Source organism: Geodermatophilus normandii (genome assembly GCF_003182485.1).
GTDB lineage: Bacteria > Actinomycetota > Actinomycetes > Mycobacteriales > Geodermatophilaceae > Geodermatophilus > Geodermatophilus normandii.
The window spans coordinates 3,476,747-3,534,417 of sequence record NZ_QGTX01000001.1; the positions used below are offsets into that span (position 1 = coordinate 3,476,747).

General features: G+C 76.0%; 46 protein-coding genes (2 of these 46 running past the window's edge). 28 read left to right on the forward strand and 18 right to left on the reverse strand.

The window, feature by feature from the left end:
* On the reverse strand, positions 1–1,759 hold the 5' portion of the coding sequence (locus JD79_RS16830; RefSeq protein ID WP_110006459.1) for an AAA family ATPase. Its footprint begins 221 nt before the window's first position; only the first 1,759 of its 1,980 coding nucleotides appear in the window; it begins with the start codon at positions 1,757–1,759; the stop codon falls past the left edge of the window.
* Positions 1,756–2,736: an aldo/keto reductase gene (locus JD79_RS16835; protein WP_110006460.1), complete on the reverse strand. Its 981-nt coding sequence runs from the start codon at positions 2,734–2,736 to the stop codon at positions 1,756–1,758. The genes JD79_RS16830 and JD79_RS16835 overlap by 4 nt, the downstream gene beginning before the upstream one ends.
* Positions 2,737–2,913: 177 nt before the next feature.
* Here JD79_RS16835 and JD79_RS16840 point away from each other — a divergent pair, with 177 nt between their 5' ends.
* A complete protein-coding gene (locus JD79_RS16840; protein ID WP_110006461.1) occupies positions 2,914–3,747 on the forward strand; it encodes an undecaprenyl-diphosphate phosphatase in 834 nt (277 codons plus the stop codon).
* Between the two features lies 1 nt (position 3,748).
* On the opposite strand, the gene JD79_RS16845 is transcribed toward JD79_RS16840, so the two are convergent.
* On the reverse strand, positions 3,749–4,369 hold the full coding sequence (locus JD79_RS16845; protein ID WP_110006462.1) for a GPP34 family phosphoprotein: 621 nt from the start codon (positions 4,367–4,369) through the stop codon (positions 3,749–3,751).
* A 91-nt stretch (positions 4,370–4,460) separates the two neighbouring features.
* On the opposite strand from JD79_RS16845, the gene JD79_RS16850 reads away from it, so the two are divergent.
* The 4 genes from JD79_RS16850 (at position 4,461) to JD79_RS16865 (ending at position 6,994) form a co-directional block, all read left to right on the forward strand.
* A complete protein-coding gene (locus JD79_RS16850; protein ID WP_110006463.1) occupies positions 4,461–5,165 on the forward strand; it encodes a histidine phosphatase family protein in 705 nt (234 codons plus the stop codon).
* Between the two features lie 35 nt (positions 5,166–5,200).
* Positions 5,201–5,752: a DUF3090 family protein gene (locus JD79_RS16855; RefSeq protein ID WP_110006464.1), complete on the forward strand. Its 552-nt coding sequence runs from the start codon at positions 5,201–5,203 to the stop codon at positions 5,750–5,752.
* Positions 5,753–5,768: 16 nt separating this feature from the next.
* Positions 5,769–6,512 carry an SCO1664 family protein gene (locus tag JD79_RS16860; protein WP_110006465.1) on the forward strand — a complete coding sequence of 248 codons (744 nt, stop codon included), beginning with the start codon at positions 5,769–5,771 and terminating at the stop codon, positions 6,510–6,512.
* A gap of 95 nt (positions 6,513–6,607) precedes the next feature.
* Positions 6,608–6,994 carry a VOC family protein gene (locus JD79_RS16865; RefSeq protein WP_110006466.1) on the forward strand — a complete coding sequence of 129 codons (387 nt, stop codon included), beginning with the start codon at positions 6,608–6,610 and terminating at the stop codon, positions 6,992–6,994.
* Positions 6,995–7,000: 6 nt separating this feature from the next.
* Here the strand turns inward: JD79_RS16865 and JD79_RS16870 are convergent, their stop codons facing one another.
* Both JD79_RS16870 and JD79_RS16875 read right to left on the reverse strand, forming a co-directional pair.
* Positions 7,001–7,717: a maleylpyruvate isomerase family mycothiol-dependent enzyme gene (locus JD79_RS16870; protein ID WP_110006467.1), complete on the reverse strand. Its 717-nt coding sequence runs from the start codon at positions 7,715–7,717 to the stop codon at positions 7,001–7,003.
* Between the two features lie 34 nt (positions 7,718–7,751).
* Positions 7,752–8,771, reverse strand: a complete 1,020-nt coding sequence (locus tag JD79_RS16875) for a sugar-binding transcriptional regulator (RefSeq protein ID WP_211308023.1) — start codon at positions 8,769–8,771, stop codon at positions 7,752–7,754.
* Positions 8,772–8,908: 137 nt separating this feature from the next.
* On the opposite strand from JD79_RS16875, the gene JD79_RS16880 reads away from it, so the two are divergent.
* The 5 genes from JD79_RS16880 to JD79_RS16900 all read left to right on the forward strand — a co-directional run bounded on the left by JD79_RS16880 (position 8,909) and on the right by JD79_RS16900 (position 15,507).
* Positions 8,909–10,654 carry a glycerol-3-phosphate dehydrogenase/oxidase gene (locus tag JD79_RS16880; RefSeq protein WP_170149249.1) on the forward strand — a complete coding sequence of 582 codons (1,746 nt, stop codon included), beginning with the start codon at positions 8,909–8,911 and terminating at the stop codon, positions 10,652–10,654.
* 150 nt (positions 10,655–10,804) lie between these two features.
* The gene (locus tag JD79_RS16885) at positions 10,805–11,530 is read left to right on the forward strand and encodes an MIP/aquaporin family protein (RefSeq protein WP_245900163.1); all 726 of its coding nucleotides are present in this window, start codon (positions 10,805–10,807) and stop codon (positions 11,528–11,530) included.
* Positions 11,531–11,569: 39 nt separating this feature from the next.
* Positions 11,570–13,090, forward strand: coding sequence for a glycerol kinase GlpK (glpK, locus tag JD79_RS16890; RefSeq protein ID WP_110006469.1), 1,521 nt, complete (start codon positions 11,570–11,572; stop codon positions 13,088–13,090).
* Positions 13,091–13,204: 114 nt separating this feature from the next.
* Positions 13,205–14,470, forward strand: coding sequence for a cysteine--1-D-myo-inosityl 2-amino-2-deoxy-alpha-D-glucopyranoside ligase (mshC, locus tag JD79_RS16895; RefSeq protein ID WP_110006470.1), 1,266 nt, complete (start codon positions 13,205–13,207; stop codon positions 14,468–14,470).
* Positions 14,470–15,507, forward strand: coding sequence for an HD domain-containing protein (locus tag JD79_RS16900; RefSeq protein ID WP_110006471.1), 1,038 nt, complete (start codon positions 14,470–14,472; stop codon positions 15,505–15,507). The genes mshC and JD79_RS16900 overlap by 1 nt, the downstream gene beginning before the upstream one ends.
* Before the next feature lie 127 nt (positions 15,508–15,634).
* Here JD79_RS16900 and JD79_RS16905 read toward each other — a convergent pair whose 3' ends face one another.
* Positions 15,635–16,498 (reverse strand): PAC2 family protein, encoded by an 864-nt coding sequence (locus JD79_RS16905; RefSeq protein ID WP_110006472.1) that lies wholly within the window; start codon positions 16,496–16,498, stop codon positions 15,635–15,637.
* 140 nt (positions 16,499–16,638) lie between these two features.
* On the opposite strand from JD79_RS16905, the gene metH reads away from it, so the two are divergent.
* A complete protein-coding gene (metH, locus tag JD79_RS16910) occupies positions 16,639–20,439 on the forward strand; it encodes a methionine synthase (RefSeq protein ID WP_245900164.1) in 3,801 nt (1,266 codons plus the stop codon).
* Positions 20,440–20,499: 60 nt separating this feature from the next.
* Here the strand turns inward: metH and JD79_RS16915 are convergent, their stop codons facing one another.
* Positions 20,500–21,963: an AAA-type ATPase lid domain-containing protein gene (locus JD79_RS16915; RefSeq protein WP_211308024.1), complete on the reverse strand. Its 1,464-nt coding sequence runs from the start codon at positions 21,961–21,963 to the stop codon at positions 20,500–20,502.
* A gap of 166 nt (positions 21,964–22,129) precedes the next feature.
* On the opposite strand from JD79_RS16915, the gene JD79_RS16920 reads away from it, so the two are divergent.
* From JD79_RS16920 to JD79_RS16930, 3 genes are read left to right on the forward strand one after another with little or no spacing between them, the layout of a single operon-like run.
* A complete protein-coding gene (locus tag JD79_RS16920) occupies positions 22,130–23,179 on the forward strand; it encodes an amidohydrolase family protein (RefSeq protein ID WP_110006474.1) in 1,050 nt (349 codons plus the stop codon).
* On the forward strand, positions 23,176–23,931 hold the full coding sequence (locus tag JD79_RS16925; RefSeq protein ID WP_110006475.1) for an iron-sulfur cluster assembly protein: 756 nt from the start codon (positions 23,176–23,178) through the stop codon (positions 23,929–23,931). The genes JD79_RS16920 and JD79_RS16925 overlap by 4 nt, the downstream gene beginning before the upstream one ends.
* On the forward strand, positions 23,928–24,953 hold the full coding sequence (locus tag JD79_RS16930) for an NAD(P)-dependent alcohol dehydrogenase (RefSeq protein ID WP_110006476.1): 1,026 nt from the start codon (positions 23,928–23,930) through the stop codon (positions 24,951–24,953). The genes JD79_RS16925 and JD79_RS16930 overlap by 4 nt, the downstream gene beginning before the upstream one ends.
* Positions 24,954–24,991: 38 nt before the next feature.
* Here the strand turns inward: JD79_RS16930 and JD79_RS16935 are convergent, their stop codons facing one another.
* Positions 24,992–25,345, reverse strand: a complete 354-nt coding sequence (locus tag JD79_RS16935; protein ID WP_110006477.1) for a nuclear transport factor 2 family protein — start codon at positions 25,343–25,345, stop codon at positions 24,992–24,994.
* A gap of 73 nt (positions 25,346–25,418) precedes the next feature.
* Between JD79_RS16935 and JD79_RS16940 the strand changes: the two genes are divergently transcribed.
* The 5 genes from JD79_RS16940 (at position 25,419) to JD79_RS16960 (ending at position 31,132) form a co-directional block, all read left to right on the forward strand.
* Positions 25,419–27,743, forward strand: a complete 2,325-nt coding sequence (locus JD79_RS16940; protein WP_110006478.1) for a transketolase-like TK C-terminal-containing protein — start codon at positions 25,419–25,421, stop codon at positions 27,741–27,743.
* A gap of 2 nt (positions 27,744–27,745) precedes the next feature.
* A complete protein-coding gene (locus JD79_RS16945; RefSeq protein ID WP_110006479.1) occupies positions 27,746–28,750 on the forward strand; it encodes a zinc-dependent alcohol dehydrogenase in 1,005 nt (334 codons plus the stop codon).
* Between the two features lie 53 nt (positions 28,751–28,803).
* A complete protein-coding gene (locus JD79_RS16950) occupies positions 28,804–30,126 on the forward strand; it encodes an ATP-dependent 6-phosphofructokinase (protein WP_110006480.1) in 1,323 nt (440 codons plus the stop codon).
* An 18-nt stretch (positions 30,127–30,144) separates the two neighbouring features.
* A complete protein-coding gene (locus JD79_RS16955) occupies positions 30,145–30,450 on the forward strand; it encodes an antibiotic biosynthesis monooxygenase family protein (RefSeq protein WP_110006481.1) in 306 nt (101 codons plus the stop codon).
* A 94-nt stretch (positions 30,451–30,544) separates the two neighbouring features.
* Positions 30,545–31,132, forward strand: a complete 588-nt coding sequence (locus tag JD79_RS16960; protein ID WP_110006482.1) for a hypothetical protein — start codon at positions 30,545–30,547, stop codon at positions 31,130–31,132.
* Positions 31,133–31,144: 12 nt separating this feature from the next.
* On the opposite strand, the gene JD79_RS16965 is transcribed toward JD79_RS16960, so the two are convergent.
* Both JD79_RS16965 and JD79_RS16975 read right to left on the reverse strand, forming a co-directional pair.
* Positions 31,145–32,431, reverse strand: a complete 1,287-nt coding sequence (locus JD79_RS16965) for a polysaccharide deacetylase family protein (RefSeq protein WP_170149250.1) — start codon at positions 32,429–32,431, stop codon at positions 31,145–31,147.
* A 774-nt stretch (positions 32,432–33,205) separates the two neighbouring features.
* On the reverse strand, positions 33,206–35,935 hold the full coding sequence (locus JD79_RS16975) for a helix-turn-helix transcriptional regulator (RefSeq protein ID WP_110006485.1): 2,730 nt from the start codon (positions 35,933–35,935) through the stop codon (positions 33,206–33,208).
* 158 nt (positions 35,936–36,093) lie between these two features.
* Between JD79_RS16975 and JD79_RS16980 the strand changes: the two genes are divergently transcribed.
* Positions 36,094–36,543, forward strand: coding sequence for a hypothetical protein (locus JD79_RS16980; protein ID WP_110006486.1), 450 nt, complete (start codon positions 36,094–36,096; stop codon positions 36,541–36,543).
* 17 nt (positions 36,544–36,560) lie between these two features.
* Here the strand turns inward: JD79_RS16980 and JD79_RS16985 are convergent, their stop codons facing one another.
* From JD79_RS16985 to JD79_RS17010, 6 genes are all read right to left on the reverse strand, one after another.
* Positions 36,561–37,676 carry a serine hydrolase domain-containing protein gene (locus JD79_RS16985; RefSeq protein ID WP_110006487.1) on the reverse strand — a complete coding sequence of 372 codons (1,116 nt, stop codon included), beginning with the start codon at positions 37,674–37,676 and terminating at the stop codon, positions 36,561–36,563.
* Entirely contained in the window at positions 37,648–38,277 is a 630-nt protein-coding gene (locus tag JD79_RS16990) for a MarR family winged helix-turn-helix transcriptional regulator (protein ID WP_110006488.1), read from the reverse strand. Before JD79_RS16990 ends, JD79_RS16985 begins: the two co-directional genes overlap by 29 nt.
* Positions 38,205–38,957 (reverse strand): molybdopterin-dependent oxidoreductase, encoded by a 753-nt coding sequence (locus tag JD79_RS24560; protein WP_110006489.1) that lies wholly within the window; start codon positions 38,955–38,957, stop codon positions 38,205–38,207. Before JD79_RS24560 ends, JD79_RS16990 begins: the two co-directional genes overlap by 73 nt.
* 39 nt (positions 38,958–38,996) lie before the next feature.
* Positions 38,997–40,118 carry a flavin-containing monooxygenase gene (locus JD79_RS17000; RefSeq protein WP_110006490.1) on the reverse strand — a complete coding sequence of 374 codons (1,122 nt, stop codon included), beginning with the start codon at positions 40,116–40,118 and terminating at the stop codon, positions 38,997–38,999.
* 263 nt (positions 40,119–40,381) lie between these two features.
* Positions 40,382–43,096, reverse strand: coding sequence for a helix-turn-helix transcriptional regulator (locus JD79_RS17005; protein WP_110006491.1), 2,715 nt, complete (start codon positions 43,094–43,096; stop codon positions 40,382–40,384).
* Between the two features lie 133 nt (positions 43,097–43,229).
* A complete protein-coding gene (locus tag JD79_RS17010) occupies positions 43,230–45,953 on the reverse strand; it encodes a helix-turn-helix transcriptional regulator (RefSeq protein ID WP_110006492.1) in 2,724 nt (907 codons plus the stop codon).
* A 236-nt stretch (positions 45,954–46,189) separates the two neighbouring features.
* Here JD79_RS17010 and JD79_RS17015 point away from each other — a divergent pair, with 236 nt between their 5' ends.
* The 7 genes from JD79_RS17015 to JD79_RS17045 all read left to right on the forward strand — a co-directional run bounded on the left by JD79_RS17015 (position 46,190) and on the right by JD79_RS17045 (position 54,863).
* Entirely contained in the window at positions 46,190–47,677 is a 1,488-nt protein-coding gene (locus JD79_RS17015) for an MFS transporter (RefSeq protein ID WP_110006493.1), read from the forward strand.
* Positions 47,678–48,023: 346 nt separating this feature from the next.
* Positions 48,024–48,257, forward strand: coding sequence for a heavy-metal-associated domain-containing protein (locus JD79_RS17020; RefSeq protein ID WP_110006494.1), 234 nt, complete (start codon positions 48,024–48,026; stop codon positions 48,255–48,257).
* 35 nt (positions 48,258–48,292) lie between these two features.
* A complete protein-coding gene (locus JD79_RS17025; protein WP_110006495.1) occupies positions 48,293–48,760 on the forward strand; it encodes a hypothetical protein in 468 nt (155 codons plus the stop codon).
* A gap of 100 nt (positions 48,761–48,860) precedes the next feature.
* Entirely contained in the window at positions 48,861–49,406 is a 546-nt protein-coding gene (locus JD79_RS17030) for a GNAT family N-acetyltransferase (RefSeq protein ID WP_110006496.1), read from the forward strand.
* A 30-nt stretch (positions 49,407–49,436) separates the two neighbouring features.
* The gene (locus JD79_RS17035; RefSeq protein WP_110006497.1) at positions 49,437–52,694 is read left to right on the forward strand and encodes a heavy metal translocating P-type ATPase; all 3,258 of its coding nucleotides are present in this window, start codon (positions 49,437–49,439) and stop codon (positions 52,692–52,694) included.
* Between the two features lie 101 nt (positions 52,695–52,795).
* Positions 52,796–53,431, forward strand: a complete 636-nt coding sequence (locus JD79_RS17040; RefSeq protein ID WP_110006498.1) for a GNAT family N-acetyltransferase — start codon at positions 52,796–52,798, stop codon at positions 53,429–53,431.
* Between the two features lie 727 nt (positions 53,432–54,158).
* On the forward strand, positions 54,159–54,863 hold the full coding sequence (locus JD79_RS17045) for an HAD family hydrolase (protein ID WP_211308025.1): 705 nt from the start codon (positions 54,159–54,161) through the stop codon (positions 54,861–54,863).
* 4 nt (positions 54,864–54,867) lie between these two features.
* Here JD79_RS17045 and JD79_RS17050 read toward each other — a convergent pair whose 3' ends face one another.
* Entirely contained in the window at positions 54,868–56,040 is a 1,173-nt protein-coding gene (locus tag JD79_RS17050) for an amidohydrolase family protein (RefSeq protein ID WP_110006499.1), read from the reverse strand.
* A 522-nt stretch (positions 56,041–56,562) separates the two neighbouring features.
* Positions 56,563–57,558 (reverse strand): RecB family exonuclease, encoded by a 996-nt coding sequence (locus JD79_RS17055; protein WP_110006500.1) that lies wholly within the window; start codon positions 57,556–57,558, stop codon positions 56,563–56,565.
* 86 nt (positions 57,559–57,644) lie between these two features.
* On the opposite strand from JD79_RS17055, the gene JD79_RS17060 reads away from it, so the two are divergent.
* Positions 57,645–57,671, forward strand: partial view of a tRNA (adenine-N1)-methyltransferase gene (locus JD79_RS17060; RefSeq protein WP_281270324.1) — the start only. Its footprint extends 903 nt past the window's final position; 27 of the gene's 930 nt are visible here — the first part of the coding sequence; the start codon lies at positions 57,645–57,647; the stop codon falls past the right edge of the window.

Sequence of the window (57,671 nt, forward strand, 5' to 3'; positions counted from 1 at the left end):
CGCGGTGCACGGTGATCGCCCAGCCGTGCTTGAGGTCGGGCAGCGCATCGCCGGGCACCGTCACCGGCCCCGAGGTGAAGTCGACGGTCAGCGAGCCCTCGCCGGTCCCGGTCACGACGCCCACCTCGCCGTTGGCGAAGCCGATCGGCTCGAGGTCGAGGTGGTTGGCGGTGGCCACCACCCGGTCGCCGACGTCGAAGCCGAACACCGTGCCGTCGCCGGGGTTGAGCTTCTCCTTGAGCGCCCGGTTGAGCTCGATCGTGCCGGCCGGCCCGCGGTGCACCGGGGTCACCACCTGCACGTTGCGCGGCTCGATCCGCAGGGCCCGCGGGATCGAGTCGGTGACCAGCTGCACCACCCGCCGGGCGGCCTCGCCGCTGCCCGAGGCCGGGACGACGACGACCTCGCGGTCGGGGGAGTCGACCGGCGGCAGCTCCCCGGTGCGCACCGCGCTCGCCAGCCGGGCGATCGCGCCGCCCTCGGCCTGCCGGTACAGCGTGGTCAGCTCGGTCACGGGGACGACGCCGGAGTCGATGAGGTCGCCGAGCACGTGCCCGGGGCCGATCGAGGGCAGCTGCGCCGGGTCGCCCACCAGCAGCAGGTGGGTGCCGTCGGAGCAGGCCTCGACGAGCGCCGCGGTGAGCTCGACGTCGAGCATCGAGGCCTCGTCCACCACGACGACGTCGGCGTCGAGCGGCCACTCCTCGTTGCGGGTGAAGCCGCCGCCGAAGCCCTGCGAGCCCAGCAGCCGGTGCACGGTGACCGCCGGGTGGTCGGTGAGCTCCTCCAGGCGCTTGGCCGCCCGGCCGGTGGGCGCCGCGAGCGCGACCTCGGTGCCCTTGGCCTTCAGCAGCCGGACGACGGCGGCCACGGTGCGGCTCTTGCCGGTGCCCGGGCCGCCGGTGAGCAGCGAGACGCCGGCGCCGAGCACCTGCGCGACGGCCTGCCTCTGCGCCTCGTCCAGGCCCTTGGACACCGAGCGGACGGCGGCGGGGTCGGCGATCCGCTCGGCGGTGGCCGCCAGCCGGGCCACGCCCTCGGCCACCTCCTCCTCGGCCATGCCGTAGCGGGCCAGCGACAGGGTCCGCAGCGCGGGGTCGGGCTCGGGCGGCTCCTCGCCGGAGTCCTCGTCGACCTCCGGCTCCGGCGGCTCGTGGTCGAGCACGTCGCCGGACTCGACCGCCGCGACGATCGCCGCCGCCGGGTCGGTCACGCCCTCGGCGCGCAGCGCGGCCACGACCAGGTCGGCCGGCAGCACGGTGTGCCCGTCGCGGGCGGCGGTCCGCAGCGTCATGACGACGATCGCGCGGCCGCGGCGGGAGTCCTGCCGGTCGGCGCCGGGGAGCAGCGAGATCGCCAGCCGGTCGGCGTCGCCGAGCCGGACGTTGGTGAGCCCGAGCAGCGCCCACGGGTCGTCGCGCAGCCGGCGGGCGGCGTCGTCCCCCAGGGCGTCGGCTGCCGAGGACGCGAGCTTGGCGTCCAGCCCGGCCTCGACCAGCAGCCGGACGACCTCGTAGGTGGGCGCGGCGGACAGGAACGAGGAGAACAGCCGCTCGGCGCGCTGCTTGCCGATCCGCGGCATCTTCAGCAGCTTCGCCGCGGTGACGTCGTCGGGGGTGGTGATCCCGGCGCCGGGCAGCTCGGCGACGGCGCGCCTGCCCAGGCCCGGCCACAGCCCGGCGGTGCAGAACGCGCCGAAGACGGGGTCCGGCCAGACCGTCGCGGAGGCCGGTGCGGGGGAGATCGCGGGGGAGGTCATCGGGCCGCTCGCTGGTCGGGATAGGAGAAGTGCGGCGCCGAGACGTCCTCGAGCGCGGTGCGGATGGCCGCGGGCAGCCGGACGGCGTCGGCGTCGAGGGAGGCCTGCAGCTGCGCGGCCGTGCGCGCGCCGACGACGGGGGCGACGACGCCCGGGCGGTCGCGCACCCAGGCCAGCGCCACGGCCAGCGGGGAGGTGCCCAGCCCGTCGGCCGCGGTGACCACCGCCTCGACGATGCGGTCGGCGGTGGCCGAGCGCAGGTCGTCGACGAAGCCGGCCCACTGCGGCGAGGCGCCCCGGGACTCCGGCGGCGTGCCGGTCCGGTACTTGCCGGTCAGCAGCCCGCGGCCCAGCGGCGACCACGCCAGCACACCCAGCCCGAGCGCCTCCGCGGCCGGCACGACCTCCCGCTCGACGCCGCGCTGCAGCAGCGAGTACTCCACCTGCGTGCTCACCAGCGGCGTGCGCCCGGGCCAGGCGCGCTGCCAGGTGGCGGCCTGCGCGGTCTGCCAGCCGGTGTAGTTGCTCACACCCACGTAGCGCACGCGGCCGGTGGCGACGGCGGTGTCGCAGGCGGCGAGGGTCTCCTCGACCGGGGTGTGCTCGTCCCAGGCGTGCAGCTGCCACAGGTCGACGTGGTCGAGGCCCAGCCGCGCCAGCGAGGCGTCGAGCGCGGCCAGCAGGTGCCCGCGCGAGGCGCCGCGGCCCAGCGGCCCGCGCCCGGTGCGGCCCACGGCCTTGGTCGCGACGAGCACCTCCGACCGCGGGACGACGTCGGCCAGCAGCCGGCCCAGCGTCCGCTCGCTGTCGCCGTCGCAGTAGACGTCGGCGGTGTCGACGAGGGTGCCGCCGGCGTCGACGAAGGCGGTGAGCTGCAGCGCCGCCTCGTCCTCGTCGGTGTCCCGGCCCCAGGTCATGGTGCCCAGCGCGAGCCGGGAGACGACCAGGCCGCTGCGTCCCAGCGCCCGTTGTTCCACGACCGGCCAACCTACCGCCGGGGGACGACACCGGCCGGTGGGCGCGGCGGAGGAGGGGCGGCGCGCCGGTGTGGCTCCGCCCGCACCGGAGGGTCCGACCTAGGCTGTCCCCCCGTGCTCCCGTTCCGCCCGTGCCCGCCCGCCCGCCCGACGACGCACCGACGGGGCTGAGCGGCCGTGGGGTGGTTCGAGGCCGTCGTCCTGGGGCTCGTGCAGGGTCTGACGGAGTTCCTGCCGATCTCCTCCAGCGCGCACCTGCGGGTCGTCGGTGAGGCCGCCGGCTGGGGTGACCCGGGCGCGGCGTTCACCGCGATCACGCAGATCGGCACCGAGGCCGCGGTGCTCCTCTACTTCCGCCGGGACATCGCGCGGATCGTCGTCGCCTGGCTGCGGGCGCTGGCCGACCGGTCCGAGCGCGCCGACCCCGACGCCCGCACGGGCTGGCTGATCATCGTCGGCAGCATCCCGATCGTCGTCCTCGGCCTGCTGTTCCAGGACGACATCGAGACGACGCTGCGCGACCTGCGCATCGTGGCGATCTCGCTGGTCGCGTTCTCGCTGGTCCTCTACTGGGCCGACCGGGTGGGCCGCAAGCAGCGGGAGCTGCGGCAGCTCACCGTCCGCGACGGGCTGCTGTTCGGCCTGGCGCAGGCGATGGCGCTGGTGCCCGGCGTCTCCCGCTCGGGCGGCACGATCACCATGGGCCTGTTCCTGGGCTACACCCGCGCGGCGGCGGCCCGGTACTCGTTCCTGCTGGCCGTCCCGGCGGTGCTCGGCTCGGGCGGGTTCCAGGTCTACGAGGTGCTCACCGGCGGCGTCGAGGGGGAGACCGTCTCCTGGGGGCCGACGCTGCTGGCCACGGTCATCGCCTTCGGCGTCGGGCTGTCGGTGATCGCCTGGCTGCTGCGCTACCTCGACCGCGGCACGTTCACGCCGTTCGTCGTCTACCGCGTGGTGCTGGGCCTGGCGCTGCTGGCGCTGGTCGGCGTCGGGGTCCTCGCGCCCCAGTAGGTCACCACGGCGTCCCGAGGTCGGCGATGGTCGTGGCGCCCATGGCCTCGTGCCACCGGCGGGAGACGGCGATGACCTCGGCGGCCGTGCGGGTCACCCACTCCGCCGGTCCGCAGGCCGCCAGCAGGCGCTCGTCGGGTTCGGCGAACCGGCCGTCGACCAGGCCCGCGACCGTCGCCAGCACCGCGGTGGCGGCCCGGTCGGGGGTCGCCCCGTCGACCCTGACGGCGGCGACCGCCGGCGCCAGAACCGCCCGGGCCAGCGACGGGTCCGCCGGCCGGTAGCGTTCGCCCCGCCACGGCAGCAGCGACGCCCGCGGCAGCCACAGGCCGCGGTCCACCAGCTCGCCGGCCGCCTCGGGCAGGCCGGCCCGGCCGCGCTCGACCAGGTCCGCGAGCGGCCGTCCCGGGTCCGCGTCGACCTCCGCGACCAGGTCCTCGGCCACCCGGCCGGCCTCCGGCCCGGGCAGGAGCTCGACGGCGTCGTCCTCCTCGACCAGGCGCCCGGCGAGGACCAGGTCGACCAGGCCGCCCGCGCGCACCGCCTGCGCCGCCGGGCGCGACGGCGTCAGGCGGCCGTCGCCCTGCAGGCACAGCAGCGCCAGCCGGGGTGCCACGTGCATCCCGTCTCCTCCCACGTCCGCTCCTCCGCGTCGCCCGGTCCGGTGGTCCCCGCGGACGGCGTCGTCAGGGACGCCCGCCTACGCTCGCCGCGTGACCACCGTCATCCTCCTGCGTCACGGCCGGACGACGGCCAACGCCGGTGGCGTGCTGGCCGGCTGGACCCCCGGCGTGCAGCTCGACGAGACCGGGCAGGCGCAGGTGGCCGCGGTGGGACAGCGGCTGGCGCCGGTGCCGCTGGCCGCGGTGGTCAGCAGCCCGCTGGAGCGCTGCCGGCAGACGGCGGGCGCGGTGCTGGACGGCCGCGACCTGGAGCTGCAGACCGACGACCGGCTGGGCGAGGCCCGCTACGGCGACTGGACCGGCCGGAAGCTCGCCGAGCTGGTCAAGGACCCGATGTGGAAGGTCGTGCAGCAGCACCCCTCGGCGGCGGTGTTCCCCGGTGACGAGGGGGAGGGGCTGGCGCAGACGCAGGCGCGCGCGGTGGCCGCCGTCCGCGAGTGGAACGCCCGGCTGGGCCCCGACGCGGTGTGGCTCGCCTGCAGCCACGGCGACGTCATCAAGGCCGTCCTCGCCGACGCCCTCGGCCTGCACCTGGACGCCTTCCAGCGGATCGTCGTCGACCCGGCGTCGATCTCGGTGGTCACCTACACCGAGACCCGCCCGTTCGTCGTCCGCGTGAACGACACCGGCGGCGACGTCGCCGCGCTGGTGCCGCCGAAGAAGCGGCCGCGGCGCCGGCGCGGCAGGGACTCCGACGCCGTCGTGGGCGGCGGGGCCGGGGCGGCCGCGACCTGAACGCAGCGGTCCGGGCGCCCGCGTAACCTGGGCGCGTGCCCCGCCAGGTCCATCGATTCGACAGCCCGTCCCGGTTCGTCGCCGGCACGGTGGGACAGCCCGGGGACCGCACCTTCTACCTGCAGGCCTCCGACGCCGAGGGCCGCGTGGTCAGCGTCGCGCTGGAGAAGTCGCAGGTGCAGGTGCTCGCCGAGCGCATGGACGAGCTCCTCGACGAGATCGCCGCGCGCCCCGGGACGGTCGTCCCCACCACCGCCGACGTCGACGACCTCGACCCGCTGACCGCCCCCGTCGACGAGGAGTTCCGCGTCGCGGCCATGGGCCTGGCCTGGGACGGCGAGGCGCAGGCCGTCGTCGTCGAGGCCGTGGCCGCCACCGACGAGCCGGTCGACGAGGAGGCCATCCTCTCCGACGCCGAGGAGGGCCCCGACGCGCTGCGGGTGACCATCACCCCCGGCGCGGCCCGCTCGTTCGTGGCCCGCGCCCGCCGCGTCGTCGCCGCCGGACGGCCGTCGTGCCCGCTGTGCTCGCTGCCGCTGGACCCGACCGGGCACGTCTGCCCGCGGCAGAACGGCTACCGCCGCTGATCCCCGGCTGCCGGCGATGAGCGAGCCCGTGGAGGAGACGCGCGCCCCGGCCACCGACGCCGAGGCGCGGACGCTGCTGCTCGAGGGCGAGATCGACCTCGAGGGCCGGATGGTCGACGCCAGCAACGTGACGCTGTTCGGCACGCTGCGCGCCGGCACGCTCGAGGCGGAGTGCGTCTACAAGCCGGTCGCCGGTGAGCGGCCGCTGTGGGACTTCCCCGACGGCACGCTGGCCGGCCGCGAGATCTCCGCCGCCCTGGTCAGCGAGGCCACCGGCTGGTCGGTCGTGCCGCCCACCGTGCTGCGCGAGGGCCCGTTCGGCCCCGGCATGGTGCAGCTGTGGATCGACGGTGACCCCGACGTCGACCTGGCCCGCTTCGTGCGCTCCGACCACCCCGGGCTGCGCCGCATGGCGGTCTTCGACGCCGTCGTGAACAACGCCGACCGCAAGGGCGGGCACATCATCCCGACCCCCTCGGGGCACGTGTACGGCGTCGACCACGGCATCTGCTTCTCGCCGGACCCGAAGCTGCGCACCCTGCTGTGGCGCTGGGCGGGCAAGCCGCTGCCGCTGGAGGCGCTGGCGGTGCTCGAGCGGCTGGCCGAGGACCTGCGCGGCGACCTCGGCGATGCGCTGCACGAGCACCTCACCCGCCGCGAGGTCCGCTGCACCCAGCAACGGGTGGCCGAGCTGCTGCGCACGCAGCTGCACCCCGAGCCGTCGGGGGACTGGCCCGCCCTGCCCTGGCCGCCCTTCTAGGGCGCGGCGGGGAGCGTGTGCGCTGACGCCGCGTTCCCGGCCGGGGGATCCCGCGCCGGCGCACACCGTCGGGGGTGCGCGGCAGGCTGAGGTCCATGCCGCACCGATCGCGCGTCGCCGTCCTGCTGCTCGACCTGCCGCCGGAGGTCCACGTCGCCGGCACGGACTTCTGGTCGGCCGCCACCGGCCACCCCGTCGAGCCGGACACGACCGATCCCGACTGGCACCGCCTGGGCTCCCTCGGCGGCGGGCTCTCCTTCGAGGTGCAGCGCACGGGGGAGGGGACACCGCCGCGGTGGCACGTCGACGTCGAGACCGACGACGTCCCCGCGGAGGTCGCCCGGCTGGAGTCGCTGGGCGCGCGGAGGACGGCCGACATGGGCTCGTTCTGGCAGATGACCGACCCGGCGGGGCTGGTGTTCTGCGTCGTGGGCGTGCAGACCGGTGAGGCGTTCGAGCGCCACGCCGTGACGTGGCCCTGAGGGCGCTCAGGAGAGGTCGACGGCGGCGATCATCGCCGCGGCCTGCAGCCCGTCGCCGTCGACGGTGAGCACCTCCAGCGGCACCCGCCGCCAGCAGGCGAGCAGCAGGTCACCGGCCGTGCCGCGCAGCGTGGCCACCGGCTGCGGCCGCGTGCCGGCGAACAGCGTGCGCTCCACCCCCGCGTCGATCGCGTGCAGCACCACCGGGTGCGCGCCCTCGGGCGGGCCGCCGGGCAGCGCGCCGGGCACCATCACCTCCAGCCACTCGTCGAGGCCGTCGAGGCCGACGTCGGCGGGGATCGGCCGGACGTCGCCGAGGACCTGCTCGACGTCGACGGTGTGCACCACGGCCTCCTGCAGCTGGCGGCGCAGCACGAAGGCGACGTCCTTGCGCGGCGCCCAGGTCCACACCGGCTCGGCGGGGTCGGCGGCGGCCAGCACGCGCTCCAGCTCGGCGGACTGCGCGACCGCCCAGCCCAGCAGCTCGTCGTCGGGACGGCGCGCGGGCTCGGGGTAGCCGCCCGGGTCGGGGGCGCGGGTGCGCACGACCCAGGCCCAGAAGTGCTGCACCGAGGCGAGGTGCCAGACCAGGTCGGCCAGCGTCCACCCCGGGCAGCCGGGCACCGGGGCGGCCCACCCGCGGGCGAGCACCGCCTCGGCGGCGGCGTCGGCGCAGCGGGCGTCGACCCGGCGCAGCTCCGGCAGGTAGCCCGACAGCTCCATCGCGGCCTCCTCGCAGCGGGGGTGCGGCCCGACGCTAGCGGCTCCAGAGGGCCGGGGCGGGGCGGGGCGCGGTGCGCCGCAGCAGCAGCGCGGAGGCGGTGCGCTCGTCGAGCACCAGGTCGGTGACGAGCCCCCCGGCCAGCGCGGCGGCCAGCGCGGTGACCTTGTTGACGCCGGACACCGCGCACACCCGCCGCGGGATGCGGCGCAGGGCCGGCGGGACGAGGCCGCTGGTGCGCGCGTTGATCGGGATGCCCTCCCACGACCCGTCGCCGCGCAGGAACACCGTGCACACGTCGCCGACGACGGAGGCCGCGGCGAGGTCGGCGCGGTCGGCGTGGGTCAGGTACCCCTCGGCCCAGACCCGGCTGGGGACGGCGCCGGCCACCGCGCCGACGCCGAACAGCGCGACGTCGGCGGACTGCTGGATGCCCAGCACGCGCCGGACGCTGCGCTCCCGCCACATCGCCTGGCGGGTCTCGGGCCGGTCGAAGAACGCCGGCACCGGGAAGTGGTGCACCTGGGCGTCCCAGGCGGTGCCGAACCGGCCGAGGACGTCGCTGCCGTAGCCCAGGCCGCTGCTGTGGGTGTTCATCGCGCCGTTGAGCTGGACCACGTGCGCGTCGCGCAGCGGCCGGGCCCGCAGGTGCTGGCCGACCGCGCTGGTGGTGGTGCCCCACGCCAGCCCGAGGGTCATCCCGTCGCCCATCGCCTCGTCCAGGACGGCCGCGGTGCGGTCGGCCACGAGCTGCAGCCGGGCGACGTCGGGCGCGTCGTCGGGCACCGCCACGACGCGCGCGGTGACCCCGTACCGGTGCCCGAGCTCGCCCGCCATGGACGCTGCACGTCCGTGCACGGAGTTCACGGACACGGTGACGATGCCGAGCGCCCGCGCGGCGTCGAGCATCCGGGACACCGTGGAGCGCGAGATCCCCTCCTCGACGGCGATGTCCTCCATCCGGACGCGGTCGAGCCAGTACCGCCTGGCCACCCGCTCCAGGTCCTCGTCGGACGCCATGCCGTGCTCCCTGCCCGCCCGGGGGGTCCCGCGCACGGCCTCCACGCTAGCCCCGGCGTGCACGGACGTGCAGACGGTTGCCCCGGGGGCCGGAGAGGTGCAAGTTGCACCCTGTCCCCGGGTGGCGGCACGCCCGCCGTCGCCCCGCACCACGCGCACCACCAGGAGTCCCGGTGTCCACAGCCCTCTCGCCCGAGGTCCGCACCTCCGCCCTCGACCGCATGTCCCGCGAGGTCCTCGACGTCCTGGTCATCGGCGGCGGTGTCACCGGTGCCGGCGCCGCCCTCGACGCCGCCAGCCGCGGCCTGTCGGTCGGCCTGCTCGAGCAGCGCGACTGGGCCTCGGGCACCTCCAGCCGGGCCAGCAAGCTGGTGCACGGCGGCCTGCGCTACCTGGAGATGCTCGACTTCGCCCTCGTCCGCGAGGCCCTGCACGAGCGCGGCCTGCTCGTCGGCCGGCTCGCGCCGCACCTGGTCCACCCCGTGCCGTTCCTCTACCCGCTGCGCCACCGCGTCTGGGAGCGGGTCTACACCGGCGCCGGCATCGCGCTCTACGACACCCTCGGCGGCCTGCTCGGCCGGGTCGGCGGCCGCGGCGTCCCGCTGCACCGCCACCTGTCGAAGAAGGCGCTGCGCCGGGTCGCCCCCTCGCTGCGCGACGACGTCGCCATCGGCGCCATCCGCTACTGGGACGCCAAGGTCGACGACGCCCGCCTGGTGCAGGTGCTCGTGCGCACCGCCGTCGGCCACGGCGCGCTGGCCGCCAGCCGCACCCAGGTCACCGGCTACCACGAGGAGGACGGCCGGGTCGCCGGCGTACGCGCCGTCGACCTCGAGACCGGCCGTGAGCTCACCATCCGCGCCCGCCACGTCGTCGGCGCCACCGGCGTGTGGACCGACCAGGTGCAGGAGCTCTTCGCCGCCCAGGGACTGACCGTGCGCGCCTCCAAGGGCGTGCACATCGCGGTCCCGCGCGAGGTCATCGCCGGCGACGACGGCTTCATCCTGCGCACCGAGAAGAGCGTGCTGTTCATCATCCCGTGGCCGACGCACTGGGTGATCGGCACGACCGACACCCCGTGGGACCTCGCCAAGGACCACCCGGTCGCCTCGGCCGCCGACGTCGACTACCTGCTCGACCACGCCAACGCCGTCCTCGCCCGGCCGCTCACCCGCGACGACGTCCTCGGCGTCTACACCGGCCTGCGCCCGCTCCTGCAGCCGATCGACGAGGAGGCCGGCGGCACCACGCGGGTCTCCCGCGAGCACACCGTGGCCACCGTCCGGCCGGGCCTGACGATGATCGCCGGCGGCAAGTACACGACCTACCGCGTCATGGCCCGCGACGTCGTCGACATGGCGCTGCGGGACCGGGCGCCCGGCGAGGACCCCGAGGCGGCCATCCCCGCCTCGCTCACCGAGGAGCTGCCGCTGGCCGGCGCCGACGGCTACCGCGTCCGCTGGAACCGCAAGGCCCACCTGGCCGCCGCGCACGGCTGGACCGAGACCCGCGTGGAGCACCTGCTCGACCGCTACGGCAGCCTCGTCGACGAGGTCCTCGCCCTGGTCGACGCCGATCCCGACCTGGGCCGCCCGCTGGAGGGCGCGCCGGACTACCTGCGGGCCGAGGTGGTCTACGCCGTCACCGCGGAGGGCGCCCTGCACCTGGAGGACGTGCTCACCCGCCGCACCCGGCTGTCCTACGAGCAGGCCGACCGCGGGACGGCGTCGGCGCGGCCGGCCGCCGAGCTGATGGCCGGCCTGCTCGGCTGGGACGACGCGCGGCGCGAGCGCGAGATCTCCACCTACCTGGCCCGGGTCGAGGCCGAGCACGCCGCCGAGGCGATGCCTGACGACACCTCCGCCGAGCGGGCGCGGCTGCAGGCGCCGGAGATCACGCCCTTCGCCAGCGCCTCCTGACCTCCCGGGCCGGCGGGGGACACCCCGCCGGCCCGGACCCCGACGACGATCCCGGCGAGAGGAGGAGCACCACAGGGATCCCGCACGACCCGCCCGAGCCGGGCGGGACCCCACACCAAGGCACAACCGGACACAGAGAGGTGTCTTCGCGTGTCACTGACTTCGGTCTTCTTCTCCGAGGTGCTCGGAACCGGACTGCTGATCCTCCTCGGCGTCGGCGTGGTCGCCAACGTGCTGCTCACCGAGTCCAAGGGGCGCGGCGCCGACTGGCTGCTCATCAACTTCGGCTGGGGCCTGGCGGTCTTCGTCGGCGTCTACGCCGCCTACCGCAGCGGCGCGCACCTCAACCCGGCCGTCACCGTCGGTCTCTGGGCCTCCGGCGCCGACGAGTACGCCCCCGGCGTCGAGATCACCCTCGGCAGCACCCTGGTCTACTTCGCCGGCGAGTTCGTCGGCGCCTTCCTCGGTGCCGTGTTCGCCTGGCTGGCCTACCGCGAGCACTACGCGGCCCACCCGGACCCCGGCGAGATCCTGGGCACCTTCTCCACCGGCCCGGCGATCCGGGCGCTCCCGTGGAACGTCGTCACCGAGGCGATCGGCACCTTCGTGCTGATCTACATCATCCTGCAGTTCGGCAACACCCCCTCCCAGATCGGCCCGCTCGCCGTGGCGCTGCTCGTCGTGTCGATCGGCGCCTCGCTGGGTGGACCCACCGGGTACGCCATCAACCCCGCCCGCGACCTCGGGCCCCGCATCGCGCACGCGGTGCTGCCCATCCGCGGCAAGGGCGGCAACGACTGGGGCTACTCGTGGGTCCCCGTCGTCGGACCGATCGTCGGCGCCGTCCTGGCCGGCCTGCTCGCCCGGGTCTTCTGACCCGCCCACCCCTCTGCAACGACGCACCAGGAGGAAGCAGTGACCACCTACATCGCCGCGATCGACCAGGGCACGACCAGCACCCGCTGCATGGTCTTCGACCACGCCGGCGCCGTCGTGGCCGTCGGCCAGAAGGAGCACCGCCAGATCTTCCCGCGCGCCGGGTGGGTCGAGCACGACCCGGTCGAGATCTGGACCAACGTCCGCGAGGTCGTCGGCCAGGCGCTGGCCCGCGCGGACCTGACCGGCTCCGACCTCGCCGCCGTCGGCCTGACCAACCAGCGCGAGACCACCGTCGTGTGGGACAGGAGCACCGGCGAGCCGGTGTACAACGCCATCGTCTGGCAGGACACCCGCACCGACCGGATCGTCACCGAGCTCGGCGAGCTCGGCGGGGGAGCCGAGCGCTACAAGGAGAAGGTCGGCCTGCCCCTGGCCACCTACTTCGCCGGACCCAAGGTGACCTGGATCCTCGACAACGTCGAGGGCGCCCGCGAGCGCGCCGAGCGCGGCGAGCTGCTCATGGGCACGATCGACAGCTGGCTGCTGTGGAACATGACCGGCGGCGTCGACGGCGGGCAGCACCTCACCGACGTCAGCAACGCCTCGCGCACCATGCTCATGGACTACAAGACGCTGGCGTGGGACGAGTCGATCGCCGCGGACATGCGCATCCCCGTGTCCATGCTGCCGGAGATCCGGTCCAACTCCGAGGTCTACGGCGAGGGCCGCAAGGCCGGCGCGCTGGCCGGCGTGAAGATCGCCGGCTCGCTCGGTGACCAGCAGGCGGCCACCTTCGGGCAGGTCTGCTTCTCCCCGGGCATGGCCAAGAACACCTACGGCACCGGCAACTTCCTGCTGCTCAACACCGGCGAGGAGGCGGTCTCGTCGAAGAACGGGCTGCTGACGACGGTCTGCTACAAGATCGGCGACCGCAGGCCGGTCTACGCCCTCGAGGGGTCGATCGCCGTCACCGGGTCGCTGGTGCAGTGGGTGCGCGACAACCTGCGGCTCATCGGCGGGGCGCCGGAGATCGAGGCGGTGGCCCGCTCGGTCGACGACAACGGCGGCGCCTACTTCGTACCGGCCTTCTCCGGCCTGTTCGCCCCGCACTGGCGCTCCGACGCCCGCGGCGCGCTGGTCGGCCTGACCCGCTACGTCAACCGCGGGCACCTGGCCCGGGCGGTGCTGGAGGCCACGGCCTACCAGACCCGCGAGGTCGTCGAGGCGATGAACGCCGACTCCGGCGTCGACCTCACCGAGCTCCGGGTCGACGGCGGCATGGTGGTCAACGAGCTGCTCATGCAGTTCCAGGCCGACATCCTCGGCGTCGACGTCGTCCGGCCCAAGATCGCCGAGACGACGGCGCTCGGCGCGGCGTACGCCGCGGGCCTGGCCGTCGGCTTCTGGGCCGACGAGGACGAGCTGACCAGCCAGTGGGCCGAGGACAAGCGGTGGAGCCCGGCGATGGAGCCGGCCGACCGCGACCGCTACTACCGCAAGTGGACGAAGGCCGTGCAGCGCACCCTCGACTGGGTCGACGACGACGACGAGGACTGAGTGACACCGACCGGGTGACACCGACCGGGTGAGGCCCGGTGATCCGGCGGGCGCCGTCCCCAGCCCGGGGGCGGCGCCCGCTGGCGTGTCCGGCGGCGAACTAGGCTCGTCGCCGTGCTCGCCTGGCCTGCCCCGCTCCTGCCGACCCTCCCGGGCCCCGGCCCGGTCCTGCGGCTGTTCGACACCGCGCGCGGCCAGGTCGTCGACACCGAGCCGGGCGCGGTGGCGCGCATGTACGTCTGCGGCATCACCCCCTACGACGCCACCCACCTCGGCCACGCCGCCACCTACCTGGCCTTCGACCTGGTCAACCGGCTGTGGCGGGACGCCGGGCACGCCGTCCACTACGTGCAGAACGTGACCGACATCGACGACCCGCTGCTCGAGCGGGCCGAGCGCGACGGCGAGGACTGGGTCGTGCTCGCCATGCGGGAGACCGCGCTGTTCCGCGAGGACATGACCGCGCTGCGCGTGCTGCCGCCCGAGGACTACGTGGGCGCGGTCGCGGCCATCCCGCGGATCGTGGCGCACGTGGAGACGCTGCTCGACGAGGGCCTGGCCTACGTCCTCGACGACGGCACCGGCGACGTCTACCACGACGTGGCGCAGGCGCCGGCGTTCGGCGAGGAGTCCGGCTACGACGAGGCGACGATGCTGGCGCTGTCGGCCGAGCGCGGCGGCGACCCCGACCGCCCGGGCAAGCGCAACCGCCTGGACCCGCTGCTGTGGCGCGGCCGCCGCGAGGGCGAGCCGTCCTGGCCCGGGCCGCGCGGCGTCGAGGGCCGGCCGGGCTGGCACATCGAGTGCGCCGCCATCGCGCTGGACACCATCGGCATGGGCTTCGACGTGCAGGGCGGCGGCAGCGACCTGGTCTTCCCGCACCACGAGTACTCCGCCGTCCACGCCGAGGCGCTCACCGCGGCGGCGACGGGGGTGAAGCAGTCCTTCGCGCAGGCCTACGTGCACGCGGCGATGATCGGCCTCGACGGCGAGAAGATGAGCAAGAGCCGGGGCAACCTGGTGTTCGTCTCCAAGCTGCGCGGCGAGGGCGTCGACCCGATGGCCATCCGGCTGGCCCTGCTGTCGGGCCACTACCGCACCGACCGCGCCTGGACGCCGGACCTGCTGACCGCCGCCGAGGAGCGGCTGGCCACCTGGCGGCGCGCGGTGGCCCGCGACGCCGGCGCCCCGGCCGCGCCGGTGCTGGCCGCACTGCGCGAGCGGCTCTCCGACGACCTGGACAGCCCCGGCGCGATCGCCGCCGTCGACGCGTGGGCGGCGGCGACGCTGGCCGGGCACGGGGACCCGGAGGACGGCGCGCCGGCCGTGGTCTCCGACGCCGTCGACGCGCTCCTGGGCGTCGGCCTCCAGGAGGCCTGATGGCCGGTGGCGGGGGGTTCCGCTCCACCGACCGCGCCGCCCGCGAGCGGGAGGAGGACGCGCTCGCCCCGGCCGCCACGCGCGCGGCGGCCACCCGCGGCCGGGCCGTCGCCGAGCCCGAGGACCCGCTGCGCACGGCCTTCGAGCGCGACCGCGACCGGATCCTGCACGCCAAGGCCTTTCGCCGGCTCAAGCACAAGACGCAGGTCTTCCTCAACCCCGACGGCGACCACTTCGTCACCCGGCTCACCCACACGCTGCAGGTGACCCAGGTGGCCCGCGCCATCGCCCGTGCACTGGGGCTCAACGAGACGCTGGCCGAGGCGATCGCGCTCGGGCACGACGTCGGCCACTCGCCGTTCGGCCACATCGGCGAGGACGCCTTCGCCCCCTACGTGCCCGGCGGCTGGCACCACGCGGCGCAGGGCGTGCGGATCGTCGAGGTGCTCGAGCACCTGAACCTCACCTGGGAGGTGCGCGACGGCATCCGCGCGCACAGCTGGAAGATCTCACCGCCGCCGGCCACCCGCGAGGGGGAGTGCGTCCGCTACGCCGACCGGATCGCCTACCTCTCGCACGACGCGCTCGACGCCGTCCGCGCCGGGGTGCTGCAGGCCGGTGACCTGCCGGCCCGCGCGCGGGAGGTGTTCGGCGAACCCGGCAGCGCGATGGTCGGGGCGATGACCGACGCCGTCGTGCAGGGCTCGCTGGCCGACGGCGCGGCGGTGGTGATGGCGCCGGGCCCGCTGGCCGCGATGCACGAGCTGCGGGCGTTCATGTTCCGGCGCGTGTACGCGTCGGAGGCCGCCGCGGGGCAGAAGCAGCTCGCCGTCGACGTCATCCGCCGGCTCGTCGACCACCACCTCGAGCACCCCGGGCTCATCCCGGCGACCTACCGCGACACCGCGGCCGACCCGGTCACCCAGGTCGTCGACCACGTCTCGGGCATGACCGACCGCTTCGCGCTGGCCACCCACGACCGGCTCTTCGGCGACGACGCCGCCGCCCGCACGGCCCCGCTGCTGCGCCGGGGTTGAGCCGCGGCTCAGCCGGCTCCCGGGACCCTGCAGGGCCCGCGGGGACGGGAGGCGCCCGGAGTCGACCGTTACCCCCAACTCGCGCACGCAGGCCGCCCCCGCCCGGGCGAGGGGCGGGGGACGGACCTCAGTTGGGGGAGGAGCCCCGGCGGCGGAGGTAGCGCTCGAACTCGCGGGCGATCTGGTCGCCGTTGGCCTGGGACAGGTCGCTCTCGGTGGCCCGTTCCTCGAGCGAGCGCACGTACTCGACGACCTCGGCGTCCTCCTGGGCCATCTCGTCGACGGTCTTGACCCAGTCCTCGGCCTGCTGGGGGAGCGCGCCGAGCGGCACGGTCAGCTCCAGCACCTCCTCGACGCGCTGCAGCAGCGCGACGGTGGCCCGCGGCGACGGCGGCTGCGAGACGTAGTGCGGCACCGCCGCCCAGAAGCTCACCGCGGGGAGGCCGGCCTGCACGCAGGCGTCCTGGAAGACGCCGAGGATCCCGGTCGGCCCCTCGTAGCGGGAGGTCTCCAGCCCCCACGCCTGCGCGGACTCGACGTCGTAGGCCGAGCCGGACACCGGGGTGGGCCGGGTGTGCGGGGTGTCGGCGAGCAGGGCGCCGAGCGCGACGACGGTCTGCACGTCGAGCTCCTGGCACAGCTCGATGAGCTCCTGGCAGAACCCGCGCCAGCGCATGTTGGGCTCGATGCCGCGGATGAGGACGACGTCGCGGTCGCTGCCCGGCGGGCGGGCCACGGAGATGCGCGTGGTGGGCCACTCGATGCGCCGGCTCACCCCGCCGACGAGGGAGACGGTGGGCCGGTTGACCTGGAAGTCGTAGTAGTCCTCGGGGTCGAGCGCCGCCAGGGGCGTGGCGTCCCAGATGAGCTCGAGGTGCTCGAGCGCCCCGGTGGCGGCGTCCCCGGCGTCGTTCCAGCCCTCGAAGGCGACCACCGCCACCGGCTGGTTCAGCTGGGGCAGGTCCTCGGGAGCGGACTTCGGGTCGATCACCCCTGCGAGCCTACGTCGGTCGCGCGCCCTCACCAGGGGAGCGCGGGATGGGAGGATGGGCGCCGCCGTGGAATGCGGCCGGGTCCGCGGCCGCTGCTGGTGCTACGCGCACCCCCGCCCACCGACCCCCGAGGACGCCCGTGACCGACGCCCCGCAGCTCCGCCCCGACGCCACCGCGGAGCTCACCGCCCTGCTCGAGCAGCGCATCCTCGTGCTCGACGGCGCCATGGGGACGGCGATCCAGCGCGACCGCCCGAGCGAGGCCGGCTACCGCGGGGAGCGCTTCGCCGACTGGCCGGTCGACGTCCAGGGCAACAACGACCTGCTCGTGCTCACGCAGCCCGGGCTCGTCGCGGGCATCCACCGCGAGTACCTCGACGCCGGTGCCGACGTCATCGAGACCAACACCTTCAACGCGACGGCGATCTCGCTGGCCGACTACGGCATGTCGGAGCTGGCCCGCGAGATCAACGTGGCCGCCGCCCGGCTGGCCCGGCAGGAGGCCGACGCGGCCACCGCGCGCACGCCGGGCAGGCCCCGCTACGTCGCCGGCGCGATCGGCCCGACGAGCCGGACGGCGTCGATCTCGCCCGACGTCAACGACCCCGGCGCCCGCAACGTCACCTTCGGCGAGCTCGTCGAGGCCTACCTCGAGCAGGCCGGCGGCCTGGTCGACGGCGGGGCCGACCTGCTGCTCGTCGAGACGGTCTTCGACACGCTCAACGCCAAGGCGGCGGTCTTCGCGCTGGAGACGCTGTTCGAGCAGCGCGGCCGGCGCTGGCCGGTGATGGTCTCGGGCACGATCACCGACGCCTCCGGGCGCACCCTGTCGGGGCAGACCACCGAGGCGTTCTGGAACTCCGTGCGCCACGTGCGGCCGCTGCTGGTCGGCCTGAACTGCGCGCTGGGGGCCCGGGAGCTGCGGCCCTACGTCGCCGAGCTGGCCCGGCTGGCCGACACCTTCGTCTCCGCCTATCCCAACGCCGGGCTGCCCAACGCCTTCGGCGAGTACGACGAGGCGCCCGAGGACACCGCCGCGGTGCTGCGCTCCTTCGCCGAGGACGGCTTCGTCAACCTGGTCGGCGGCTGCTGCGGCACCACGCCGGAGCACATCGCCGCCGTCGCCGCGGCCGTCGAGGGCCTGCCGCCGCGGACCCCGGCGCCCACCCGCCCCGCGCTGCGGCTGTCGGGCCTGGAGCCGCTGACCGTCGACGGCGACTCGCTGTTCGTCAACGTCGGCGAGCGCACGAACATCACCGGATCGGCCCGCTTCCGGCGGCTGATCCGCGACGGCGACTACGCCACGGCGCTGGCCGTGGCGCGCCAGCAGGTCGAGGCCGGCGCTCAGGTCATCGACGTCAACATGGACGAGGGCATGATCGACGGCGTCGCGGCGATGACCCGCTTCACCCGCCTGGTCGCCGCCGAGCCCGACATCTGCCGCGTGCCGGTGATGGTGGACTCCTCCAAGTGGGAGGTCATCGAGGCCGGCCTGCAGCAGCTGCAGGGCAAGTCGATCGTCAACTCCATCTCGCTGAAGAACGGCGAGGCGGAGTTCGTCGAGCAGGCACGGCTGTGCCGCAGGTACGGCGCGGCCGTCGTCGTCATGGCCTTCGACGAGGACGGGCAGGCCGACACCCTCGAGCGCCGGCAGCAGATCTGCCGCCGCGCGTACGACATCCTCACGCGGCAGGTCGGCTTCCCGGCCGAGGACGTGATCTTCGACCCCAACGTCTTCGCCGTCGCCACCGGCATCGAGGAGCACGCCCGCTACGGCCTGGACTTCATCGAGGCCACCCGCTGGATCAAGGAGAACCTGCCCGGCGCGCTGGTGTCCGGCGGCGTCTCCAACGTCTCGTTCTCCTTCCGCGGCAACAACCCGGTGCGCGAGGCCATCCACGCGGTGTTCCTCTTCCACGCCGTCGCCGCCGGCATGGACATGGGCATCGTCAACGCCGGCGCGCTGGAGGTGTACGAGGAGGTCCCCCGGGAGCTGCGGGACCGCATCGAGGACGTCGTCCTCGCCCGCCGCCCCGACGCCACCGAGCGGCTGCTGGAGATCGCCGGGGACTACGCCGGCGACGGCGCCGCCAAGGAGGCGGCCACCGAGGAGTGGCGGGCGCTGCCGGTGGCCGAGCGGATCACCCACGCGCTGGTCAAGGGCGTCGACGAGTTCGTCGAGGCCGACACCGAGGAGCTGCGCCTGGAGATCTCCGCCCGCGGCGGCCGGCCGATCGAGGTCATCGAGGGCCCGCTGATGGCCGGCATGAACGTCGTCGGCGACCTGTTCGGCGCCGGGAAGATGTTCCTGCCGCAGGTGGTGAAGTCCGCGCGGGTGATGAAGAAGGCCGTCGCCCACCTCATCCCGTTCATCGAGGCGGAGAAGCAGCCCGGCGACGCCGAGCGGACCAACGGCACGGTCGTGATGGCCACGGTGAAGGGCGACGTCCACGACATCGGCAAGAACATCGTCGGCGTCGTCCTGCAGTGCAACAACTACGACGTCGTCGACCTCGGCGTCATGGTGCCGGCGCAGAAGGTGCTCGACACCGCCAAGGAGGTCGGCGCCGACGTCATCGGCCTGTCCGGGCTGATCACGCCGTCCCTGGACGAGATGGTCACCCTGGCCGGCGAGATGGAGCGGCAGGGCTTCGAGGTGCCGCTGCTCGTGGGCGGGGCGACGACGTCGCGCGCGCACACCGCGGTCAAGGTCGCGCCGCGCTACCACGGCCCCGTGATCTGGGTGAAGGACGCCTCGCGGTCGGTGCCGGTGGTGGCGGCGCTGCTGTCCGACGAGCAGCGGCCCGCGCTGCTGTCGGCGACCGAGAGCGAGTACCGGACGCTGCGGGAGCGGCACGCCGCCCGCGAGGACACCCGCCGGCTGCTGCCGCTGGCCGCCGCCCGCGCCGCCGCGCCGCAGCTCGACTGGTCGTCCTACAGCCCGCCGCGGCCGCGGATGCTCGCGCAGCAGACCCGTGACGTGTGCGCCGGCCCGTCCTGCGACCACCACGGGCACGGCGCGGTCGAGCACGTGCGGGTGCTGCGCGACTACCCCCTCGAGGAGCTGCGCGGCTACATCGACTGGCAGCCGTTCTTCACCGCGTGGGAGATGCGCGGCCGGTTCCCCGACATCCTGCACAACCCGGCCACCGGGGAGGCGGCCCGGCGGCTCTACGCCGACGCGCAGGAGATGCTCGACCGGATCGTCGCCGAGCGCTGGCTGACCGCCAACGGCGTCCTCGGGCTCTTCCCCGCCGCCCGGGTCGACGGCGAGGACATCGAGGTCTACACCGACGAGTCGCGCACGCGGGTCCGCGCCGTGCTGCACCAGCTGCGGCAGCAGACGGAGGGCCGCGACGGCGCCCCGCGCAAGTCGCTCGCCGACTTCGTGGCGCCGAAGGAGACCGGGCTGCGCGACCACGTGGGCGCCTTCGCCGTCACCGCGGGGCTGGGCTCGGCCGAGCGCGTGGCCGCGTTCAAGGCGGCGCACGACGACTACTCGGCGATCCTGCTCGAGGCGCTGGCCGACCGGCTGGCGGAGGCGTTCGCCGAGCGGCTGCACGAGCGGGTGCGGCGGGAGTTCTGGGGCTACGCCGCCGACGAGCGCCTGGACGCCGACGCGCTCATCGCCGAGCGCTACCGCGGCATCCGCCCCGCGCCGGGCTACCCCGCCTGCCCCGAGCACACCGAGAAGCAGACGATCTGGGAGCTGCTCGACGTCGAGGCGGCCACCGGCCTGCAGCTGACCGAGTCGATGGCCATGTGGCCGGGCGCGGCGGTCAGCGGGCTGTACTTCGCCCACCCCGAGGCCCGCTACTTCAACCTGGGCCGGATCGGCCGCGACCAGGTCGAGGACTACGCCCGCCGCAAGGGCTGGACGCGGCGCGAGGCCGAGCGCTGGCTGGCCCCCAACCTGGGCTACCGCACCGACGACGAGTGAAGGACCCCGGTGCCCCCGCGCCTCGCAGGCCCGGCGCGGGACCCTGCACCGGGGCCACCCTCAGCGGTCGGGAACCGTGATCTTGTACTGGGCGATCTTGCGGTAGAGCGTGGCGCGGCCGATGCCGAGCTCCTCGGCGACGCGGGTCATCGTCGTCCCCGGCTCGGTCAGGCACCGCACGATCTCGTCACGCTCGAGCCGTTCCAGCCGGGACAGCGCGCGGGTGCCGCCGTCGAGGACCTCCGGCGCGAGGTGGTGCACGTCGACGACGTCGGCCCGGGCGGCGGCCTCGCGCACCACGCGGCGCAGCTGGGCGACGTTGCCCGGCCACCCGTAGCCGGCCAGCGCCCGGGCCGCGCGCGGGGTGAAGGCGACCTCGCGGTGGCGTTCCTGCCGGGCGGTCCAGGCGGCCAGCGGCAGCACGTCGTCGGCGCGGGCCCGCAGCGGCGGGACCTCGACGACGGCGTCGACGAGGCGGGCGATCGGGTCGGGCAGGCCCGCGTACTCCGGCGCGGTGAGCACGAACGGCTGCGGCCGGCCGGTGCGGCGGACGGTGGCCAGCACCTGCGCCAGCTCCCCGGCGGCCCAGGCGGGGAGGCGGTGCAGCCCGGAGACGATCACGCAGGTGCCGGCGTCGCGCAGCTCCGGCGTCCACAGCTCCAGCCACGGGGCGACGTCGCCGGCCTCGGGGGCGCGCGCGTGCAGCAGCCGCTGGCGGCCGGACAGCCGCCGCCGGGCCAGCGCGGCCAGCGTCGCCTTGCCCGCCCCCTCCTCGCCGACGACGACGGTCACCCGGCCCGCGGACACCGCGACCGCCGCCCGGTCGACCGCCGCCCGCCAGCCGCCGGACACGCAGGGGTCGCCGTCGTCGGGCGCCAGGGACCCGCCGATCACCCGGAACACCTCGCCCCGCGGCGCCGGGCGGACCAGCCGGCCGCCGGTGCGCACCGCCATGAGCGCGCTGGTGGCGCTGGCCGCCGTCTGGGCCAGGCCCAGCAGCAGCTCGGAGGAGGAGTCCGACCAGGTGGTCAGGTTGATGCTGCCGGCCAGCTCGCCGGTGGCGGGCTCGAGCACGGGCGCGGCGGCGCAGGTGTAGCCGCGCAGGTCGGTGCACCAGTGGTCGGCGGCGCGCACCAGCGACGGCGCGCGGTCGGCCAGCGACAGGCCCAGGCCGTTGGTGCCGGCGTTGCGCTCGCTGTAGGAGAAGCCGGGCGCCAGGTGCACGCGGTCGAGGGCGCGGGAGATCGACGCGTCGTCGCCGAGGCGGGCGAGCACGAAGCCGGCGGGGTCGGCGACCATCAGGCTCACCGGCTCGTCGGCGATGGTCGACTGCAGGTCGGTGAGCACGCGGTGGGCGCACTCGTAGAGCAGCGACCCGGTGTCGGGCGTGCCGGTGAACACGGGCACGACCTCGTCGGCCGGGACGCCGTACCCCTGGCTGCGCCGCCACGACGCCCGCACCCGCGGCGCGGCGGCCGGCGCCGGATCGGGCAGCGGCTCCGGCGGGGGCACCAGGTCCTCCACGGTCGCCTCCCGGCTGTGGCGTGTGTCACGGCAATGTACGCGCCGGGGGAGCGGCCGCGGCGTCTCAAGGTGAGACAGCCGGACGGTTCTCGGGGTGCCCGGGCGGACCTAGCGTCGGCCAGCAGAGGTGACCCGCCTCACACCCGGAGCCGACGGAGGCCGACGGATGTACACCAAGGACGGCGAGCAGTACTACGTCGTGGACGCCCACATCGCCCTGTGGGACGCGCGGCCGGAGAACCAGCGCAACGTGCACGGCAGGCAGTTCATCGACTGCTTCTACGACTACCACCGCAACCTCAGCCCCGAGGCGGAGGTCTGGCCCTACGAGGAGTACCTCTACCAGGGCGGCGAGCGGCTGATGCGCGACGTCTTCGTCGACGGGATCGTCGACCACGCGGTCTTCCAGCCGGCGCGGCTCGCGGAGTTCTACCACCGCGGCTTCGGGCAGACCGAGGAGGCGTTCGCGCTCGCCCGGGCCCATCCGGACAAGCTCACCTACAACCACTACTGGGACCCGCGCGACGGCGAGAACGGCCTCGACGCGCTGCGCGCCGCCGCCGAGCGCATGCAGCTCAAGGGCGTGAAGCTCTACACCGCCGACTGGCACGGGGAGTCCCGCGGCTGGAAGCTCACCGACCCGATGGCCTCCCGCTACCTGGAGCTGTCGCAGGAGCTCGGCATCCGCAACGTCCACGTCCACAAGGGCCCGACGATCCGCCCGCTGGACCGCGACGCCTTCGACGTCGCCGACGTCGACCACGCGGCCACCGACTTCCCCGACCTGACGTTCGTGGTGGAGCACTGCGGCCTGCCCCGCCTGGAGGACTTCTGCTGGATCGCCACCCAGGAGCCCAACGTCGTCGCCGGTCTCGCCGTGGCCATCCCGTTCATCCACACCCGGCCGCGGTACTTCGCGCAGATCATGGGCGAGCTCCTCTACTGGCTCGGCGAGGACCGCATCCTGTTCTCCAGCGACTACGCGCTCTGGACGCCGAAGTGGCTGGTGGAGGAGTTCGTGGACTTCCAGATCCCCGAGGACATGAGCCCGGAGTACGCGCCGATCACCGTCGAGCAGAAGAAGAAGGTGCTCGGCCTCAACGCCGCCCGGCTCTACGACCTCCCCGTCCCCGAGCACCTGCGGCTGCCCGAGGCCGACGAGACCGAGACCGGCCCGCGCGAGCCGGCCGCGGCCGACCTCGCGGGCGCCCGGTGACCGCCGTCCTGCCCGACCTCGACGCCGGGGTGACCGAGCAGCGGGTCCGCGCCGCGCTCGGCACCGTGGTCGACCCCGAGCTGGACGAGCCGATCACCGACCTGGGGTTCGTCCGCTCGGTCGCCGTGGACGCCGGCACCGTCGAGGTGCACCTGCGCCTGCCCACCTCGTTCTGCGCGCCCAACTTCGCCTGGCTGATGGTCTCCGACGCCTCCGACGCGGTCTCCGCCGTCGCGGGGGTCGCGCGGGTGGTCGTCGAGCTCGACGACCACTCCGACTCCGACCTCGTCAACCGCGGCCTGGCCGCCGGGCTCGGCTACCGCGGCACCTTCGGCTCGGAGGCCGAGGAGTCGCTGGACGAGCTGCGGGCCACCTTCACCCGCAAGGCGCACACCGCCGCCATGGAGCGGGCGCTCACCGGCCTGCTCCGCGCCGACCCGTCGGCCGACGTCCGGGCGGTCACCCTCGGCGACCTCCCGCCCGACGCCGCCGCGGCGCTGCGCCGCCGGCGGGCCGCCGTCGGACTGCCGGTCGACGACGGCGCACCCGTGCTCGTCCGTGACGACGGCACCCGCCCCGGCCCCGCCGACGCCGCCCTGGTGCTGCGCCGCGCCCGGTCGGTGCGGATCTCCGTCGACGGCAACGCCCACTTCTGCCGCGGGCTGCTCACCACCCGCTATCCCGGGTCGGAGGCCGACCAGGTGCCCCGCCCCGACGACCGTCCCGTCCTGCCCCTGGAGGTCCTGCCGTGAAGGCCGTCCGCGTGCACGAGTACCACGCCGACCCCACGATCGACGACATCCCGGAACCGGAGATCCGGGGTCCCCTCGACGTCGTCGTCAGGATCGGCGGCGCCGGGGTGTGCCGCACCGACCTGCACATCCTCGAGGGCCAGTGGGCCGACCTGCAGAACCCCGACCTGCCCTACGTGATCGGGCACGAGAACGCCGGGTGGGTGCACGCGGTCGGGGAGGGGGTCACCAACGTCGCCGTCGGCGACACGGTGATCCTGCACCCGCAGCCCAGCTGCGGCCTGTGCCTGGCCTGCCGCGCCGGCCGGGACATGCAGTGCGAGCACGCCTTCTTCCCCGGGCTGTCGAACGACGACGGCGGCATGGCCGAGTACCTGCGCACCACCGCCCGCGCCTGCGTGAGGCTCGACCCGTCGACCGACCCGGCCGACGTCGCGGCGCTGGCCGACGCCGGCATCACCGCCTACCACGCCGTGCGCAAGGCCCTGCCGCTGCTGCACCCGGGCACCACGGCGGTCGTGCAGGGCGCCGGCGGCCTCGGCCACATCGGCGTCCAGTGCCTGGCCGCGCTGTCGGCCACCCGGGTCGTCGTCGTCGACCGCAACCCCGAGGCACTCGAGCTCGCCCGGCAGATCGGCGCGGACGAGACCGTGGTGGCCGACGGCGACCAGGTGCGGGCCGTCCAGGAGCTGACCGGCGGGGGTGCGGACGTCGTCTTCGACTTCGTCGCCGAGCAGGGTGCCGAGACGGACGCCTGGCACATGACCGGCCCGGCCGGCTCGCTCTACGTCATCGGCTACGGCGGCGAGCTGCGGATCCCGACGCTGGAGTTCGTCGCCGCGGAGAAGAACGTCGTCGGCAACATCGTCGGCACCTACACCGACCTGGCCGAGCTGATGGTGCTCGCGCAGGCCGGGAAGGTCACCCTGCACACCCGGCAGTACCCGCTCGACCGGGCCGTGGACGCGCTGCGGGACCTCGACGCCGGGAAGGTCCGGGGCCGCGCGATCCTCGTGCCCTGAGCCGGCGCGGCCCCGGCCCGTCCCGGCCGGGGTCGCGTCTACCGCTCGGTGTCCATGCGCTGCACGAGGTCGCCGCTGAACCGGTACACGTGCCGGACGGTCTCCCGTGACAGGACCGTGCCGCCCGGGTCCCGCACGGTCATGGCCACGGTGACCGCCACCGAGCCGTCGGGGCGCTCCTCGAACCCGGTCGGCCGCAGCAGGGGGCGGATCTGCGCCCACTGGCGCTCCCAGTAGCCGCGCACCTCCTCGTGCCCGGAGAGCCGGCCGCCCTCCCAGCCGTTGGGCCAGTCGACGTCGGGGGCCATGGCGGCCAGAACCGCGTCCACGTCGCGGGCGGTGAAGGCCGCGTACAGCGAGCGCAGCCGGTCGGCGCGGTCCGGTGGGGTCATGGGTCGGGTCCTCTCGCGACGGCGGTCCGGGCACCCGCCATCCTGGTGCCCCACCCGCCCGACAGGAGAGACCATGACGCTCGCCGCCCCGCGGCACCCCGCCACCGCCGCCGACGACGCCGCGCTGCGCGAGATCGAGCAGCGCGTGCTGTGGCTGGCCACGGCGGTCGTCGACCACGCCAACCGGGTGCGCCCGAACCCGGGCGGGCTCAAGGTCGGCGGCCACCAGGCCTCCAGCGCGTCGATGGTGACGATCATGACGGCGCTGTGGCTGGAGCAGTTGCGGGCCGACGACCGGGTGTCGGTGAAGCCGCACGCCTCGCCGGTGCTGCACGCGCTGGAGTTCCTGCTCGGGCAGCTCGACGCCTCCTGGCTGACCACGCTGCGCGCGTTCGGCGGGCTGCAGTCCTATCCCTCGCGGCTGAAGGACCCCGTGCCGGCGGACTACTCGACCGGCTCGGTCGGCATCGGGGCGACCGCGCCGATCTGGGGCGCGCTGGCGCGCCGCTACGTCAACACCCAGTTCGGCACCGGCGGCACGGGACGGCAGTGGTCGCTGGTCGGCGACGCCGAGCTCGACGAGGGCGCGGTGTGGGAGGCCGTGCTCGACCCGATGGTCGCCGAGCTCGGCGAGGTGAACTGGATCGTCGACCTCAACCGGCAGTCGCTGGACCGCGTCGTCCCCACCATGGGCGCGACCCGGCTGCAGGGGATGTTCACCGCCGCCGGCTGGCAGGTGCTCACCGTCAAGTACGGCGCGCTGCTGGAGGAGCTGTTCACCCGGCCCGGCGGCGCGCAGCTGCGGGACCGCATCGACGGCATGGGCAACGCCGAGTACCAGCGGCTGCTGCGGCGCACGGCCGAGGAGGTCCGCCGCGAGCTGCCGGGGGAGGGGCCCGGCGCCGGGGCGATCGCCGCGCTCGTCGCCGGGGTCTCCGACGCCGACCTGCTCGCCGCGGTGCGCAACCTCGGCGGCCACGACCTCGGCGCGCTGCGCGAGGCCTTCTCGCGGATCGACGACACCCGCCCCACCGTCGTGATCGCCTATACGCTCAAGGGCTACGGGCTGGCCACCGAGGGGCACCCGCAGAACCACTCGGCGCTGCTCACCGAGGCGCAGCTGGGCGAGCTGGCCGAGCGGGTCGGCGTCGACCCCGCCCGGCCGTGGGCCGGCTTCCCGGCCGGCAGCCGCCCCGCGGAGCTGCTGGCCGCGGCCGCCGCGCGGCTGCGGCGCCCGGCGCCCGAGGACCGGCCCGCGCCGCCCGTGCCGGCCGACCTGGGCCGCACGCCGTCGGGCACCGCCACCACGCAGGCGGCGCTGGGCCGCACGCTGCTCGACCTCAGCCGCGCCGCGCCGGAGGTGGGCCGGCGGGTGGTCACCGTCAGCCCCGACGTGTCCAGCTCGACCAACCTCGGCGGCTGGGTGAACAAGGTCGGCGTCTGGTCGCACGAGGACCGGCGCAACTGGTTCGCCGACGACCCCGAGACGATCCTGCACTGGCGGGAGCGGCCCTCGGGCCAGCACGTGGAGCTCGGCATCGCCGAGACCAACCTGGTCGGCGCCATCGGGGAGCTGGGCGCCACGTGGTCACGGTGGGGTCAGCCGCTGCTGCCGGTCGGCGTCCTCTACGACCCGTTCGTGGGGCGGGCGCTGGAACCCTGGTCGTTCACCATCTACGCCGGCGGGCAGTCGCTGCTGGTCGGGACGCCGTCGGGCGTGACGCTGGCGCCCGAGGGCGGCGCGCACCAGTCGATCACCACGCCGTCGATCGGGCTCGAGCAGCCCGGCTGCCTGTCCTACGAGCCGGCGTTCGCCCTCGACACCGAGTGGGTGCTGCTCGCCGCGCTCGGGCAGATGGGCCGCCCCGGCGGGTCCTCGGCCTACGTGCGGCTGTCCACCCGGCCGGTCGACCAGGCGCTGGCCGCCGTCCCCGCCGACCCGGCCGCACGGGAGCGGCGGCGCCGCCAGGTGGTGGCCGGCGCCTATCCGCTGCGCCGGGTGCCGCGCCCGGCGGTCACCCTCGCCGCGATGGGCGCGCTCGTCCCCGAGGCGCTGGCCGCCGCCGAGCGGCTCGACGGGCTCGGGTTCCCCGCCGACGTCGTCGTCGTCACCAGCCCCGGGCTGCTGTTCCGGGCGCTGCAGGCACGCCGCGGCCTGGACGAGGCCGCGCCGTGGGTGCTCGACGCCGCGCTGCCCGCCGACCGGGCCACGCCGCTGGTCACCGTCCTCGACGGGCACCCGCACACGCTGGCCTTCCTCGCCGGCGTGCGCGGGGTGCCGGCCGCGCACCTGGGCGTCACCCGCTTCGGGCAGTCCGGCGACCTCGACAGCGTGTACCGCTCCCACGGCCTCGACGTCGACTCGCTGGTCGGCGCGGCGCTCGACCTCGTCGACTGACGGTGCGCGCGTTCGTCGTCACCGGGCCAGGCGAGGGCGGGGTGCAGGAGGTGCCCGACCCCGTGGCGGCCCCGGGGGAGGTGGTCGTCGACGTCGAGCGGGCCGGCGTGTGCGGCACCGACGTCGAGTTCTGGACCGGCGAGATGGCCTACCTGCACCAGGGGCACGCCGCCTACCCGGTGCGGCTCGGGCACGAGTGGGCCGGCACCGTCACCGCGGTGGGGGAGGGCGTGGACCCCTCCTGGACCGGCCGGCGGGTCACCGGCGACACGATGCTGGGCGAGGGCAGCTGCCGCCGCTGCCGGCGCGGGCAGCAGCACGTCTGCGCGCAGCGGCAGGAGGTGGGCATCCGCGGCGGCCGCCCGGGGGCGCTGGCCGAGCGGCTCGCCGTGCCGGCGAGGTCGCTGCACGCCCTGCCCGGCGCCGTCGACCCCGTCCTCGGCGCGCTGGTCGAGCCCGGCGGCAACGCGCTGCGGGCGGCGCGGGCCACCGGCGCGGGGCCGGGCGACCGGGCGCTGGTGGTCGGCCCCGGCACGATCGGCCTGCTGACGGCGATGTTCCTGCGGGCCGCCGGCGCGGAGGTGCACCTGCTGGGCGTCACCGCGCCGTCGCTCGCCTTCGCCCGGGACCTGGGGTTCGCCGCCTCCGACGTCCCGCCGGACCTCCCGCTCGACGCCGTCGTCGACGCCTCGAGCGACCCCGCCGCCCCGGCGCGGGCGCTGGACCTCGTGGAGCCGGGCGGCCGGGTGGTCTACATCGGGCTGGCCGGGGTCCCGAGCACGGTGGACACCCGGGCGCTGGTGCTCGGCGACGTCACCGCGGTGGGCGTCCTGTCCGCCTCCCCCGGGCTCGCCGACACGGTGGCCGCGTACGCCGCCGGCGACGTCGACCCGCGGCCGCTGGTGGCCGCCACCGTGGGCCTCGCGCAGGTGGGCGCGGTGCTCGGCGGGCGGCGGCCCGAGGGCGCCGGGCCGGGACCCAAGGTGCAGGTCGACATGACGACCTGACGACCGGGGTGCCGCGCGCAGCGGCGAGGTCCTCGTGTGGGAGCGTTTCCCCCGTGATCGGACACGAGGACCTCGCCGTGCGGACGCTGGGGCCCTGCCGCATCGACTCGCCGCTGGCCGAGCGGCTGGCCGCCCGGGAGACGACGCAGCACTCGGTGGTGGAGGACGACCGCATCCTCTTCGACGACACGCTCTCCATGGCCGGGGTCCGCGGCGTCCCGGTCGGGCAGCTGCCCAGTCTCGAGCCCGGCGGCCCGCGCCAGCGCATCTACTTCGACCCGGCCAAGACGCGGGTCGGCATCGTCACCTGCGGCGGGCTGTGCCCGGGCCTCAACGACGTCATCCGCGGGCTGGTGCTCGAGCTGTGCCGCCACTACGGCGTGCGCCGGATCGTCGGCTTCCGCAACGGCTACCGCGGCTTCATCCCGCACTACGGCGAGGACGTCGTCGACCTCTCGCCCGAGGTCGTCCAGCACATCGACGACGAGGGCGGCACGATCCTCGGCACCTCGCGCGGGATGCAGGACCCCGAGGAGATCGTCGACGCGCTCGAGCGGCTGGCGATCAACATCCTGTTCGTCATCGGCGGCGACGGGACGATCCGCGGCGCGATGGAGGTCGTGCGGGTCATCGGCGAGCGCGGGCTGAAGATCGCCGTCGTCGGCGTGCCGAAGACGATCGACAACGACATCCCCTACATCGACCAGAGCTTCGGCTTCCAGACGGCGATGTCGGAGGCGACGAAGTCCATCCACGCCGCGAGCGTGGAGGCGCGGTCGGCGCCCGGCGGCGTCGGGCTGGTCAAGCTCATGGGCCGGCACTCGGGCTTCATCGCCTGCTACTCGACGCTGGCCAAGGACGACGCCGACTACGTGCTCATCCCGGAGGTGCCCTTCGCCCTGCAGGGGGAGGGCGGCTTCCTCGAGCACCTGCGGCGCCGGGTGGAGGACCGCGGGCACGCGGTCGTCGTGGTGGCCGAGGGCGCCGGTCAGGAGCACATCGAGGAGCACGAGCCCGGCCGCGACGCCTCGGGGAACGTCCGCCTCGGCGACATCGGCCGGCTGATGCGCCGGCTGATCACCGAGCACCTCGACGACGCCAAGGTCGAGAACAACGTCCGCTACTTTGACCCGAGCTACGCCATCCGCAGCGTGCCGGCCAACCCCTACGACAGCGCCTACTGCCTGCGGCTCGCGCACGCCGCCGTGCACGCGGCGATGGCCGGGCGCACCGAGGTGATCGTGGCGCGGCGGCGGCGGCGGTTCGTGCACATCCCGATGGCGCTGGCGGTCAGCCGCCGCAACCACGTCGACCCGCTGGGCGACCTGTGGATGTCGGTGCTCGAGGCGACCGGGCAGCCCGTCCGGTTCGAGTAGCCGGCGGGGGCGGCGGCGGTGTTCCTGCGCATCTGGACCTACGGGGTCCTCCCGGACGCGCTGAACCGCTTCGTCGCCGCCTACGGGCCGGACGGGGAGTGGGCGCGGCTGTTCGCCCGGGCCGACGGCTTCCTCGGCACGGAGCTGTTCCGCGACGCGGGCGGGGGGACCCGCTTCGTCACGGTCGACCGGTGGCGCGACGAGGCGGACTGGACGGCGTTCCTCGCGCGGTGGGCGCAGGACTACCGGACCCTCGACGGTCGGCTCGCCCCCCTGACCGGGGGGCAGGCGCTGCTGTTCGAGGGGGCGTCCCCGGGCCGGTGAGGGCCCGCGCTCCGGGAACGCGGCGCGGAGGTCTTCGGTCGGCAGGTCCCGAGGACCAGCGTGCGCCGCCACCGCCGTCTCGCGAGGTGATCCGATGACGCGTCGCCTGCGCACCTCCGTGGTCGCCACCGCTGCCTGCCTCGCGCTGGGTCCGCCCAGTGCTCAGGCGGCTCCTCCGGAACGGGTCGAGAACACCGTCCTCGACCCGGCGGAGACCGTGGAGGACGAGTTCCTCACGGAGGCGTGCGGCGTCCCGGTGACCAGCTCGGCCCGCGGCCACGTCCGGCTCACGCTGCTCTTCGACAGGTCGGGCGAGATCTCCCGCGTCGTCGCCCACCCGAGCTCCACGAACACCCTCACCAGCCCGTACGGGACCCTGACCACGTCCGACCGTGGCATGGACAGGACCACGTTCAACGCGGACGGGACGGTCACCGTCTTCGGGACGGGCGTCCACCCGGAGGTCGCGGGCGGAGCGCATGCCATCGGTCTGGAGGTGCTGACCCTCGACGGCGGGACCGGGGAGCTGCTCGACGCCGAGTACCACGGCCGCTTCGACGTGGTGGAGCCGGAGATCGTCCCCCACATCTGCGATCGCCTCGGGCCGGCCCGAGGGGGCATCCCGGCCGTCCCACGGCTCGATCGGCACGTCCTCCGGCGTCGACCGCTCCGTGTCCGGTGACGGCGTGGGTGGTCAGCCGCCCCGGTACACGCCGCCCGGCTCGACGGCACCGAGCAGCTGCGGAACGGTCACCAGGGTGTAACCCCGGGCGCGCAGGGCGTCGATGATCCCGGGCACGGCCTCGACGGTCGTCGGGTGGATGTCGTGCATCAGGACGATCCCCCCGGGGTGGGCCCCCTCGAGTGCGCGCCGGGTGGTGGTCGCGACGTCCCGGTTGAGCCAGTCCTGGGTGTCGACGTCCCACAGCACCTGCGCGTAGCCGAGCCCGCCGACCACCTCGCCGACGCGCGCGTCGGTCTCCCCGTAGGGCGGGCGCATAAGGTCGGTGGTCACCCCGGCGCCGCGCAGTGCCGCCGTGGTCCGGTCGACCTCGTCGGCGATCTGCCCGGCGGTGAGCAGCGGCAGGTGGGGGTGGCTCCAGGTGTGGCTGCCGAGCGCGTGTCCCTCCCGCGCCGCGCGGCGGACCAGGTCGGGCATGGCGGCGACGCTGCCACCGAGGACGAAGAAGGTGGCGGGGACGCCGGCGTCGGCCAGCTCGTCGAGCAGGTCGGCCGTGTACGGGCCGGGACCGTCGTCGAAGGTGAGCGCGATGCAGGCCAGCCGCGTGCAGTCGACGGCGCCGCCCGCGGCGGCCGGCGTGTCCGGCGGCTCGGCGGGGACACCGCGGAACCCGTCGGCATCCAGCGCCGCGTCCCGGACCCGTCGCCCGGGGCCGGACAGGACGTCGTCGGCATCGGCGGCCGGGACGCGGACGGCGACGGCGTCGAGGGTGCGCAGTCCGGCCTCCTGCCGGTCCAGGACGACGGTGAGCGACCCGTCGCCGCCGAAGCGCACGTCGGAGGCGACGACGGCGGGGTCCGGCGGCTCGCCGGCGAGGTCGGCCTCGCCGAGCGCCGCGGTCACCCACCCGGCCAGCCGCTCCGGGTCGGCGACCAGCTCGGCGGCGGTCCACGTCTCCCCGGAGGCGACGTCGGTGTAGACGCTGGTCGTCGTCGTGGTCGTCCCGTGCGGCGCGCCTCCGGTGTAGCTGCGCGACGTCACGCGCACGCCGAGCACGTCACCGGTCGCCTGGACCAGTCCCCAGCCGACGGTGAGCACGTTGACCCCGTCGTCGCGGCGGGCCGCCTCGTACCGCCGGACCTCGGCGTCGACCAGCGCGGTCAGCACCTGACCGAGGGAGTCGACCCCGGTGAGGGTGACCGTCGCGATCCCGCGCTGGTCGTCGGGCTGCAGGACCGTCTCCTGGTGCGGGACGAGGCCGGCGACCGACGAGCCGTCGCCCACCGGCGGGACGTCCACGACCTCCGCACCGGCTCCCGCACCGGCTCCCGCACCGACTCCCGCACCGACTCCCGCACCGGCTCCCGCACCGATCTCCGCACCGACCCCCGTGCCGACGTCCGCAGCGCCTCCGGCGCCGACCGCCGTGCCCCCTGCAGCGCCGACGTCCGCCACCGACGGGGACGCCGCCGAGGACGGGCCCTCCGTGGCCGGTGGACCGCCCGCCGACGGGCCGGCCGAGGAGACCGCCCCGGGGGCCGCGTCGGTCCAGCCGGTCGCGGCCGGGCCGCACGCGGTCAGCACCAGCAGGCAGGCGACGGGCACGATGCAACGACGAGCGGTTCGGGTAGGCACTCGGTTCCCCCTGCGGAGCTGCCCCGATGTCGGCGGGGCATGCGTCGGACTCCCTGCGCCACCCCGTCACGCGTCCGCGGATGATCACACGGTGAGTCGGTGCACAGCCGGCATCCGGCCGTGCCGGTGATCACGATCCGGTCGCGCTCCGGCGTGTCCTGCCGTCGGCGCCGGCGCGTCGTCCGGCACGGCACCCGTCGCGGGGACGTCGAGCCGGCGACCGAGCGGGCCTCGCAGGACGACGCGCCCTGCGACGTCTGCGGTGGCGTCGGCGTCCTCGCAGGACGCGTCCTCGCGGTCCGTGCTGACCAGCCCGTCCGGGCGGGCCCGCGGGTGTGCACACGGCGGACGGGTCCCACGCGCCGGGCCAGGGTCCCGGCGCGGGCGGTCGTCACGGCGGGATCCGCGACGGGTCGGTGGCCGGCCACCGTCCGCCGGCTACGCGTCCAGGGGCAGCGCGTCCAGGGGCAGCGCGTCGAGGGGCAGCGCGGCGAGCTCGGCGCGGGAGGAGACGCCGAGCTTGGCGAAGACGTTCCGCAGGTGGAACTCGACGGTGCGGGGGCTGAGGAACAGCTGGGCGGCGACGTCCCGGGTCGGCAGCCCCTGCCGGACCAGGACGGTGACCTGGCGTTCCTGCGGGCTCAGGTCTGTCGCGGTGGACACGTCGCGACGACGGGCGGTCTCGCCGGACGCGCGCAGCTCGGCCGCGGCGCGTGCGGCGTAGGAGACCGCGCCGAGGTCGTCGAAGAGGCCCAGCGCGGCGCGCAGGTGCTCGCGGGCGTCGACCCGGCGGCGCGCGCGGCGCAGGAACTCACCGAGGGCCAGCTCGGTGCGGGCCCGGTCGGGGAGGCGCAGCGAGCCCGCATGGGCGGTCAGGGCACGGCGGAGGTGCTCCTCGGCGGCGGGACCCTCGGCGAGCAGGGCGCGGCCGTGCTCGGCGACCGCGACCGCGGCCGGGGCGCCGGTGCCGGCGGCGAAGGCGGCCAGCTCCTCCACCCACGCGCGGGCGACGTCGTCCCGGCCGGCTTGGACGGCGACCTCCAGGCAGTCGATCGCCGCGAGCCGACGGATCGTGGGCTCCGTGATCTGCACCAGGTGGTGCAGGGCGGTCGCCGACTGCCGGCCGGCCCGCACTCCTCGCGCCCAGTGCAGCAGGTCGACGACGACGGTGTCGGTGACCCCACCCTGGTGCGCCTGCCGGATGGCCGCGGCCTCGGCGACCTGGCGCTCGGCGGCGTCGTCCCCACGCCGGGCCGAGAGCAGGGCGAGCTGGGCGGTGGGCAGCGCGGTCATCCCGGCCCGGCCGGTACCCGCCGCCAGTCGCAGCGCCTCGGTGGCGGCGCTGGTCGCCTCCGCCCAGGCGCCCACGGCGATCTGGAACTGCGCACCGCGGGTCAGGGCGTACTCGACGAGGTCCAGCGCTCCGGCGCGGCGGGCGGCGGTCAGCAGCCGCTCGTGCAGCCGCAGCCCGCGCTCGTCGTCGCCGATCACGAGGGCGGCGATGCCCAGGTTGCGCTGCACGTGATCGGGGACGAACTCGGTCCCGGTCAGCGCGAACGCCTCGCGGAAGGAACCCGCGGCGGCGGTCCAGTCCCGGCGGGCCGCGGCGAGGAACCCGCGCAGCAGGGCCGCCGCGGCCCGAACACGGGCCGGGGCGTCCGGCGCCGGCACGGGCATCAGCGCACCCGGGTCCACCGCGCGCGGCGACCGCGCTCCGAACACCGCCAGCGTGGACGCGACCACCGCCAGCTGCCGCGCCAGCGCCGGGTCGACGCCGCTGGCGGCCTGGGCGGCCTGCAGGACGAGGTCGTAGCCGTCGTCGAGGGACCCGGTGGTCCACTCGATCTGCCCCTGCAGGGCCAGCAACTGCGCTCGCAGCGGTGGATCGGTCACCCCGGCCCCGGCGGCGGTCGCCAGCGCCGCCGCCCGCCACGGGTGCGCACCCGACCAGGCGGCGGACGCGGCCAGGTACAACCGCCGCCCCCGGGCCTCCGAGCCGCTGGTGAGCTCGGCGGCGCGGGCCCACGCGGCGGCGGCCGCCTCGTGGCCTCCCCGGGCCGCGGCGCGCTCGGCGACCGCGTCGAGGGCGGCGACGACCGCCTCGTCCGGCCGGTCGGCGGCGGCCGCCAGGTGCCAGGCACGCCGGTCCAGGTCGGCGGCGAGCACGTCGGCCAGCGCGCGGTGCACGGCGCGTCGCTGCGCGCTGGTCGCCGCCCGGTAGACCGCGGAGCGCACCAGCGGGTGGTGGAGCGACAGCCCGGTCCCCTCGACGCGCACCAGCCCGGCACGCTCGACCTCGTCGAGGGCGTCACCGGCATCGAGGTGCCGGGCGGCGTCGACGACGACGGGCAGCCGGGAGGTGTCGTCGGCCGCGGCCACCAGGAGGAACCGCTGGGCCGCGGCGGTCAGCCGGCGGCAGCGGTCCAGGAACCCCCGCTCGACGCCGCCGGTCAGCGGCAGCGGCGCCGGCAGCGGCGCCCGCCCGGCCAGCTGGTCGCCGGTGAGGACACCGGCCAGCTCGACCAGCGCGAGCGGGTTGCCGCCGGTGGCGGTGACCAGGTGGTCACGGACCGCCGGGTCGATCTCGCGGGCGCCGAGCAGCGTGTCGGCGTCCTCGCCGCCGACGCCACCGAGGACGACGGTGGGCAGGTCCCCGGCGTCGAGGTCGTGGACGTCGCCGTCGCGGGCGGCGAACAGCAGCGCCACGCGTTCGGCCTGCAGCCGGCGGGCGGCGAACAGCAGTGCCGCAGCCGACGCGTCGTCCAGCCAGTGCGCGTCGTCGACGACCACCAGGACGGGCGACTCCTCGGCCGCGTCGGCCAGCAGGCTCAGCACGCCGAGGAACGCGAGGAACCGGTCACCGTCGCCTGCGGCCTCGCCCAGCGCCGCGCGCAGGGCGGTCCGCTGTGGCGCCGGCAGCGCCGGCAGGCGTGCGCGCAGGGGCCGGAGCAGCCGCTGGAGGGCAGCGAACGCCAGCGGGGACTCCGACTCCACGCCCTGCGTGCGCACCACGGTCATGCCCGCCGCGGACCCGACGGCGTCGGCCAGCAGGGTCGACTTGCCGGACCCGGCCACGCCGCGGACCACGAGTGCCCCGCCGCGCGCGGACCCGGCGGCGTCGAGCAGCGCCGCGATCGCCGCGCGTTCGGCCTCGCGCCCGGCCAACACGGCGCCGACCGTACCGGCCCCCGGTGCCCCGGCTCCGCTCGCCGATCCCGGCGGGGAACCCGGTGGGAACACCGTCCCGAACCCCCACCGCGGCGTCCAGGCTCCACGTCGACCGGCTCGCCTCCGCCGGCCGGCGCCGACTCTCCTCGGGACACCTCATGACGGGCACTGCATCGAGCACCTCCGCCACCGGCACCCGCGGGGGCCTGCGCACACCGGCGGCCTGGGGTGCGGTCGCCGGCGGCGTCCAGGCCGCCTCACCGCTGGCCTTCCCCTGGCTGGACACCACGACCGTCCACGCCCTCGGGCTCACCCTCATCGCCGCCGTCTACATCGGCTTCGCCGTCGCCGACGGGCGCCGGCACGTCCTCGTCGCCGAGGTGGCCGTCGCCTCGGTCTTCGTGCTCCTCGCCGCCGCCGCGGTGCGCGGATCCGCCTGGCTGATCGTCGTCGGGCTGGTCGGTCACGGGCTGAAGGACGTGTGGCAGCACCGCACGCAGTTCGTGGCCGGCACCCGCTGGTGGCCGCCGTTCTGCGCCGTCGTCGACGGGGTCGCCGCCGTGCTCGTCGCCGCCGCGCTCGTGGCCGGCCTCGCCGTTCCGGGATGAACGCGGCCGCCAGGGGGTCACGCGGTGAAGGCGGTCACCAGCGCGGACACCAGTGCGGAGTGGCCGTACGCGCGGGTGGTGTTGGCCATGACCACCACCCCCAGGCCCAGGTCCGGGTACAGCCGCATCGCGTTCCAGAACCCGCCGCCGGTGCCCCAGTGCTCGACGAAGGCGGGTCGGGCGTCCCGGTCCGCGGGCCTGCGGAACCAGCCCAGTCCCAGGTCGAACGGCCGGCCCGGGGTGGTGATGGTGCGCATCGCGCGCGCGGTCTCCGGGGTGAGGACCCGGTTGCCCTCGACGACTCCGTCGGCCAGGTGGAGCCGGAGCAGCCGGGCGGCGTCCGGTGCGGTCCCGATCAGCCCGCCGTAGCCGGCACCGGCCACCCGGAACGGTCGCAGCGCCACCTGGCCGCCGTGTCGCTCGCCGACGAGCCCGCCCGGCAGCGCGGCCCGCAGCGCGGGGACCAGCGGACGAGGCAGGCGGACGTGGCCGCTGGCGTGGTCCGCCCCCGGACGGTGGGTGTAGCCGGTGGCGGTCATGCCGGCCGGGACCAGCACCGCGCGCCGCACGTGGTCGGTGAACGGCTCGCCGGAGGCGTGGGCGATGGCCTCCGCGAGGACGAGGTAGCCGAGGTTCGAGTAGCGCGCGGGCCCGCCCGGAGGCCGCGTCGGGTGGCCGTGCCGGGCCAGCAACCGCCGGGTGGCGGTGTGGACGTCGCCGTCGGGAGCGTCGGCGGGCAGCACCCAGCGGACCGGCAGCGGGTTGGGCGCCCCGGCCGTGTGGTCGAGCAACTGCCGCACCCGGGGCAGCTCCCCGGAGCGGGTCGCGAAGGCGGGGACCAGCTCGCGGACCGGGGCGTCGAGGTCGAGGCGGCCCTCGTCGGCCAGCCGCATCGCCGCGGTGGCGGTGGCGATCTTGGACATGGAGAACCACGGGTAGCCGGTGTCGACGGTGGCCGGGCGCCGGGTGCTCAGGTCGGCGTGTCCGAAGCCCTCGGCGAACAGCAGCCGGTCGGCGTCGGTCACGGCGACGGTCAGGCCGGGCACGTGGTGGCGGGCCATGAGGTCGGTGACGGTGGCGCGGGCCCGGTCGAGGGCGGCGGGGTCAGCGGGCCGGGTGCGGGTCGGGGACATGGCGGGTGCCTTCCTGACGTCGGGACCGGATGAAGCCGATGTAGGCCCGGACGTGTGCCTCCTCGCCGGCGGTCAGCGGCGGGCCGTCGTAGGAGAGCCCGGGCGGACCCTCGAGCGGGGCGGCGGGCACGGTGTAGGGCCGTGGGTCGAGGCCACCGACCTCGCGCAGTGCCGTGTCGAGGCGCTGCAGGGCGGCGCGCTGCCGGGGCTCGTCGGGGCCCAGGGCGGCGGCCAGTGTCCGGGTGGCGGCGAAGAAGGCGTCGGCGGTCCGCGTGTGCGCGTCCTCGCCGGCCGGGGTCAGGGCGAGCAGCCGGGATCGTCCGTCCGCCGGGTTGGGGCGCTGCTCGACGTGTCCGCGCTGCTGCAGCCGGCGGACCAGTGTCGACACCGTCGTCGGGCGCATCGCGGTCCAGCGGACCACCTGGCTCGGGGTGACCGGCCCGAACCGGCGCAGCAGCGAGTAGAAGCCGAAGTCCTCGCCGGACAGCCCTCCGGTGACGGTGAGGACGTCGTCCAGCGCCCCGGAGATCAGGTGGTTGACGAGCCACAGGTCGAACAGCACCGACATCTCCGGCGTGCTGCCCGGGGGGAGCTCGGCCATGGCCGGATACTACGGAACCGCACCAAGATGTGGCAAGGACGTACCAACCGGGTCACGCGGCGACACCGCGCACCGCCCACCGGGCACGGGTGAGGGCCTCCGCGGCCGGCCGCGGATCGCCGGGCCGACGGCACCGCCGCCGACGTGGACCGGAACGGTGTGGATGCCGCGGACCCGTGGGGGACCGGTGTCGTGGAGGTGGTCTCCTCCTGCCACTCCCCGGTCGTGGTGCGGCGGCGCACACGGAGCTCGCGCCGGCCCGGAGCGGCCTGCCAGGTGGCCGACCACGGGCGCCAGGCGTCCGGGCCGAGGTCGGGACCGAGGGTGGCGTCGGTCCACGGTCCGCCGTCGACCTGCAGTTGCACGCGGTCGACCCCGACCGGCGGCGCCCGGGCGCCGCCGCGGACGGGAACCTCGCCGGGCGCGAGGTGACCGCGGGCACCGGGGACGTCGATCCGGGAGGCCGGGTGCACCGGGTGGGTGCCGTCGGCCGAGCCGCGCGACCCCCGGTGCGACGGCGGCGGTGTCGCGGTGACGGCGAGCCGCCGCAGCCACGTGAGGTTGCCGTCCTGTCCGTGCCGGCAGGAGACGAGCAGCCGGGCGGGGCTGCCGTGCTCGCGGGGCAGGGGCTGCCTGGCCATGCCGACGGCGAGGAACCCGTGGGCCCGGGCGGCCGCCACGGGGAGCTCCTCGGGGTGGTCGGGGCGGGCGCCCGGGCCTCACACCGGTGAGGTCGCCCGGGTCGCCGGCGCGCGACCGGACACGCCGGTGGAACCGGCGCCGACGGTCAGCCGGGCGGCCAGTGCCTCCGCGTCGGCGCCCACGAAGCCGAGCAGCGCGGATCCGCGGCAGGTCTGCCAGGGGAGGCCGAGGACGTGCAGGCCGGGGACGTCGGTGGTCCCGGCGGTGTGGCGGACCTGCCCGTCGACGACGACGCCGGGCACGTGCAGCCAGGAGTGGTCGGGGCGGTAGCCGGTGGCCCACACGACCGCGACGACGTCGACGGTGCTGCCGTCGGCGAAGCGGGCGGTGCGGCCGGTGAGGCCGGTCAGCCGCGGCCGGAAGTCGACGCCGCGGCGGCGCAGGTCGCGGCTGCGGCTGCCGATCACCAGGTCGCCGCGGGCGCGCAGCCGGCGGGCGATGCGGCTGGAGCTCGGCACGGTGAAGAACCGCACCGCCGACAGCCAGGAGAACAGGTCGCGGCCGGCGATGCGCTGGGGCAGCTCGGTCGGCCGGGTGCCGACGGCGACGGTGACCGGCTGGGTGGCGGCCAGCTCGGCGGCGACCTGCAGGCCGGAGTTGGCCGCGCCGACCACGAGCACGCGACCTCCGCCGGGCAGCTGGGCCGGGTTGCGGTACCCGGCGGTGTGGACCTGCGGCACGTCCGGGTCGAGCCCGCCGGCGATGGCGGGGACGTGCGGGGTCTGGAACGGGCCGGTGGCGACCACGACCTGCCGGGCGCGCAGCGTCCCGGTGGGGGTGGTGGCAGTGAAGGTGCCGTCGGCGTCGCGGTGCAGCCGCAGCACGGGGGTGTCCAGCCGCACCGGCAGGGCGAAGTGGGCGGCGTACGCGGCGAGGTAGTCGGCGACGTCGTCCTTGCCCGGGTGGGTGTCGGCGGGGGCCGGGAACGGCAGGCCGGGCAGCGAGTCGTACTGGGCGGGGCTGAACAGCCGGAGCGAGTCCCACCGGGTCCGCCAGGAGTGGCCGATCTCCGGCCCGGCGTCGACCAGCAGGAAGTCCGCGCCGCGGCGGGCGAGGTGGGGACCGAGGGCGAGTCCGGCCTGGCCGGCGCCGATGACGAGGACGTCGAGGAGGCGGTCGGTGGACGAGGTGGTCGGCATGGCTTTCTCCAGGGAGCAGGGGAGCGGAGGGGCGGGGTCAGCGGCCACACGAGGCCCGCGGTGCGCAGGACGGTGGCGGGGCACGGGCCGGCGACCAGGCACGTCTCGGCGTGCCGGCGCCGCACCACCCGACCGAGACGGTGCTGGTCACCGGGGCTCCTCCGTCCGTGCGGGTCTGCAGCGGACGCTAGGAGCCGGCCGTCGGGGTCACGCCGGTGGAACCGCCAGGTCGGTCACCGGGGACCTGACCGGGCCGCCCGGGATCAGAGGTCCAGCGGGAGGGCCGTGAGCTCGGTGCGGGAGCTGACGCCGAGCTTGCTGAACACGTTGCGCAGGTGGAAGTCGACCGTGCGGGGGCTGACGAACAGCTGCGCGGCGACGTCGCGGTTGGACAGGCCCTGCCGGACGAGGGCGGCGACCTGCCGCTCCTGGGCGGTGAGGTCGGTGGCGGTGGACACGTCGCGGCGGCGGGCGGTCTCGCCGGACGCGCGCAGCTCCTGGGCGGCCCGTTCGGCCCACGGGGTGGCGCCGAGGTCCTCGAACAGGACCAGCGCGGTGCGCAGGTGCTCGCGGGCGTCGACCCGCCGCCGGGCCCGGCGCAGGTGCTCGCCGTAGGCGAGTTCGGTGCGGGCCCGGTCGGGCAGCCGCAGGGAGGCCGCGTGCGCGGCCAGGGCACGCCGGAAGTGCGCCTCCGCCTCCCCGTCGCCGGCGAGCAGCGCGTGCCCGTGCTCCACGACGGCGACCGCGGCCGGCGCGCCGGTGCCGGCGGCGAAGTCCTCGAGCTCCGCCAGCCAGGCGCGCAGGAGATCGGCGCGGTCGGCACGGGCCGCCGTCTCCAGGCGGTCGATCGCCGCCATCCGGCGCAGCCGGGGACTGGCGATCTGCGCCAGGTGGTGCAGCGCGGTGGCGGGTCGGCCGGCGGCGCGCAGGCCGCGCGCCCAGTGCGCCATGTCCACGACGAGGAAGTCGGAGATGCCGACCGGGTGCGCCTCCCGCACGGCGGTCACCTCGGCCAGGTGACGGTCCACGCCGTCGTCCCCGCGCATCGCCGCCACGAGGGCGAGCTCCGCGATCGGCAGCGCCGTCAGCCCGACATGACCCGTGGCAGCGGTCAGCGGCAACGCCTCGGCCGCCGCGGCCGCGGCCTTCCCCCACGCTCCGGTCGCGATCTGCACCGGGGCGCCACGGGTGAGGGCGTGTTCGACCATGCTGAGCGCGCCCGCGCGTCGGGCACCGGTCAGCTGCTGCTCGTGCAGCCGCAGGTCCCGCTCGTCGTCGTCGACCAGCCAGGTCGCGACGCCGAGGTTCGGCTGCAGCACGTGGTCGTCGACCGGGTCGTCGTCGGTGAGGGCGAAGGCGCACCGGAACGACTCGGCGGCCGCCGCCCAGTCGCCGCGGTCAGCGGCGAGGAAGCCGCGCATCAGGGCTCGCGCGGCCCGCACGCGCGGCGCGGCATCCGGCTCCGGCGCGGGCACGAGCGTCACGAGGTCGACGGCGCGCGCCGACCGCGCCCCGCAGGCCGACAGCGACGCGGCCAGCATCGCCAACTCCTGCGCCATCGCCCGGTCCACGCCCGCGGCGACCTCCGCGGCCCGCAGGACGAGGTCGTGGCCGTCGTCGAGGGAGCGCGTGTTCCACTCCAGCTGTCCCTGCAGGAGGAGCAGGCGCGCCCGCACCCGCGGATCGAGCGCCTCGGCCTCGGCCGCCGTGGCCAGGGCCGCCGCCCGGGAGGGGTGGGCACCCGACCAGGCCGACGACGCGGCCAGGTACAGCCGCCGCCCGCGGGCCTCCCCGCCAGGGGTGAGCTCGGCGGCGCGGGCCCACGCGTCGGCCGCGGCCTCGTGGCCTCCCCGGGCCGCGGCGCGCTCGGCGACCGCGTCGAGGGCGGCGACGACCGCCTCGTCCGGCCGGTCGGCGGCGGCGGCCAGGTGCCAGGCGCGGCGGTCGGCGTCGGTGCCGACCGCCGCAGCCAGCGCGCGGTGTGCCGCGCGGCGCCGCGCACTGGTCGCCGCCCGGTAGACCGCGGAGCGCACCAGGGGGTGGTACAGGGTGAGCGCGTCCCCGTCGACGGTGAGCAGCCCGGCGCGCTCGACCTCGTCGAGGGCGTCGTCCCCGGCTCCGAGACGCTCGGCGGCGTCGCGCACCACGGCCAACCGGCCGGTGTCGTCGGCCGCGGCCACCAGCAGGAACCGCTGGGCCGACTCCCCGAGGCGCCGGTACCGGTCCAGGAACCCCCGCTCCACCCCGCCGGTCGACGGCAGCTGCGCGGGCAGCGGGGCCCGGCCGGCCAGGGAGGCGGCCGTGAGCACCCCGGCCAGCTCGACCAGGGCGAGGGGGTTCCCGCCCGTGGCCGCCACCAGCCGGTCGCGCACCTCCGGGTCGATCGCACCACCGGCCCGCGCGCGCAGCACCGCGTCGGCGTCCGCCCCGGCCACGCCGCCGAGGACGACGGTGGGCAGGTCGGGCGCGTCGAAGCTGCGCGTGTCGCCGTCGCGGGCGGCGAAGAGCACCGCGACCCGCTCCACCTGGAGACGGCGCGCGGCGAACAGCAGGGCCGCGGCCGAGGCGTCGTCGAGCCAGTGGGCGTCGTCGACGACGGCCAGCACGGGGGTGCGCTCGGCGGCGTCGGCGAGGAGGCTCAGCGTGCCGAGGAACGCGAGGAACCGCTCTCCCTCCCCGGCGGCCTCGCCGAGTGCGGCGGCCAGGGCCGCACGCTGTGGCGCAGGCAGCGCGGTGAGTCGGGAACGCAGCGGCCACAGCAGCCGCTGCAGTGCGGCGAACGCCAGGGGCGACTCCGACTCCACCCCCGAGGTGCGCAGCACCGTCATGTCGGAGGCGTTCGCGACGGCGTCGGCCAGCAGTGTCGACTTGCCGGCCCCGGCCACGCCGCGGACCACCAGCGCGCCCCCGGTCCCGGCGCGTGCGCCGTCGAGCAGGATGGCGACAGCCGCGCGTTCGGGATCCCGTCCGACCAGCACGGAGCTCGACGCTACCCATCCGTCGTGGCGGCGGGCCGGGCTCCTCACGGGCTCCCCAGGCGGGTGCCGGTCCGCTCACCCGCGGCGCGGATCCGCCGGCGGACCCACCGGGCGGGTCCCGTCCTCCGGGGCGTCAGTCGAGCGGGTGGGCGGCCAGCTCCGTGCGGCTGCTCACCCCGAGCTTGGTGAAGACGTTGCGCAGGTGGAAGTCGACGGTGCGGGGGCTGACGTACAGCTGGGCGGCGACGTCCCGGTTGGCCAGCCCCTGCCTCACCAACCGGGCCACCTGCAGTTCCTGCGGGGTGAGGTCGACGACGGTGGAGACGTCGCGACGGCGGGCGGTCGCCCCGGAGGCCCGCAGCTCCTGCCGGGCACGGTCGGCCCACGGGCGCGCACCGAGGTCCTCGAACGTGTCCAGGGCGGCGCGCAGATGGGGACGGGCGTCGACCCGGCGGCGGCAGCGGCGCAGGAAGGCGCCGTAGGCCAGCTGGGTGCGCGCCCGGTCGGGCCGGCGGTCGGTCCCGGCGTGCGCGGCCAGCGCCTGCTCGAAGTGGCGCTCGGCCGCGGGGCCGTCGGCCAGCAGCGCCCGGCCGTGCTCGGCCACGGCCTGCGCCCAGCCGGAGTCGGTGGCCTCGGCGAAGCCGGCCAGCTCCTCCACCCACTCGCGGGCCAGCTCCGGTCGCGCGGCCCGCACGGCGGCCTCGAGGCGGTCGGTCGCGGCCAGCCGGCGGGTGATCGGGTGGCGGATCTGCTGCAGCTGGTGCAGCGCGCCGGCGGGATCGGCGGCATCGCGCACACCGCGGGCCCAGCGCAGCACGTCGGGCACCACCTCGGCCAGGATCCCGAGCGGGTGGTCGGCGCAGATCCGCTCCGCGTCGGCGAGGTGCTGGTCCACGGTCTCCTCCCCACGCAGCGCGGCCAGCACCGCGAGCCATGCGGTGGGCAGGGCGGCCAGCCCCTGGTGCCCGGACTGCTCCGCCAGCGGCAGCGCCTCGGCGGCCGCGGCGCGGGCCGCGGTCCACCGCCCGCTGGTCAGCTCGGCGAAACCGAGCCGGGCGAGCGAGTAGAGGATCATCAGGACGGCGCCGGTGCTGCGGGCCCGGGCGAGCAGCTGCTCGTGGTAGCGCCGGGTCAGCGCGTCGTCGCCCAGGTACACCGCGGCGATGCCCAGGTTGGGCAGCAGGTCCGAGTCCTCCCCGGCCAGCGCCTCGGCGAGGGCGAAGGCCTCCCTCAACGGCGGCATCGCCACCTGCCAGTCGCCGTGGACGGCGGCGTCGAGGCCGTGCAGCAGGTCGGAGAAGCACCGGGCGCGCAGCGGCGCACCGGGGCCGGGCGCGGGGACCAGGGCAGTGGGGGCGACGGCGCTCCCGGACCGCGCCCCGAACGCGGCGAGCGCCACGGCGAACATCGCCATCTCCCGCGCCCGCTGGGGATCGTGCGGGGCGACCTCCGCGGCGGCCTCGAGCACCATCCGCTGCCCGGTGTGCAACGAGCCCGTGTTCCACTCGATGCGAGCCCGGAGCCGGAGGACGTCCGCGAGCAGCAGCGCGTCGCGAGCCTGCGCCGCGGCGGCCTCGACCAGCGCCCGGGCCCGGGCGGGCTGGGCGGCGAGCCAGGCGCAGCGGGCCGCGGCGTAGAGCCGCTCGGCCTGGGCGTTCCCGGCCGGTGAGAGCTCGGCGGCGCGTTCCCAGGCGGACGCGGCCGCCTCCAGACCCCCGCGTGCCCGGGCCCGCTCGGCGGCGGCGTCGAGCTCGGCGACGACGGCCTCGTCCGGCTCCTCGACGGCGGCGGCGAGGTGCCAGGCGCGCCGGTCGGCCTCTGCTGGGCCGGTCAGCGCGGCGGCGAGCGCGCGGTGCACCCGGCGGCGCTCGGTGCTGGTCGCGGCGCCGTAGACCGCCGAGCGCACCAGCGGGTGCCGGAGGTCGACGGAGGCGTCCTGGACCCGCAGCAGGCCGGAGCGCTCGGCGTCGAGCAGCGCGTCCTCTCCGGCCCCCAGGGAAGAGGCCGCCTGCCGCACGACCCGCGTCCGGCCGGAGTCGTCAGCGGCCGCGACGAGCAGCATCGTCCGGGCCGGCTCGGGCAGCCGCCGGTAGCGGTCGAGGAAGGCGCGTTCGACGCCCTCGGTCAGCGGCAACCGGGCCGGCAACCGCACCCGGCCGGACAGCTGCTCGGACGTCAGGGCCTCGGCGAGCTCCACCAGCGCCAGTGGGTTGCCCCCGGTGCTCGCGACCAGCGCGTCGCGCACGTCCGCGGGGACGGGCACCCCGGCGCGGTCGCCGACCAGCTCTGCGGTCGCCTCGGCGTCGATGCCCCCGAGGGACAGGCGGGGGAGGTCGCCGCTGTCGAAGGTGCGCACGTCGGCGTCGCGGGCGGCGAACACGAGGGCGACCCGCTCGACCTGCAGCCGGCGTGCCACGAACAGCAGCGCCGCGGCCGAGGCGTCGTCGAGCCAGTGCGCGTCGTCGACCACCGCGAGCACCGGGCGGTCCTGCCCGGCGTCCGCGAGCACGCTCAGCGCCGCCAGGAAGACGAGGAAGCGGTCGCCGGGGCCGTCGTCGACCTCACCGAACGCCGCCCGCAGCGCCCGAGCCTGCGGCTGCGGCAGGTGCTGCACGCGGTCGGCCAGGACCGGACGCAGCAGACGCTGCAGCGCGGCGAACGCCAGCGGCGACTCCGATTCCACGCCCTGTGTGCGCAGCAGCGTCATGCCGTCGGCCCGCGCGACCGCGTCCGCCAGCAGCGCCGACTTGCCCACGCCCGGCTGCCCCGTCACCACCAGGGCCCCGCCCCGCCCGGCCCGGGCCTCGTCCACCACCGCCGCGATGGCCTCTCGCTCGCGGTCCCGGCCGGACAACACGGCGAGACCCTAGTCCGATCCGGACGCGATCGAGTCGCTTCCCGGCGCAGGACCCGTCGAGGACGCCGCCCCGCCCCACCGCCCGGGGCGTGTCCGACCGGAGCCGGGGGAGGAGAGCCGGTGCCACCGGCCGCCCCCGCCGGCTCCTCGTCCCGGCGGATCCACCGGCGCGACCCTGCCTCACCGACGGCGACGGTGACGGGCGCACCGAGACCTGCTCTTCCGAGGAGACGACCATGTCGATCCACTCCGCCGCCGAACCGGCGGCGCACGCCCACGCGCACCCCTCACCGCACCCGGCCCCGGCGACCGTCGACGAGCCGCGGCGGCCGTGGACCGTCTTCGGCCTGATGATCGCCGCACAGTTCATGGTGATCCTGGACGTCTCGGTGGTGAACGTCGCGCTGCCGTCGATCAGCCGCTCCCTGCACCTGTCCGCCGCCGACTACCAGTGGACGATCAGCGCCTACGTGCTGCTCTCCGGCGGCCTGCTGCTGCTCGGCGGCCGCATCGCCGACCTGCTGGACCGGCGCGGAGCGTTCCTCGCCGGCATCGGCCTGTTCACCGCGGCGTCCCTCGCCAGCGGCCTCGCGCAGGCGCCGTGGATGCTGGTCCTCGCCCGCGCTGGGCAGGGTGCCGGTGCCGCGCTGCTCACCCCGGCCGCGATGTCGATCATCGTGACGCACTACGCGGGCCGCCAGCGGCAGACCGCCCTCGGCGTCTGGGGCGCGATCGGCAGCCTCGGCATCGCCGCCGGCGTGCTGTTCGGCGGCGCGCTGACCAGCGCGCTCGACTGGCGGGCCGTGTTCTTCATCAACGTGCCGATCGGCGCGGCCGTGGTCCTCGGCACCCTCCGCACCGTCGCCCGGAGCGAGAGGCAGCCGGCCGCCCTCCGCCGGCTCGACGCACCCGGCGCCCTGACCCTGGTAGCCGGGTTGCTCGCGCTAGTCTTCGGCATCGAGGCCACCCGCTCGGCCGGCTGGGGCTCGGCCAGGACCTGGATCGCCCTGGCCGCCGCCGCGATCCTGCTCACGACGTTCGCCCGGCTGGAGCGGCGCGCCGCCGACCCGCTGGTGCCGCCGGCCACCTGGCGGATCCGGTCACTGGTCTCCGCCTCGGCGGTGATGGCCGGCGTGACCGGTGTCGTCGTCGGCGTCATCTTCCTGAGCTCGGTCCACCTGCAGGACGTCACCGGCGCCTCCCCGGTGGTCGCCGGGCTGGAGTTCCTGCCACTGGCCGCCGCGATCACCCTCGCCGCCACGGTCGCGTCGAAGGTCATCTACCGGCTCGGTGCCCGCTCCCTCATCCTCGGCGGCCTGGTCGTCATGGCCGCGGGCGTGCTGCTGCTCGCGGCGAACGCCGGCGGCACCTCCTACGCCGCCGACGTCCTGCCCGGCTTCCTGCTCGTCGGCGCCGGCGTGGGTCCGATGTTCGTCGCCATCGCCATCGCCGCGATGAGCGACGTGCCCGCCGACCGGTCGGGGCTGGCCTCGGGGCTGATGATGACCGGCCACGAGATCGGTGCCGCCCTCGGCGTCGCCGCACTGACCGCCGTCGCCGGCGACCTCACCAGCCGGGCGGGTCTGATCACCGGCTACGGACACGCCTTCGTCGCGACCGCCGGCATCCTCGCCGCGCTGTTCGTGCTCACGGCCCTGGCCGTCCCCGACGGCCGGCCCGCCGTGAGTGCAGGCGCTCACGGCCACGCCGGTCACGGCCACTGAACCGATCCCGGGGCGGTGCGGCGGGAACCCGCCGCACCGCTCCGGGATGACGTCCCCGTCGCGGGGTCGACCGCACCGTCCTCGGGTTCCCCGTCCGGTGTCCGGGCGGTGAGCCGGTCGTCACCGACGGGTGCCCGCACGTCCAGCACGTGACTCCAGGAACCGGCCCCGGCGATCACCTGCTGACCCGCGTGCCGTCGGCCGACCGACCGCCGGCCCCGGACAGCCGGCCGGAGGTCACGACGGCGCACCCGGCGATCCCGGTGATTTCGCCGGTGAGATGCCCGCACCCCGGCGCCGACGCTTCCTCCCGACCGCACCACCACCTGCACCCCGAGGAGTTCCCATGCTGTCCGGTACGCCCCGCACGTTCATCGGCTCGACCACCTTCACCGTCACCGGCATGACCTGCGGGCACTGCCGGCGCGCCGTCACCGAGGAGATCGCCGCCGTCGACGGCGTCGAGTCGGTGACCGTCGACCTGGCCAGCGGCACCGTCACCGTCATCGCCGAGCGCCCCGTGGACCGGGCGGACATCGCCGCCGCCGTCGACGAGGCCGGCTACGCCCTCGTCCCGTGACCCACACCCACCTCGATCCCCACCGGAGACCCGCCGTGTCCACCCCGACGCACGCGCCCGACGCCGCCGCGGCACAGCCCGAGGCCGCGCACTCCGACACCGCGCTCGCCACGCACCACCTGAGCGCCAGGAAGTTCACGATCCACTTCCTCGAGATGGTCGTCGCGATGGCCGTCGGCATGGTGGCCCTGCACCCGGTGTGGACCCTCGTCCTCGACGCCACCGGCGCCACCGGACTGATGCACGACCCCTACACGGGCGCGCTGATCATGGCGACGAACATGACCATCGCCATGTCCGCGTGGATGCGGGTCCGCGGCCACCGGTGGCGGCCCATCGCCGAGATGGGCGCGGCCATGTACGTGCCCTTCCTGGTGCTCTTCGTCCCGCTCGCACTCGGGCTCATCGGCGAGGGCGCCCTGATGCTGTGGGGCCACGTCCTCATGCTCCCGGCGATGGCCGCGGCGATGCTCCTGCGCCCCCACGAGTACGCCCACTGCTGACTCCCGGACGACCGGCACACCGTCCCGTTGCCGCCGGCGCGGCGGGAACGACCCTCCCGCTCCCGCCGCGCCACCGCCACGACCTCCACCGGAGCCGATCATGACCGCTTCCGCAACGACGATCCGCCGGGCCTCCCCGGCCGACGCCGACGACGTCGCCGCGATGGTCGGCGAGATCGCCGCCCACGAGGACCAGGCCGCGCACGTGCACGTCGACTCGGACCGGTGGCGGCGGCTGCTGGCCCGACCCGACGTGATCGTGCTGCTCGCCGAGTGCGACGGAACGGCCGCCGGCTACGTCTCTGCGGTCCGGCGACTGCACCTCTGGACCGGCGGAGACGTGCTCGACCTCGACGACCTCTACGTCCGCCCCTGCCACCGCGACGGCGGCATCGGGCGGCGACTCATGGCCGCCCTCGCCGCCCTCGCCGCGCCCGATCAGCTGCTGATCCGCTGGGGCGTGGAGGTCGACAACGTCGACGCCCAGCGCTTCTACCGCCGCCTCGGCGCCACCCTGCGGCCCACGATCCTCGCCGCCTGGCCCCCCGCCGCGTACCGCTCGCCGGCCGCCGACCACCGACCTCACCGAGAACCTGGTGGAAACGCCGGTTCCGGTCCGGTCCTCACCTCGAACGATCAGCCGTAGCGAACAGCCGTCCGACCCCAGGAGTCCGGGATGACCACCACCGCGCCGTCCGTCGCCGCGGCCAACGAGGTGACCGCCAGCTGCACCCTCGACATCGGCGGCATGACCTGCGCGTCCTGCGTCGGCCGGGTGGAGAGGGCCCTCAACCGGGTGGACGGCGTGGCCGGCGCGGAGGTCAATCTGGCCACCGAGGTCGCCACCGTCCGCTTCGACCCGGCTCAGGCCGGCCTCGAGGACCTGACCGCCGCGGTCGCCCGTGCCGGTTACACCGCCACCCCGCGCCGCGCGGCCCGGCCCGTCGCCGAGGTGCCCGGCGCTGCGACCTCGAGCGAGGGACGAGACGAGGAGGCGCACCTCACCGCGCTGAAGCGGAAGTGGCAGACCACCCTCGCCACCGGCCTCGGTCTGATGGTCCTGATGTACGTGCCCCTGTACCTGGACACGATGGACTGGCTGATGCCGGCCATCCTGGTGGTCGCCACCGTCGTGCAGTCCTGGGCCGGCCGCGACGTCTACCGCGCCGCCTGGGCCGCCGCCCGGCACCGGTCGACGAACATGAACACCCTGGTCGCGCTGGGCACCGGTGTCGCCTACGGCTACAGCGCGTTCGTCACCCTGTGGCCGGCGGCGGCCGAGCGCTGGGGACTGCCGCTGCACGTGTACTTCGAGACCTCGCTGGTGATCCTCGCCCTGGTCCTGGCCGGCCGCTGGATGGAGGCACGGGCCAAGAAGCGCACCGCAGGGGCGATCACCGCCCTGGTCGGCCTCGCGCCGAAGACCGCGCGGGTGCTGCGCGACGGCGCGGAGGTCGACGTCCCGGTGGAGCAGTTGCTCGTCGGCGACCTGGTGCGGGTGCGGCCGGGGGAGAAGGTGCCGGTCGACGGCGTCGTGACCGACGGCACCACCGCGGTCGACGAGAGCATGCTGACCGGCGAGAGCCTGCCGGTGGACAAGGCCGTGGGCGACACGGTCATCGGCGCGACGCTGAACCGCACCGGCACGGTGGTGTTCCGGGCCACCGCGGTCGGCACCGACACCGCCCTGGCGCAGATCGTGCGGCTGGTGGAGGACGCGCAGGGCGCGAAGGTGCCGATGCAGCGGCTGGCCGACCGGGTGTCGGCCTGGTTCGTGCCGATCGTCCTGGGACTGGCCGCAGCCACGTTCCTCGCCTGGGCGGTCCTCGGCCCGGACACCGGGCGGATGACGATGGCGATCACCACGACGATCGCGGTGCTGATCATCGCCTGCCCGTGCGCGCTGGGGCTGGCCACACCGACCGCGGTCATGGTCGGCACCGGCCGTGCGGCTGAGCTCGGCATCCTCATCGGCAACGGGGATGCGCTGGAGACCGCCCGCCGGGTCACCGCCGTCGTCCTGGACAAGACCGGCACCATCACCCGCGGCCGGCCCGCCCTGACCTCGGTGACCACGGTGGGCGGCTGGGCCGAGGACGACGTCCTGGCCCTGGTCGCCGCCGCGGAGACCGGCAGCGAGCACCCCGTCGGCGAGGCGATCGTGGCCGCCGCCGAGGCACGTGGGCTGTCCCTGTCGGCGCTGCGCTCCTTCGACGCCGTCCCCGGCCACGGCATCGACGCGGTCGTCGGCGACCGGACCGTGCACGTCGGCAACCAGGCGCTGATGACCGCGCGCGGCGTCGACACGGCCCCGTTGACGTCGGTCGCCGCGACCGCCGCCGCCGCGGGGCAGACGCCGATGTTCGCCGCCGTCGACGGACGGCCGGCCGCCGTCCTCGCCGTCGCCGACACCGTCAAGCCGGAGTCGGGCGAGGCGGTGGCGCAGCTGCAGGCACTGGGCGTGCAGGTCTGGATGCTGACCGGCGACAACGCCGCCACCGCGCAGGCGATCGCCGGCCGGGTCGGCATCGGGCACGTCCTCGCGGAGGTGCTGCCGGCGGACAAGGCGGCGAAGGTCCGCGAGCTGCAGGCACGGGGGCACGTCGTGGCGATGGCCGGTGACGGCGTCAACGACGCGGCCGCCCTGTCGGCCGCCGACGTCGGCATCGCGATCGGCACCGGTGCGGACGTCGCCATCGCCGCCTCCGACGTCACCCTGGTCGGCGGTGACCTGCGCGGGATCGTCTCGGCGATCGCCCTGTCCCGGCGCACCGTCACCACGATGAAGCAGGGCCTGGGGTGGGCCTTCGGCTACAACCTGCTGCTCGTCCCGGTCGCTGCCGGCGCGCTGTACTGGTGGAACGGGCTGCTGCTGGACCCCGTGCTGGCCTCCGCGGCGATGGCGATGAGCTCGGTCAGCGTGGTCACCAACGCGCTGCGGCTGCGCCGGTTCCGACGCCCGGCCACGGTGACCGAGATCCTGCACCCGCCGGTGCGGGCCCGGGTCGGCCAGTACGCCTACCTGACCGGCGTCGCTGCCGTCGCCCTGGCGCTGGGCGCCGGCCTGACCGCGGTGAGCCGGATGGACGTCGCCGGGCGCGGCATGAACGGCACGCTGGCCTGGGTGCAGGGCACCGGCATGCCGATGCGCCCGGCGATGAGCGAGATGATGACCGCCGAGGTGCCACCGACCGACGCCGCCGACGCCGGAGTCGACGTCCGCCTCGACGTGCCCACCGCCGTGCGCCCGGGGGAGCCGGCGCGTGTGCTCGCCACCGTCGTCGACAGCGCCAGCGGCGAGCCGGTCGAGGACCTCACCCGCAGCCACGAGGCGTGGATGCACCTCATCGCCACCCGCGAGGACCTCGGCACGTTCGCCCACGTCCACCCCCGGCCGACCGGCCGACCCGGAGAACTGGCCGTGGACCTCACGTTCCCGACCGCCGGCCGGTACGTCGTCAACACCGAGTTCCGCCGTCAGGGCCAGATGAGCGACGTCCACCAGCGGCAGGTGGTCACCGTGGCCGGCGCCGCGCCGGCGCCGGTCCTGCTCGCCGCCGGGCCGCGCGCGGTGGTCGTCGACGGCGTGCGCGTCGAGCTCGAGGGCGACGTCGAGGCCGGGGGTGTCAGCGACCTGGACCTCACGGTCACCGACGCCGTCACCGGGCGGCCGGTCGACGACCTGCAGCCCTACCTGGCCGCCGCCGGACACGTCGTCGTGATGCGCGCCGACGGGCGGACCTTCGCCCACGAGCACGCCGAGGTGACCGACGAGACCGGTCGGCCGGTCTTCGCCCTCCCCGGCCGGACCTTCGGCCCCGAACTCGACGTCCACGCCGAGTTCCCCACCGCCGGGACGTACCGGCTGTGGGCCCAGTTCCGCCTCGCCGACGGGGACGTCATCACGGTCCCGTTCACCGTCCAGGCGACCTGAGCCCACGCCCGGCCGCCCGCATGCCGGGCACCGGCCATGCGGGCAGCGGCACGGGGACCGACCCCGGGCCGCCAGGCCCCTCGACACGGCTGGAGGAACGGATGACACTGCACGTGCGCCCGGCGCAGCCCGACGACGTCCCCGCCGCCGCCGACGTCCTCGCCGACGCCTTCGCCGACCACCCCTGGACCCGGTGGACCGTCGGGGCCGACGCCCACGCCCAGCGGCTCACCCGGCTCTTCCGCCTCGACCTCGGCACCATCGCCCTGCCGTACGGGCACGTCGACATCGGCACGACCCCCGAGGGCCCGGCCACCGTCGCCGTCTGGCTGCCCGGTGCCGCGGTCCCCGGGGACGTCTGGGCCGAGGTCGGGGCGGCGTCGGTCGAGCTCGCCGGCAGCCGGGCGGCCGCCGCGGCCGCCGCCGAGGCGGTACTGGCGCCGCGCCGGTCGAGCGAGGAGCACCTGCTCCTGGCAAGTGTGGGAGTCGTGCGGCACCTGCAGGGACGCGGGCTGGGCACGGCGACTCTCGCGCCCGGCCTGGACCGCGCCGACCGCGAGGGGTTGCCGGTGCGCCTGGAGACCAGCGCCGAGGCCACCGTGCACCTCTACCGGCGGCTGGGCTTCGCCGTGACCGACGTCGTCGACCCGCCCGACGGCGGCCCGCGCACCTGGCTGATGCGTCGCGGATCCTGCGGGACGCGGCGGAGTCGGGCCCCGGAGGACGGCGCTCCCTGAGTCGGGGATCGCACGGTGGGCCACCCATCCCGACCGCGGGGTCGACGGCGGGTCGGGGCCCGACGGACGAGCGGGGCCGTCAGGGCCGGCCGAGAGCGCGCGTGCGGTCGATGCGTGAGCGGTCCACCCGCACGGTCGTCGGCTGCAGTCGGCTCGGTACAGGCGCCGGAAGGGGAGCTCCCGAACGTGGAGACGCTGGTGGCCGGCTGACCGGAGGAGGACCGCGGAACCGGCATCCTGCGGGAGGGACGGTGGCGAGCCCCGAGCGGCGCGGTCGTCACGGCCTGGCCCGCTGGTACGCGCGGTCCCGGGATCCCTCGGGCGCTCAGGTGGTGCTCCGACCGCACGGTGGACACCGAGCGCCACCCCGCCACGGTGGAGGCGTCGGCGCTCACCGGCGCTGCATCGACGCCGAGCGGGCGTCGATCACCTCCGCGGAGCTCGCCGAGGAGCACGGGGCAGCGCACGCACCGTTGCCCGCCGCGGACAGCACGCGGGTGGGCACACGGTCGCGCGTGGTCTCCCGCGGGGTCCGCGTCGTCACCGTCTCACGCCGGCTGGGACACTCGGACGCGGAGGTCGCCCGACCCGCGAGCACGCCTGCGTGGAGCCCGACGACGTGCTGAGCACGCGCGCGGCGATGGCCGGGATCCTGTCCACGATCGATCCGGACGTGCACCCGTCGTGCAGCCCGGGAGACGTCCGAGTAGGGGAAACCACAGGTCAGATGCCGAACCACCTCGCCGCAGTCATGTTCGACATGGACGGCACGCTGGTCGAGTCCGAGCAGCACTGGGGCGAGGCGCTGTTCGCCCTGGCCCGACGCCTGGGCGGGGAACTCAGCGGGCCCGCGCGCGAGGCGACCGTCGGCACCAGCATGGCGACCTCGATGCGCATCCTGCAGGCCGACCTCGGCATCGAGCGCAGCCCCGGGGACACCCGCGCGGACATCGCCTGGGTGGAGGACGCGGTGGCCGGCCTGCTCGCCGCCGAGCTGCACTGGCGGCCCGGAGCGCGGGAGCTGCTGGCCGACGTCCGCGCGGCCGCGCTGCCCACGGCCCTGGTGACGACGACGCCGCGCCGGCTGGCCGAGCTGGTCGTCGCGCAGATCGAGGCCGCGTTCCCCGACGTGCCGCCGTTCGACCTCACCGTCTGCGGCGACGAGGTGCCCGCGCGCAAGCCCGATCCCGCGCCCTACCTGCAGGCCGCCGAGGCCCTGGGCGTCGACCCGGCGGACTGCGTGGTCGTCGAGGACTCGGGAGCCGGGGTCACGGCCGGCCTGGCCGCCGGGTGCGCCGTCCTCGGCGTGCCCTCGCTGCAGCCGCTGGCCCCGGCGCCGGGCCTGGTCCTGCGCGGCACCCTCGCCGGGGTCGGCGTCGCGGACCTGGAGCGACTGGTCCTCGACCGGCAGGCCGCCGCGCCCCGCTCCTGAGCGCTCAGGTCCCGACCTCCCGGCCGCGGGACACGACCAGCCGCACGCGCAGCAGCGCCGTGACGTCGGCCGTGGGGTCGCCATCGACGAGCAGCAGGTCCGCGTCGAGCCCCGGCGCGAGCCGGCCGGTGCGCCTCGCCAGCCCGCACGCGTCCGCCGCCGCGCCGGTCGCCGTCCGGAGGGCCTCGGGAGCCGGCACGCCGCCGCCGGCCAGCGAGGCCACGGCCTCCGGGAGGATCCCGTGCGGCTTGCCCGGGGCGATGCCGGCGTCGACCCCGCTGACGATCCGCACGCCGGCGCGGTGCAGCCGGGCGGCCTCCTCGGCGCGCGCCTGCTCGGTGAGGCCCAGCCGGTCGATCAGCGCCTGCACCCGCGGCGGCGGGACGGTTCCGGGCGCGAGGCCCAGGGTCGGGCAGACGGCGGTGCCCGCCCGGGCGAGCTGCCCCGCCAGCGCCGGCGGGACGCCCCAGCCGGTGGCGGTCAGCCCGGTGCAGTGCTCGATGCCGTCCACCCCCGCGGCCAGCACCTGCCGGACGGCGCCGAGGGCGTGCGCGTGCGCGGTCACCGGCAGGCCGAGCCGGTGGGCCTCCTCGACCACGGCGTGCACCTCGGCCGAGGTGAACTGGCAGGCGGCCATGTCCGTGCCGGCCGTCATCGCGCCGCCGCTGGCCATCAGCTTGACGACGCCGGCGCCGCGCTCGGCGCGCTCGCGCACGGCGGCCCGCAGGGCGTCGACGCCCGCGGTCGCCCCGCCCATCGACGCGCAGTGGCCCGCGGGGGAGGTGATCGGCGGCCCGGAGGCGACCACGGTCGGGCCCGGCCCCGGCGCCCGCTCGACGACCGCCCAGCCGACGTCGCCGAGGTCCCGCACCGCCGTGACGCCGGCGGCCAGGTGCTCGGCGAGCGACGCGGTGACGATCGCGTCGACCTGGTCCCGGGAGAGCTCGTCCAGCTGGTCGAGCGCCCGCGGCCCGCTGTCCCCGCAGAGGTGCACGTGCGCGTCGACGAGCCCGGGCAGCAGCGTCGTCCCGGGCAGGTGGGTGAGCGGCACGTCCGCGGGCGGTGCGGACGCGGCCGGTTCGACGGCGAGGATGCGGTCGTCGTCGACGAGGACCAGGGCGCCGTCGGGCAGGACGCGGTCCCCGTCGAAGGCGCGGTCGGCCCGGTAGGCGTGCACGTGGGCCTCCTCGGTACGGGACGAGACGGCCGATGCTGGGCGCGGGACGCCGCCCGGTCGAGGGGACCTGGCGCGTACCGGTGGTCGACCGGCCACGGCGGGCGGGCCGGTGAGCACCCGGCGCCGGCCGCGGACACGGCCGGCGCGGGGCAGGCCCTCGACGCGGGACACCCGGCGCTCGGACGGCGCCGTCCGCAGCAGCGCCGCACCCCTGCGGCGGCCCGAGGACCGGCAGCGCGCGGCCGCCGACCGCGTCCGCCCGGCGGCGACCGTTATCCCCAACTACACGCCGACCGGATGTCGGACCAGGGGAGGCCTCCGGCCTCACAGCGGGCTGCGCGCACGGCACCGCCCTCAGCGCAGCGGCTCACGGCAGAGGACCGGGTGCGCCCCCGGCCGTCCGGGTGGCGGACCGGGGAGGGGAGCCCGCGCGGCTCCACCGTCCCCTCGGTGACGGGGAGGCTGCTGCTCGTCGTCGGCGTGGTCCTCGCGGTCTCGGGGACCGGCTGACCGCCCGGGACGTCAGTCCCGCTCGACGACCGGCAGCGTCGCCCAGCCGGCCTTGGCGGCCGCCTCGGCGGGGAACGGCGGGGGAGTGCCGCCGAAGGAGGGGCACAGCGCCTGGTGGTCGCACCAGTCGCACAGCCGGGTCCGGTTGGGCCGGAAGTCGCCGGTGGCCACCGCCCGCTCGATCGCCGCCCAGATGGCCAGCAGCGTCCGCTCGAACCGGACCAGCTCGCCCTCCTCCGGGGCGTAGGTGAGCGCGTCGCCGTCGCCGAGGTAGATGAGCTTGAGCTGGCTGGCCACGACGCCGCGGGTGCGCCACAGCACCAGGGCGTAGAACTTCATCTGGAACAGCGCCTTGGACTCGAACGCCTCACGCGGCATCGAGCCGGTCTTGTAGTCGACCACCCGCAGCGCGCCGTTGCGGGCGACGTCGAGCCGGTCGACGTACCCGCGCAGCAGCAGCCCGTCGGGCAGCGTGACCTCCACCAGCTGCTCGCGGCCCTCCGGCTGGATGCGGGTCGGGTCCTCCAGGCGGAAGTAGGTCTCCACCAGCTTCCCGGCCGACTCCAGCCAGGACTCCAGCGACGGCGGCTCCCGGCCCTCCTCCGCCGCGGTGAACAGCGCCTCGACCTCCGGGTCGGCGCGCAGCTCGTCCCACGCCGGGGTCACCAGCTCACGCGCCGCCTCGACGGTCCGCTGCGCCGGCGGGAGGTCGTAGAGCCGCTCCAGGACCGAGTGCACCAGCGTGCCCCGCACCGCGGCGGCGCTCTTCTTCTCCGGCAGCCGGTCGATGGTGCGGAAGCGGTAGAGCAGCGGGCAGGTCTTGAAGTCGGCCGCCCGGCTCGGGGACAGCGAGGGCCGGCGAGGTGCCCGCTCCCCGTCCCCGGGGGCCGGCTCGCCGCCGTCGGACGCCGTGTCGGGGGAGACCGACCCCAGCTGCGCCGGATCCACCTGCGCCGGGTCCACCTGCGCCGGGTCCACCTGCGCCGGGTCCTGCGCCACTGCCGTCATGTCCCCGAGGTTAGGTCGCCCCTCCGACAGTTCCGAGTGCCCGCGCCGGGAGGGGCCGCCGTCCCGCTCGCCTAGGCTGGCCGCCCGTGGACCCGCAGCCCGAGCCCAGCCAG

Bases quoted from the DNA above. Each gene is read 5' to 3' on its own strand.
- JD79_RS16845 (WP_110006462.1), bottom strand. From the start codon at position 4,369: ATGCACGTGGCACCCCGGCTGGCGCTGCTGTGCCTGCAGGGCGACGGC.
- JD79_RS16860 (WP_110006465.1), top strand. From the start codon at position 5,769: ATGAGCGAGCCCGTGGAGGAGACGCGCGCCCCGGCCACCGACGCCGAG.
- JD79_RS16865 (WP_110006466.1), top strand. From the start codon at position 6,608: ATGCCGCACCGATCGCGCGTCGCCGTCCTGCTGCTCGACCTGCCGCCG.
- JD79_RS16870 (WP_110006467.1), bottom strand. From the start codon at position 7,717: ATGGAGCTGTCGGGCTACCTGCCGGAGCTGCGCCGGGTCGACGCCCGC.
- JD79_RS16900 (WP_110006471.1), top strand. From the start codon at position 14,470: ATGGCCGGTGGCGGGGGGTTCCGCTCCACCGACCGCGCCGCCCGCGAG.
- JD79_RS16920 (WP_110006474.1), top strand. From the start codon at position 22,130: ATGTACACCAAGGACGGCGAGCAGTACTACGTCGTGGACGCCCACATC.
- JD79_RS16935 (WP_110006477.1), bottom strand. From the start codon at position 25,345: ATGACCCCACCGGACCGCGCCGACCGGCTGCGCTCGCTGTACGCGGCC.
- JD79_RS16940 (WP_110006478.1), top strand. From the start codon at position 25,419: ATGACGCTCGCCGCCCCGCGGCACCCCGCCACCGCCGCCGACGACGCC.
- JD79_RS16960 (WP_110006482.1), top strand. From the start codon at position 30,545: ATGACGCGTCGCCTGCGCACCTCCGTGGTCGCCACCGCTGCCTGCCTC.
- JD79_RS16980 (WP_110006486.1), top strand. From the start codon at position 36,094: ATGACGGGCACTGCATCGAGCACCTCCGCCACCGGCACCCGCGGGGGC.
- JD79_RS16985 (WP_110006487.1), bottom strand. From the start codon at position 37,676: ATGTCCCCGACCCGCACCCGGCCCGCTGACCCCGCCGCCCTCGACCGG.
- JD79_RS16990 (WP_110006488.1), bottom strand. From the start codon at position 38,277: ATGGCCGAGCTCCCCCCGGGCAGCACGCCGGAGATGTCGGTGCTGTTC.
- JD79_RS17000 (WP_110006490.1), bottom strand. From the start codon at position 40,118: ATGCCGACCACCTCGTCCACCGACCGCCTCCTCGACGTCCTCGTCATC.
- JD79_RS17015 (WP_110006493.1), top strand. From the start codon at position 46,190: ATGTCGATCCACTCCGCCGCCGAACCGGCGGCGCACGCCCACGCGCAC.
- JD79_RS17020 (WP_110006494.1), top strand. From the start codon at position 48,024: ATGCTGTCCGGTACGCCCCGCACGTTCATCGGCTCGACCACCTTCACC.
- JD79_RS17030 (WP_110006496.1), top strand. From the start codon at position 48,861: ATGACCGCTTCCGCAACGACGATCCGCCGGGCCTCCCCGGCCGACGCC.
- JD79_RS17035 (WP_110006497.1), top strand. From the start codon at position 49,437: ATGACCACCACCGCGCCGTCCGTCGCCGCGGCCAACGAGGTGACCGCC.
- JD79_RS17040 (WP_110006498.1), top strand. From the start codon at position 52,796: ATGACACTGCACGTGCGCCCGGCGCAGCCCGACGACGTCCCCGCCGCC.
- JD79_RS17045 (WP_211308025.1), top strand. From the start codon at position 54,159: ATGCCGAACCACCTCGCCGCAGTCATGTTCGACATGGACGGCACGCTG.
- JD79_RS17055 (WP_110006500.1), bottom strand. From the start codon at position 57,558: ATGACGGCAGTGGCGCAGGACCCGGCGCAGGTGGACCCGGCGCAGGTG.